This window comes from Cryobacterium sp. TMT3-29-2, assembly GCF_004564305.1.
GTDB classification, from domain to species: Bacteria; Actinomycetota; Actinomycetes; order Actinomycetales; family Microbacteriaceae; genus Cryobacterium; species Cryobacterium sinapicolor.
Window position 1 is genome coordinate 1 of the sequence record NZ_SOGK01000129.1, and the last position, 57671, is coordinate 57671.

The following is a 57671-nucleotide window of genomic DNA, read 5'->3' on the forward strand; positions in this document are numbered from 1 at the left end:
GGAGTGCTGGGCGGATGCCCGCGCGGCGACGGCCCGCTCGGCGCTGCGGATGCGCTCGGCGCCCCGTGCGGCTGCGGCGGACTGGGCGGCGGCGGTTGCGACCGCTGCTGCCGCGGCTTGCCCGGCCGAGGCTGATCCAGTGCCCGTGGTCGGATCTGCCGGTTCCGGTGCCGGTGCCGGTTCCGGTGCGGGTTCCGGTGCGGGTGGCGGAGCCTGTGCAGGCGCCGGCGGCGAGGCGGCGGATTCCGGATCCGTGGGCGCGGACGGCCCTCCGCCGCTCAACGGTGGTGTGGTGGGTGTGGTGGGCGTCGTTGGCGGGGTCGGCTCGCCGGTCGGCTGGGAAGGGGGGACCGGAGTCGGGTCGGGCGTGGGCGTGTTCGTCGGCGCGGGAGTGTTCGTGGGCTCGGGGGCGGGCGAGGGAGCCAGTACCGGTGTGGGAGCCGGCGCATCCGTGGGGCAGGGCGCTGTAGCCGGGTCGTCCGCGGCAGCCGGGTCGGCCGGGGTTGCCGGGACAGTCGCGTCAGCCGCCTTCGAGGGCAGGGCGGGCATCGCGGGAGCGGCTGGTTCCGCGGCCGGCGGGGCATCCGTCGGGAAGGGTGCGGCACAGGGTTCTTGGACGTCGGGGGTTGCGACCGCCCGCCCGGCTGCCGCGGCCACGGGACTGTCGTCCGCGCGGGACGGTGTGGGTGCACCGAGAACCGTGAGAGAGACGATGATGGCGGCGGTGAGTGGCACGGTGAGTGGCACGGTGAGTCGGCGCCCCGCGAACGTGGGCAGGGTGGGGCATCGACGGTCTCTCGAGGTGAGGTTCATGAGCCTCCGCACTGCACTGTTTCAGGGCATCGACTACGGGCATCGACGAGCAATTCCGGGGCGGTTGCAACGGGTTAGCGGGTGACATCATGACATGGGCCCGAGGGGCCGACAAGCGATTGACGCGGCCCGGATCCCGTACCGCCCTGCGCTGCCTGCGGGGCCTCAGGCGAGCGGTCCGACGACGCCCGCCGCGGCATCCCGCACCGCGCCCGACGCCACAAGTTCGACGATCGCTTCGATCTCGGGGGAGAGGAACCGGTCGTGGCCGGGGCCGTCGGCCACCGTGCGCACGAGGTCCCGCACCGCGCCGGTGGCCGGGCCGGGAACGAGCGGCGCGCGCAGGTCGAGCGAGCGTGACGCCGTCATCACCTCGATCGCGAGCACCCGGCCCAAGCCGTCGATCGAGTGGCGCAGCTTGCGGGCGGCTGCCCAGCCCATCGACACGTGGTCCTCCTGCATGGCCGACGACGGGATCGAGTCGACGGATGCCGGCACCGCCAGCCGCTTCAAAACCGACACGATCCCGGCAGCGGTGTACTGCGCGATCATCAGCCCCGAGTCGACGCCGACCTCGTGGGCCAGGAAAGGCGGCAGCCCCTTGCTCCGGGCGGCGTCGAGGTGCCGGTCGGTGCGCCGCTCGCTCATGCTCGCGACATCCGCCGCGATGATGGCGAGGAAGTCGAGCACGTAGCCCACCGGGGCGCCGTGGAAGTTGCCGTTGGAGAGCACCCGGCCGTCCAGGGTCACCACGGGGTTGTCCACCGCGCTGGCCAGCTCACGGCCGGCGACCAGGGCGGCGTGGTCCATCGTGTCCCGGGCGGCGCCGTGCACCTGCGGGGCGCAGCGGAGGGAGTAGGCGTCCTGCACGGTGGGGTCGTCCGGGCCGGCGTGGCTGGCGAGCAGCGGCGAACCGGCCAGCAGCGCGCGCAGATTGGCCGCGCTCGCCGCCTGACCGAGCTGGGGGCGGAGGGCCTGCAGGTCGCCGGCGAAGGCGGCATCCGTGCCGAGGAGAGCCTCGACGCTCATGGCCGCGGCGATGTCGGCGGTCGTCAGGAGTCGTGCCAGGTCGGCGAGGGCGAGCACGAGCATGCCGAGCATGCCGTCGGTGCCGTTGATCAGGGCGAGCCCCTCCTTCTCGGCGAGCACGACCGGGGTGATGCCGGCCGCGGCCAGGGCCTCACCGCCGCCCATCAGGGTGCCGGCCGCATCCCGCACCCGGCCTTCGCCCATCACCGCGAGCGCGCAGTGCGCGAGCGGCGCGAGGTCACCCGAGCAGCCGAGCGAGCCGTATTCGTGCACGACAGGGGTGATCCCGGCATTGAGCAGTGCCGCATAGGTTTCGGCTACGACGGACCGCACCCCGGTGCGCCCGGTCATCAGGGTCGACAGGCGCAGCAGCATCAGCGCGCGCACGACCTCCCGCTCCACCTCGGGGCCGCTGCCCGCGGCGTGCGAGCGCACCAGGCTCGCCTGCAGCTGGGCCCGGCGGTCGCTCTCGATGAACGTCGTCGCGAGCGCCCCGAAACCGGTCGAGATGCCGTAGTGCGGGTGCACGTCCTGCGCGAGCGCCGCGATGATGCGCCGGGTAGCGGCGACGCCGTCGAGGGCCTCCGCGGCCAGCACGACGGGGGCGTCGTGCCGGGCCACCGCGGTGATGTCGGCGAACTCGAGCGGGCCGGTGCCCACGGTGACGGATGTGCTGGCAAGGTTCATACTCCGATTCGACACCAGCCGGGTGGGCCGCACGACGGGTTTAGGCTGGGAGCTGTCCGGGATACCGGACAGTTGGCGGGTGCCGTCCGCTGTTCACGGAGAGGAGAGGCGCATGACCCCGTCGAAGGTCCCGGCGGCGCACGGCACGCTGCGCATCCTCTCGCATCTGGCCACACAGCGTGGACCGGTGCCGGCCTCCCAGATCGCCACGGCCCTCGGCCTGCCCCGCTCGACCGTCTATGACCTGCTGGCCGTGCTCGCCGACCAGGGTTTCGTGGTGCACCTGCCCGAGGAGCAGCGCTACGGCCTCGGCCTGGCGGCCTTCGAGCTGAGCTCGGGCTTCTCCCGGCAGCAGCCCCTCTCGCGCCTCGGCCGCCCGCTCATCGCCGCGCTGGTCGACCGGATCGGCGAGAGCGCCCACCTCGTCGTGCTGCACGGGCGTGACGTGATCTACCTCGTCGAGGAGCGCGCGCCCCGGCGCCCGTCGCTGGTGACGGATGTCGGCGTGCGCCTCCCGAGCCACCTCACCGCGAGCGGGCGCGCACTTCTCGCGGCGCTCCCGGCAGCCCAGCTGCGGGCGCTGTACCCCAACGCTGCCGCCTTCGCCACGCGACACGATCGGGGACCGCGTGCCACGGCGGAGCTGCGCATCCTGCTCGAGCAGGTGCGCCGTGACGGGTATGCCCTGGAAGACGGCGAGATCACCGAGGGGATGGCATCCGTCGCCGTGGCCGTGCGCGACCATGCGGGCTGGCCGGCCGCGGGCGTGGCTGTCACCTTCCCTCGCGAGCGCATCCCCGAAGCGGAATGGCCGGCGCTCGCCGCGCAGCTCGGGAGCACCGCCGCGCAGCTCTCCCGGCGCATCCGCGGCACGTAGCCGCGGGGAGCGCTAGGGTTCTGCCATGGCTGCCACCTACCGCTCGGTTGAGGAGTTCCTTGCCGCCCAGCCGCCCGGTCGCCGCGAGGAAATCGAGGCGCTGCGACAGATCGTGCTCGGCGCGCATTCCGGGCTCACGGAGCACATCAAGTGGAACTCGCCGAGCTACGTCTGGAACGGCACCGACCGGGTGACCGTGAACGCGCACGGGAGGGGCGTGCGCCTGATCCTGCACCTCGGCACCGGGACGCCGGAGGACAAGGCCGCCGCGCCCACGTTCGACGGCGATCCCTCCGCACTGCTGACCTGGCACTCGAATATCCGGGCCAGTCTCAGCGTCGCCGACCTGGCTGACATTCTGGCGAAGCGCGACCAGATCCGTGACGTCGTGCGCCGCTGGCTCGACACCGCGAACTAGTCGCGCCCGCGCCCGCGCCCGTGCTCGTGGTCGCCGCCGCACCCGCGCTCGTGGTCGCCGCCGCGCCGCCGCGAGAGGGCTGCGACGCCTCGGGCGCTCCGCCGCTACTCGCCGAGCGTCGTGTGCAGGAAGGCGGACACCTTCTCCCGCATGACTGCGTCGAGGATGCCGATCGAGTGCAGCGTGCCCGGCACCGTGACCAGCTCGTGGGCGACGCCCTTCCGCTCGAGGGCCGCCGCATAGCCCGTGGCCTGCGTCAGCGGAATGTACTCGTCGGTCGACGAGCCGAGGAACACGGGCGGATCGCTGCGATCGAGCGTGCTGGCCGGCGATGCGGCCGTGGCCTTGGCGCAGTCGCGCAGGGAGAGGCAGCCGAGGTAGTCGCGCACGATGTTCTGCAGCCCGGCCGGGGCCCGGCCCGTGACGAGCGCCTGGTGGCTGAGGTCGAGTGGCGCGGAGAGTTCGGCGACCGCGGCCACCCGGGCACCCTCGGTCAGCGACCCGGAACCGCGGGTGCCGAGCAGGGCGGCGAGGTTGCCTCCGGCCGAGCCGCCGAACACACCGATCCGGTCGGGATCGATGCCGTAGGTCTGGGCGTTCACAGGGTCGCGGGCCCACTCCACGGCCAGGGCGACGTCGTCGAGCGCGGCGGGGAACACTGCATCCGGAACCATTCGATAGTTCACCGAGTAGGCGACGAATCCCTCGGAGGCGAGCCAGGCGCACACCATTCGCCAGTCGCTGTTCCCCTTGTCGCCGCGGGCCCAGCTGCCGCCGTGGATGGAGATGACGGCCGGGCGCAGCGCCGCCGCCGCTTCCTCCGGTGACACCGTCGCCGCCGGCACCGTCTCGAGGGTCGTTTCCTCCGCGGGGGCGATCGCCGGCGAGCACACGTCGAGGGTGAGAACGGCGCCGTCCGCCTGGGTGCCGTATTCGACATCCTCGGCGACCGTGATGCCCTCCGGTCGCTCGAACGTTCGGATGCCGACGATCTGGGTCGTGACGAGCTCGCTGCGCTGGTCGCCGGGTTCGTCGGGCGCCACGGAATACAGCTGCGGGCGGAACCCGCCGAGGAGGGCCGTCGCGGCAATGGCGATGCCGACTGCGCCGGCAATCGTCAGAAAACGGATGCGACGCGAGCCGAATCGGGGATGGCCTGGGCCGGTGTTCACGTGTGCTCCGAGCTGCGGGGTAGTGCTTCGAGAGTAATTCGTCTCTCGCGCCGCACCGAATCCCGTTCGGCGGCGTCGGTCTGTGCCTCGATCAGCGTGTCGGCGTCGTGTCCGGGGCGGGCTCGCCGTCACTTTCGGCCTCGGCCTCGGCCGCGGCTGCCGGCAGGATATGCGGCCGGAGGGCCGTCAGGATGCGGGTGACGTCCATCGCGACCGTCGCCGCGACTCCTAGCGACGTCACCGGGGCCGTGCTTCTCCGCTCGTCCAATTCGGTCATCAGATCCTGAAGGGCGGCCTCCGCCGCGGCGAAAGCAACCTGGACGGTGTCATCCGGATCCCAGTCCCGCAGCACCGTGGCCACGGCGTGCAGTGTGCGGCCGAGCGCCGGCCGCAACTCGGGGCGCAGTTCGAGCTGGACCGGCTGACCCCAAACGGCTGCGGCAAGCACCTCCGTCAGGTCGCGCACATGGAAGGTCACGTTCTCGAGGGCCGACAGTTCCTCGTAGTCCGAGCGGAGGTCCCGCCGATGCACCCGCGCGCGCGGGTTGCCCTTGCGGCTGTCGTCGGCGTGGCTGACCGCGTTGCGCACCGCGCGGCCGACCGCCACGAGCTCCTGGCTGCGGGAGGCCCAGCCGTCCTCTTCGGGCGGCCAACTGTCGGCCAGGGCATCGGCGACCTCAGAGAGCTGGTCGGCCAGAGTGGCCCGAAAGCGGGTCAGTTGTTGGCCGACGGCCTCGAACGCCAGCGGCGGGAAGAAGACCAGGTTCACGGCGAGGCCGACCAAAATCCCCAGCGTCATCTGCACCAGATACCCGATGGAATATCCGTCCGCATTCGGCCCGCCGACGATCAGCACGAACAGGGCGGTGACCGGGATGTACTCGCGACTTGCGCCGAACCAGCCGGTGGCCGCGATCGCGGCGCCGACGCCGACCGCGAGCGAGATGGTGAGCACGTTCGGCTCGCTCAGAACGATGACCGCGCCCGCGAGCACGATCCCGACGGTGAGGCCGCCCAGGGTCTGCAGGGAGTTCCGCACCGAACTCATCAGTGTCGGGTACATGCTCACCAGCGCGCCCAGCGGAGCGTAGTAGGGGTAGTCGTCCGCCACACCGGGCAGCAACGGCGCGATCGACCAGGCGATGGCGACGGCGATGGCGGCCTTGAGTGCCTGCACGATTCTCGGGCTGGTCGCGGTCACACCCAGCCAGGACGCCGTCTTCCGGGCGCGGCGCACGCTCACCTGGGCCGACGTGCGGGCGGTCTCCCGATCCCGCGTCATCGCACCGCTCCCGGGATCGCCTTGGCGAAGCAGACGCTGAAGGCCTCGCCCAGGTACTGACCGAACAGGGGAACCTCCCGGTACCCCGCGCCCCGATAGAAGGAGAGCGCGGCATGACTCTCCGGCCCGGTCTCCAGCACGATTTCACGGATGCCGCGGGCCGCCGCATCCGTCTCGATCCCCGCGAGCAGGCGGCCGGCAACGCCGCGCCCCCGGTGGCCCGGGTGCACGAACATGCGCTTCAGCTCCGCCGTGCTTGTGGTGCCGTCGCCGGTGTCGGCCCCGCCTACCAGTGCGGCGATCCCCAGAGCGCGATCCGTCGCATCCCGCGCCACGTACACGGCCACGCCCGGCTGCTCGAGTTCGGCGACGCTCAGCAGAAAGTTGCTTTCGGGCGGGTACAGCGACTGGGCGTACTCGCCGCTCAGGCGCAGCAGCTCGGTGATCTCCGGCTGCCGCGGGGACTCGATGGTGATGGTCGTCGGCATGACAATAGAGTAAGCGGTGAAGATGGCCAGGCGCTTTTCGGCATCGACATTCCGGCATCGATCAGGTAACGTAGATAAGTCGGCTCTTGACACCGTGTGTTTTTTTGTGTGCGCGGATGGGTTTGTAAGTCAGGATGGGCCGGTTTCCCAGTAATCCGCTGGTGAAAAATCACTGTATGTGAACGGCCCCGGCCATAGACTGCCCGGGTTCTCAGGTTGCGTCGCGTGTGCGGCGTTGTTCTGCCATGTACCCAATACAACCCAGGAACATTTTCCATGCCTAAGAACTTCGATCCCAAGTACTCCGCCAAGGGCGGACCGTCCAAGGGTGGCAGCAAGAGCCCCGGACACCGCGGCCACAATGCCGCCGAGGGTGCACCCAAGAAGGCCCGTTGGAACGCCGGAGAGCGTGCCGACCGTGCCGCCGGCCGCCCGACCGGCAATGACCGTCCGGCCTACGGCAACGGCCGCCCCGCCGGCAACGACCGTCCGGCCTACGGCCAGCGCTCCGAGCGCCCCGCCTACGGCGACCGCCCGAACCGCGACCGACCGTCCACCGGCGGTGCCCCGCGCGGAGACCGTCCCTCGTATAACAGCGACCGTCCTCGCAATGACCGTCCGTCCTACGGCAACGACCGCCCGTCCTACGGCGACCGTGCTCCGCGTACGGACCGTCCGTCGTATAACAGCGACCGTCCCCGTACCGATCGTCCCGCGTACAACAACGACCGCCCGTCCTATGGCGACCGTGCTCCGCGTACGGACCGTCCGTCGTACAACAGCGACCGTCCACGTACGGAACGTCCGTCGTACAACAGCGACCGTCCCCGTACCGATCGTCCCGCGTACAACAACGACCGCCCGTCCTATGGCGACCGTGCTCCCCGCACCGACCGTCCGGCGTACAACAACGACCGTCCACGTACGGAACGTCCGTCGTACAACAGCGACCGTCCCCGCACGGATCGTCCCGCCTACAACAACGACCGCCCGTCCTACGGCGACCGTGCTCCCCGTACCGATCGTCCGGCGTACAACAACGACCGCCCGGCCCGCACCGAACGTCCGTCCTATGGCGACCGTCCGGCCCGCACCGACCGCCCGGCCTACAACAACGACCGCCCGGCCTACAACAACGACCGCCCGTCCTACGGCGACCGTTCCGCCCGCCCCGAGCGTGGCGGCTACGACCGCTCCGAGCGCTCCAACTCCGACCGTCCGGCGCGACCGACCCGCTCGGCGTCCGACGGCGGCCACTCCAGCAACTTCTACCCCGACCGCGACACCAAGGCGCACTTCGCCGCCGGTGACGACGTCGTGCTCGAGCGCCTCGAAGCCATCGCAACGACGGCTGCCGAAGTCGTCGGTGTGAGCTTCGGCGACTTAGGGCTCGGCGAGAACATCGTGCGCGAGCTCGCCACCCTCGGTGCCGCGACGCCGTTCCCGATCCAGGCCGCGACCATCCCGGACGTGCTCGCCGGGCGCGACGTGCTCGGCCGTGGCAAGACCGGTTCCGGCAAGACCATCGCCTTCGGTGCTCCCCTCGTGGAGAAGCTGCTGGAGAACAACGGCGCCAAGGACCGCAAGATGGCCCGCAAGCCGCGCGCGCTCATCCTGGCCCCGACCCGTGAGCTGGCCCTGCAGATCGACCGCACCATCCAGCCCATCGCCCGCAGCGTCGGCCTCTTCACCACCCAGATCTACGGCGGGGTTCCGCAGTACCGCCAGGTCAGCGCCCTCCAGCGCGGCGTGGACATCATCATCGGCACCGCCGGTCGCATCGAGGACCTGATCGAGCAGGGTCGTCTCGACCTCAGCGAGGTCGTCGTCACCGTCCTCGACGAGGCCGACTACATGTGCGACCTGGGCTTCCTCGAGCCGGTTCAGCGCATCCTGCGCCAGACCAAGAAGGGCGGCCAGAAGCTGCTTTTCTCGGCCACCCTCGACAAGGGCGTTGCCTCGCTGGTCAAGGAATTCCTGATCAACCCGGCCGTGCACGAGGTTGCCGGCGAAGATCAGGCCTCCTCCACGATCGACCACCGCGTGCTCGTGATCGAGCACCGCGACAAGAGCGCCATCATCGGCCAGCTCGTCGACCGCCAGGGCAAGACGCTGATCTTCTCGCGCACCCGTGCCTACGCAGAGCAGCTCGCCGAGCAGCTCGAAGATGCCGGCGTGAAGGCCACGAGCCTGCACGGCGACCTGAACCAGGCCCGCCGCACCCGCAACCTGCAGATGCTGACCAGCGGTCGCGTCAACGTGCTGGTGGCAACGGATGTCGCGGCTCGCGGTATCCACGTGGACGACATCGACCTGGTCATCCAGGCCGACGCTCCCGACGAGTACAAGACCTACCTGCACCGTTCCGGTCGCACCGGCCGCGCCGGCAAGTCCGGTACCGTCGTCACGCTCATCCCGAAGCAGCGTCGCCGCCGCATGGACGACCTGCTCGAGCGTGCCGAGATCGAAGCATCGTTCACGAACGCGGCCCCCGGCGACACGTCGGTCAGCGACCTCGCGGGACTCTAACCCTCCGCATTCGCCGTAGCCGCACCAGCAGAAGGGGCACCCACCATCACGGTGGGTGCCCCTTCGGTATCCGGTCCCGGCGTCGAACCACTTCGTCGAACCACTTCGACGGAGATTCTCGTCTGAGAGCGCTCTTTCGGAGTGTTTCCGGCCGATGCAGGCAAAATCTCCGTCGAATTCGTTCGGGACGGGGTGGCTGGAGCTTTTCGGACCTCCCGCTCGGCTCAAGCGGTGGGGGCCACCGGTGCCGCGCCGTCGTGCGACCGTGGTACGAACGGCGGCCGGTCGGGCGCGTCGATGATCAGGTTCGTGATGCGCGCGGTACACAGCCGGCGGCCCTGGTCGTCTCTGATCACGATCTCGTGGCAGGCGATCGTGCGCCCGAGCCGGATGGCCGTGGCTACCCCGGTCACGATCCCCGACCGGGCCGCGAGGTGGTGCGTCGCATTGATGTCGAGCCCCACCGCGCTGCGCCCCGGGCCCGCGTGGATCACGGCCGCCCACGAGCCGAGCGCCTCGGCGAAGGCGACGGATGCCCCGCCGTGCAGCAGGCCGAACGACTGCCGGTTGCCCTCCACCGGCATCGTCGCGACGACCCGCTCGGCGGACTCCTCGACGATGGTCACGCCCATCTTCTCGTCCAATTCGCCGAGCGTGATCTTCCAGTTCCCGTTCACGTTTCTCCCTAATCTTCTACCGGTGGTCGAGCCTGTCGAGGCCGGTCGAGACCGTCGACCCCGGCGCAACCCGCAGCCCGTCGAGCGCCACCGCGAGCACGTCGCTGGCCAGCTGCCCGGCGTCTTCCGGGCCCTCCGGCCGGTACCACTCCACGATCGAGTTGACCATGCCGAACAGCAGCCGGGTCACGATCCGCGGGTCGATGTCGCCGCGCAGGGAGCCCTCGTCGCGGGCCTCCACCACGAGGGCGGACACGGACCGGTCGAAGGCGCGACGGCGCGCGAGCGCGGCGCGCTCGACATCCGTGTTGCCGCGCACCCGCAGCAGCAGCGTCACGTAGGGCAGCCGGGAGGTGAGCACCTGCACGGCGCCGCGCAGCACCGCAGCGAGCCGGTCGATGGCCGGGCCGACCTGGGCGCTCTGCTCGAGCAAGACCCCTTCGAGCCCGTCGAGAGCCTCGTCGAGAGCCTGGTCCAGGAGTTCCTCCTTCGAGGTGAAGTGGTGGTAGATCGCCGATTTCGACAGGCCGAGGCGGGTCGCGAGCACGCCCATCGAGGTGGCGTCGTAGCCGAACTCGTTGAAGGCGGCGACTGCCACCTCGAGAATGGCGTGCTGGTCGTACCCGGGGCGGCCGCGCTTGATGAGGGCTGGTTCAGACATAATGAAAAATTCTCTCACGGGGCGGTGCACCGGAAGGTGCCCCCGGCAGGCAGGGGCCAGGGTCGTGCGGCCGGCTCAGCGCAGGTCGTAGACACGCTTGTGCTTGCCCGTGCTGCGCTCGAGCGTGCCGGGCTCGACGATCAGCACGTTGACGCTGGACCCGATCAGGTCCTTGATCTTGTGGATCAGCAGCGCCGAGGCGATGTCGGAGGCGACGTCGGTGGCGTGCTCGTGTCGTTCGATCCGCACGGTCAGTTCGTCCATCCGGTTCGGCCGGGTCAGCTCGATCACGAAGTGCGGGGAGAGGCTCGGGATGCTGAGCACGATCTCCTCGATCTGGGTCGGGAACAGGTTGACGCCGCGCAGGATGATCATGTCGTCGTTGCGACCGGTGATCTTCTCCATCCGGCGCATGCCGGGGCGCGCCGAGCCGGGCAGCAAACGGGTGAGGTCGCGGGTTCGGTAACGGATGACCGGGAACGCCTCCTTGGTCAGCGACGTGAACACGAGCTCGCCCTGGGTGCCGTCAGGCAACACCAGGCCACTGTCGCCGTCGATGATCTCGGGCAGGAAGTTGTCCTCCCACAGATGCGGTCCGTCCTTCGTCTCGATGCACTCGTTGCCCACACCCGGGCCCATCACCTCGCTGAGACCATAGATGTCCAGGGCGTCGAAGTCGAGGCGGGCTTCCAGCTCGAGCCGCATCTGGTTGGTCCACGGCTCCGCACCGAGCACGCCGGCCTTGAGGCTGGACGAGCGCGGGTCCATGCCCGCCGCGACCATCGCATCCGTGATCGTCAGAAGGTAGCTGGGCGTGGCCATGATGACGTCCGGCTCGAAGTCCTGGATCATCTTGACCTGCTTGTTGGTCTGGCCGCCGGACATCGGGATTGCCGTGGCTCCGAGCGCCTCGATGCCGGCGTGCGCGCCGAGGCCGCCGGTGAAGAGGCCGTAGCCGTAGGCGTTGTGCACGCGCATGCCGGGCCGTACGCCGGAGGCGCGGAGGCTGCGGGCCACCAGGCCCGCCCACATCTTGAGGTCGTTCTGCGTATAGCCGACGACGGTCGGCAGCCCGGTGGTCCCGGAGGAGGTGTGGATGCGCGCGACCTGATCCATCGGCACCGCGAACATGCCGAACGGGTAGGAGACCCGCAGGTCGTCCTTGGTCGTGAACGGCAGCAGGGCGACATCGTCCAGGGTGCGGATGTCGTCCGGGTGCACGCCGGCCTCGTCGAACTTGCGGGTATAGAGAGGTACGTTCTGGTACGCGAGCCGTACGGTCTTCTGTAGCCGGGTCAGTTGCAGCGCCTGCAGTTCGTCACGGGACATCCGCTCTTCGGGATCGAGTTCATCCTGGGCGGGGGCGTGCAAGCGGGTCTTGGTCATCGTTGACATGAGGCCTCCTGGTTGAATGCGGGTTTAAAGTTGGGGTGCGACGGAGCCGGGAACGGGAAAGTTGGTGGTGCGGCTTCGCCCGCGGAACTCGGCGATCGGCACGTTGTGCTCGTTGGTGACGCGCACGTCGTAGAGGCCGGAGCGACCGCTCTTCGTGCGCAGCACGGCGGTCGCGGTGAGGGTCTGACCGGCCGCGGTCGGCTTCAAGAAGGTGATGTCGGCGCCCGACGCGAGCGTGACGTGGTGGTCGTCGTTGCAGGCGATCGCGAACGCCGTGTCGGCCAGGGCGAAGACAATCCCGCCGTGCGTCACATCGAAGCCGTTCATCATGTCGTCCCGCAGAAGCATGGAGACGACCGCGCGGCCGGGCTCCGAGGCGTGCACGACCATGCCGAGTGCGGCCGATGCCCGGTCGTTCTCCATCATGGCACCACTGGAGGGTGGTGAAACTTCCGTCATGTGGTTCTCCTCATTGAGTTCCGCGGGCCACAACGCATGGTTGTGGGGGTCGTAGGGAAACCATATACTAACTGAACGATCGGTTGGTAAGAGTTCGCCAAACCCAGGAGTCAACGATGACAATCCCGCCAGTTCCCTACGCTATCGACCCGGATAACGCCGCCACGGTGTCTGCCGAGGAGCAGCAGTTCAACGACCTGATTGCCGCCGATTCGCGAATCGAACCGCGCGATTGGATGCCGGACGGCTACCGCAAGACCCTCATCCGCCAAATCTCCCAGCACGCGCACTCCGAGATCATCGGGATGCAGCCGGAGGGCAACTGGATCACCCGGGCGCCCAGCCTGAAGCGCAAGGCGATCCTGCTGGCCAAGGTGCAGGACGAGGCCGGACACGGGCTCTACCTCTACTCTGCCGCGCAGACGCTCGGCATCAGCCGTGACCTGATGACGGAGCAGCTCATCGCCGGCAAGGCCCGCTACTCCTCGATCTTCAACTACCCGAGCCCGACGTGGGCCGACATGGGCGCCATCGGCTGGCTCGTTGACGGCGCGGCGATCTGCAACCAGGTTCCGCTCTGCCGCGCGTCCTACGGCCCGTACGGCCGTGCCATGGTGCGCATCTGCAAGGAGGAGTCCTTCCACCAGCGTCAGGGCTTCGAGATCCTGCTCGAGCTGATGAACGGCACACCCGCCCAGCGCGAGATGGCCCAGGACTCGGTCAACCGCTGGTACTGGCCGGCCTTGCAGATGTTCGGTCCGCCCGACGACGACTCGCCCAACTCGGCGCAGTCGATGGCCTGGAACATCAAGAGGTTCTCCAACGACGACCTGCGTCAGCGGTTCGTCGGAATGCTCGTGCCGCAGGCCGAGGTGCTCGGCGTGACGCTGCCGGACCCGGACCTGCGCTGGAACGAAGAAAAGGGTGCGTACGACATGGGCGAAATCGACTGGACCGAATTCCACGAAGTACTCGCCGGTCGCGGACCGGCGAACGCGAGACGCCTCCAGCGCCGCCGCGACGCGCACGACGAGGGTCAGTGGGTGCGCGAGGCCGCTGCCGCGTACGCCGCAAAGCAGGCCGTGAAGGCGGTCGCATAGTGAGCGCTCCCGGTGCATCCGAAAAGGAGATCTGGCCTCTCTGGGAGGTATTCGTGCGCTCCAGCCGCGGAATCAGCCACACTCACGTGGGCTCCCTGCACGCCCCCGACGCCACCCTCGCGGTGCGCAACGCGCGTGACCTCTATACCCGCCGCAATGAGGGCGTCTCGATCTGGGTCGTGCCGGCCGACGCGATTACCACGAGCGATCCGGATGCGAAGGGTGCCTTCTTCGAATCGCCCGCCGGCAAGAACTACCGCCACGCGAGCTACTACACGAAGAGCGAAGGGGTGAAGCACCTGTGAGCGACACCATCGAGCAGGACGCCCACGGCCACGTCGACACGATCCAGCTCTCCGCGGAACTGGTCGAAGCGGCATCCGTCGCCTCTCACGACGTGGCGGAATACGCGCTCTGGCTCGGCGACGACTCGCTCGTGCTGGCCCAGAACCTGGGCTGGTGGATCTCCCGGGCACCGGAGCTCGAAGAGGACATCGCCCTCGGCAACATCGCCCTCGACCTGATCGGGCACGCCCGTTCCCTGCTGCACTACGCCGGGGCAGAATCCGGCCGCACCGAGGATGACCTGGCCTACTGGCGGGACGAACCCCAGTGGCGCTCCGCGCACCTGTTCGAACAGCCCAACGGCGACTTCGCGCACACGATCGCCCGCCAGTTCATCGCCGCGCACTACTTATTCGAGCTCTACAGCGCCCTGATGCAGTCGACGGATGCGACGCTCGCCGCGATCGCGGCGAAGGCCGTCAAGGAGGTCGACTACCACCGCGACCACTCCATCCAATGGGTGCTGCGCCTCGCGCTGGGCACCGAGGAGTCCCGCCGGCGGATGATCACGGGTCTCTCCGACCTGTGGCCGTTCGTTGAGGAACTCTTCGTCGACGAGCCGCTGATCGACCGGCTCGAGGGCGCCGCCGTGCGGCCGTCCTCCCTCCGGGGCGCCGTGGAGGCCGCCATGTTCCCCGTGCTCGCCGAAGCCGAGCTCGATGTTCCCCGCGGCTTCATTTCCTCGGGAGGCGGCCGCCGCGGTGACCACTCCGAGAACCTCGGGCCGATGCTCGCCGAGCTGCAGGTGCTGGCTCGGGCGCATCCCGGCGCGAAATGGTGATCATGGCGGCGCTCGCCCGGCCGCGTCCGAGCGACGCGGCCTCCCGGCAAGCCTGGGATATCGCCGCCGAGGTCTGCGACCCTGAGGTCCCCGTGCTCACGATCGAAGACCTGGGTGTGCTCCGCTCGGTCGCCGTCACGGCCGACGGAACCCACGTCATCCTCACGCCGACGTACAGCGGATGCCCCGCGATGGAGGCCATGCGCGACGACGTCACGTCGGCCCTCATCGGCGCCGGCTATGAGAACGTCACGGTCGAACTGGTGCTCGCCCCGGCCTGGACCACTGACTGGATGAGCGAGGAGGGCAAGGCGAAGCTGGTCAGTTACGGCATCGCCGCCCCGACCGGTCACTCCGGTGTGCGCCCGACCGGCACCGTGCGGCTCCAGCTCGCGGTCAAGTGCCCGCGCTGCTCCTCACTGAATACGCGGGAACTCGCCCGCTTCGGTTCGACGTCGTGCAAGGCGCTCTACGAGTGCCGGGACTGCCTCGAACCGTTCGACTACTTCAAGGTGTTGTAACCATGGCCGCACTCAATCTGGGCAGTACCGATTCCGCCGTTCTCGACCCCGCCGCCGATCTCTCCGACGACCTCGCTGCAACGCCCACGAAACGTCGCGCCCGGTTCCACACGCTCACCGTCGGCGACGTGCGTCAGCTCACCCAGGACAGCGTCGAGGTGACCTTCCTGGTTCCCGAGGAACTGCAGGGGGAGTTCGACTACGACCCTGGGCAGCACCTGGCACTGCGCGCCACGATCGACGGCCGGGAGCTACGCCGCAGCTACTCGATCTGTCGTCCGCACGCGCTCGGTTCGGTCAGCGTCGCGATCAAGCGCGACCTCGGCGGCGTCTTCTCCAGCTGGGCGAACACCGAACTCCGGGCCGGGGACCGCCTCGACGTGATGAGCCCGCAGGGCACGTTCACCACCGCGCTGGAGACCCTGGACGACAAGCACATCGTCGGCATCGCCGCCGGCAGCGGCATCACGCCGCTGATGTCGCTCGCGCACACCGTGCTCGAACGCTCGGAGACCTCTCGCTTCACGCTCGTCTACACGAACCGCACCGCGCTCGACGTGATGTTCCTCGACGAGCTCGCCGACCTGAAGGACCGGTACCCGGCCCGGCTGGCACTGCACCACGTGCTCTCGCGCCAGTCCCGCTCCTCCGCCCTGCTCTCCGGCCGGATCGACGAGGAGAAGCTGCGCCTGATGCTGGCCAGCATCATCCGTCCCGCCGCCGTCGACGAGTGGTTCCTCTGCGGGCCGTTCGAGCTGGTGCAGCTGTGCCGCGACACGCTGGAGAGCGTGGACGTCGAGCCCGGCCACATCCGGTTCGAGCTGTTCACGACGGGGGAGCCGGCGCACGCCGCCGGCGACACCGGGCGGCCCGTCATCGTCGGGATCGGGGACAAGACCTTCGAGATCGAGTTCACCCTCGACGGCGAGAGTGCCACGGTAACCACGCCGGTCAACGCGAAGGAGAGCATCCTGAACGCCGCCCTGCGTGTGCGTCCGGACGTTCCGTTCGCCTGCGCCGGGGGAGTGTGCGGCACCTGCCGCGCCAAGCTCGTCAGCGGCGACGTCACGATGACCGAGAACTACGCCCTCGAGCCGGATGAACTGGCCCGCGGCTACGTGCTCACCTGTCAGTCGCACCCCACGACCGACCGGGTCGTCGTCGACTACGACGTGTAGCGCCAGCCACCCAGGTACGGCGCGCAAGCGCAGAAAGCGGTTTCCGTGATCGAGCTGACCATCCGGGACGACGTGGCCCACGTCGTCCTCAACGCCCCCGACAAGCTGAACGCGCTCGACGCGGCGGCGCTGTCCGAACTCGAGGCCGCGTACGAGACCGCGGAGGCGGCCGGCGTGCGCGCCCTCGTGCTTCGCGGCGAGGGCCGCGCGTTCTGCGCGGGTCGCGACATCTCCGGCGTCGACCCGCGAGATGACGATGTGATGGGTTTCCTGGGGGGACTCGTCACACCGTTGCTGCAGCGCATGAGCGCCTTCCCGGCGCCCACCTTCGCCGCCGCGACCGGGGCCTGCCTGGGGGTGGGCCTCGGCCTGCTGATCGCCACGGATGTCGTTTACGTCGCCGACACCGCGAAGATCGGGTCCCCATTCGCGAACCTCGGCGCCACGCTCGATTCCGGCGGCCATGCCCTGTTCGTCGACCGGCTCGGCGCGCACCGCGCCCTCGACCTGATCTACTCCGGCCGGCTGATGTCGGGCGCGGAGGCCGTGGCCGCCGGCCTGTTCAGCCAGGTCTTCCCGGCCGACGAGGTGATGGATGCCACGGTGCGGGCCGCCGAGCGGGCCGCACGCGGCGCGACGCAGGCCTTCCTCGCCAGCAAGGAGCTCGTGCGCGCCCTCCGGGACGACCGCCTCGGCCTCTGGCAGAGCGTCGCCGCCGAAAACCTGGCCCAGGCGGCCCTCTGCGACAGCGATGACTACCGTGAGGGCTTCGCCGCCTTCCAGCAGAAGCGCAAACCCGCCTTCTCAGGCCGCGGCTGACCCGTCCCGTCCCGTCCCGTCCCGTCCCGTCCCGTCCCGTCCCGTCCCGTCCCGTCCCGTCCCGTCCCGTCCCGTCCCGTCCCGTCCCGTCCCGTCCCGTCCCGTCCCTTCTCCGCACCGGCGTGTGTTGTGGCTAACTCAGGAGATCCGCCCGGCCGGGCCGGACATCCGCACCGGTTCCGCACTGGTCTGCGGTGGCCGGGTGACATCGGCAACGGATGTCCTGAGTTGGCCACGCGCGCGGGCTCGGCCAGGGCTGACCCACGGAGGACGCGGGAGAACCCAAATCGCCGTCAAATTCGCTCGGGAAGCGAAAGCCATCGTTTGCTGGCAGCGACGGATCGGATCCCGCGCGGGTGCTGCGCCGCTGCGCTGGTGGCACGCCACGCGCGGAACGGCGCAGCACCCGCGCGCCGCCCCGGTGCGGGAACGGATGCCGCGCGCAAGCCGAAAGGAGGGGCGCGCACCCAGGTGCGCGCCCCTCCTTCGCGTGCGTTGCCGCCGCGCCGCGCCCCGTTACACCGTCGCGCCACCCAGGTAGGCGTTGTGCACCTCGGGGAGCTCCACCAGTTCGGCGGGTGTTCCCGTGAGCGCCACCCGTCCGCGGTGCATGACCACAGCCCGGTGCGCGATCTTGAACGAGGCGCGCACATTCTGCTCCACGAGGAGCACCGCCAGCTGCTTCTCGACGCAGAGCCGGGACAGCACATCCATGATCTCGGCGACCACCTTCGGTGCCAGCCCGATGGACGGCTCGTCCAGCATGATCGCCGTCGGGTTGGCCATCAGGCCGCGCCCGATGGCCACCATCTGCTGCTCGCCGCCCGAGAGGGTTCCGGCCGCCTGCCCCATCCGGGTGCGCAGCCGGGGGAACAGCTCGAGGATCGAGTCGACGTCGCCGTGGCCCTTCTTCGTCCAGGCGCCCAGCATCAGGTTGTCCCGCACCGAGAGGGTCGGGAAGCACAGCCGGTTCTCGGGCACATGGGTCAGGCCGAAGCCGGCCATCTTCTCCGCGGGCTTCCCGGTGATCGTGCGGCCCTCGAGGGTCACGCTGCCCCCGGTGGGCCGGATGAGGCCGCTGACGGTCCGCAGCAGAGTCGTCTTCCCGGCCCCGTTCGAGCCCACCACGGCGACGATCTCCCCGCGCGCCACCTCGAAGCTGACCTCGTGCAGCACCGCGAGCTTGCCATAGCCGGCGTCCAGGCCGGAAACGATCAGCGTCATGCGTGCTCCTCCAACTCGTTCAGTTCTGCTTCGGCCTCGTCGAGGTCCGTGCCCAGGTAGGCAACCACCACGGCCGGGTCATTGCGCACCGACTCCGGGTCTCCGTGTGCGATCAGCACGCCGTCGTCGAGCACCGCGACGTGGTCGGCGAGGCTCATCACCTGCGCCACATCGTGCTCGACGAGCACGATCGTGAGCCCGGCCGTCCGGAGCCGCCGCAGCAGTTCGGCCATCACCTCGCGCTCCGTGCCGGACAGGCCGGCCATCGGCTCGTCGAGCAGCAGCAGGGCCGGCTCGGCGGCCAGGGCGCGGCAGACCTCCATGATTCGCTGCTTGCCGAACGACAGGTCCGAGGCCGAGTCGTCCGCGGCATCCGTGAGTCTCATCGACTGCAGGATTTCGTAGGACGCGGCGCGGTGGGCGCTCTGCTCAGCCGACTGCAGTCCCAGCATTCCGCGGAGGACGCCCGCACTTCCCTTGCGGTACCGGCCCATGTACACGTTGCCGACGACATCCGTCGAGGTGAAGACCTGCAGGTTCTGGAACGTGCGGGTCAGCCCGTGCTTGGCGGCGACGTGCGGCTTGCGGCCGGAGATGACCTGGCCGAGGAACGTGACCGTGCCCTCGCTCGGAATCAACGCTCCGGAGATCATGTTGAAGCAGGTCGTCTTCCCGGCGCCGTTGGGCCCGATCAGACCCAGGATACTGCCGGCCGGCACGGTGAGACTCACGTCGTTGACGGCGACGACACCGCCATACCGCTTGGTCAGACCCTCGAGGACGAGGATCGGCTCACCGGCCGCGACCGGGGTGCTGACGGCTGGGAGCTGCGGGATCGTCGTGTCGTCCTCCGCGGCGTGCGCGTGCGCATGGGCATCGCCGGGCGGGCGTTTCCCGGCGAACGGCAGCTTCTGCCACAGCGAGGTCGCCGCCTGGTGGAGGCCGCCGGGCAGCAGCAGGATCACCAGGATCAGGACGATGCCGTAACCGAGCAACTGCACCTCGCCGGTGGCTCCGGGGAAGACGGCCGGGATGATGTCCCGCATGCCCTCGCCGAGGAACTGCACCAGGAAGGCCCCCGCGACGGCACCCCAGACCGATCCGAGACCCCCGATGACGACCATCAGCAGGATCGAGACCGACAGGTGGAATTCGGCGGTCGCCGGGCTCACGATCGCGACCTGGTAGGCGTAGAAAACGCCGCCGAGTCCCGCGAATCCGGCGGAGAGCACAAAGACCTTCAACCGCAGCGCATAGGTGTTGACACCCAGGCTCTCGGCGGCGAGTTCGGAATCGTTGACCGCCGAGAGGGCGCGGCCCGCGCGGCTGTGCGTGAGGTTCAGGGCCAGGATCAGCCCGATCACCACGAACGGCGTCACGAACCAGAGGAAGAAGCCGCTGTTGTCGATCGGGATTCCGAGGACAGTGGGCCTCGAGATACCGTAGATGCCCGTGGTGCGTCCGGTGACGTCCCATTCGCGCACGCCGATCATCACGATGAAGCCGAGCCCCAGCGTCGCCAGCGCGAGGTAGTGACCACGCAGGCGCATGAGTGGAAGGCCCACGAGCAGGGCGACCAGCATCGCGGCGAGCACCCCGACGGTGGCCGCGACCGGGCCGGGCAGGTCGAGCTTGGTGAGCAGGATCGCGTGGGTATACGCCCCGATCGCGAAGAACGCGGCCTGCCCGAGGCTGACCTGTCCGGCTAGGCCCATCAGTAGATTGAGTCCGATGGCCGGCAGGGCGAAGATCATGGCGAAGACGACGATGTTCATGACCGAGGAACTGGCCGTGAACGGGACCACGATCATCAGGGCGACGAGCACGCCGCAGCCGATCAGTGTGCCCTTGTTGTTCGCCCAGAAACGCGCGCGGGGGGAGAGCGTCCCGACGAAGGTTGGTGTGGTTGCATGTGTCATTTCGCTACACCCTGACCGCTGTGGGCTTGAGAACGAGGCCCTGGGGACGGACGACGAGCACAAGGATGAGGATGAGGAAGGCGGCGCCGTCCCTCAGACCGGACGAGACGTACCCGGCCACGTAGGCCTCGATCACGCCGAGCAGGAGCGCCCCGACGATCGCGGCGCGGAAGGAGACGAATCCGCCGAGGACGGCGGCGACGAAACCCTTGAGGCCGAGCAGCACGCCGCCCGACCAGAGCGAGAGGTAGATCGGGGAGGCCACCACGCCGGCGACACCCCCGACGAAACCCGCGATTGCGAAAGCCAGCACCGAGGCGGTGACCGGGGAGATCCCCACAATGCGCGCCGCGACGGGCTGCTCCGCACAGGCCCGCAGCGCCTTGCCCCAGCGCGACTTCTCGTAGAAGAGCACGATTCCGCCGCCGACCACGACGAGGGCGCCGATCATCCAGAATTCCTGAGAACGGATGCTCACCCCGCCGATCAGGAGGTTGGTTCCCGGGAAGAGCGGCACCCCTTTGGCTTCGGGCCCCCAGGCCAGCAGCATGATCGCCTGCAGCAGCGTCGAGACGCCGAGGGTCAGGATGATGGAGATGAGCGGGGTCAGCTTCTTCACTCGTGCGATGATCAGTCGTTCCATCGCGATGGCCACGAGGGTCACCGAGAGGATCGCGACCAGGATCGCGAGGAGGAGCGGCATGCCGGCGGCGGCGAGCCAGGCGCTCCCCAGCCCGGCCAGCATCGCGAATTCGCCCTGGGCAATGTTGATGACGTGGCGGACCGTGTAGACGGCGATCAGGCCGACGGCGAGCAGGGCGTACACAGATCCCTGTGAGAGCCCTGCCACCGTCAATTGCAGGAAATCAGTGAGCACGATCAGTCCTTGATGAGGTTCCAGCGACCATCCTCGGCCTCAGCCAGGATGAGGGCGGAGGCGTCGAGTCCGGAATGGTTCTTCGCGGTCATCTGGAAGACTCCGGAGATCCCGGTCCACTCGGCACTCTCGAGTTCGTCGCGCAGGGCATCCGCGTCGGTTCCGGCGGCCTCGATCGCGTTGACGGCGATGTGCCAGGCGTCGAACGCGTGGCCCGCGAAACCGGACGGCTGCTCGCCGTAGGCCGCGCTGTAGTCCGCCTGGAACTTCTCGATGACCTCGCGCTGCGAGTTGTCGGCTTCCAACTGGTCAGCGACGAGCAGGCGGCCCATCGGAGCGACGACGCCGTTGGCGGCGTCACCGGCGGCGTCGAAGAATGCCTGGTTCGAGATGCCGTGCGAGTGGTAGACCGGCTTGTTCACGCTGAGCTGCGCGTACGCCTTCTGAGCCAGGCCGGCCGAGGGGTTGATGCCCCAGATGATGACGGCGTCGGAGTCCGAACCGCGCACGTTGGTCATCTGCGGGGTGAAGTCGGTCGCGCTCGGCTCGAACGCCTCCGTCATCGTGAGGGTGATGCCGCGCTCGGCGCCGAGGTCCGTGATGTACTCCGCGACCCCTTCGCCGAAGCCGCTCGCGTCGCGCACGAGAGCCACCTTGGTGTAGCCCTTGGCCTCGGCGTCGTCGAGGATGCGCTCGAGCACGACCACGTCGTTCTGCGCGGTCTTGAAGACCCACTCCGAGCCCTCGACGATGGCCACGTTGGCCGCGACGGAGATCATCGGGATCTTCGCGGCTTCCGCGATGGGGCGCATGGCCAGGCTGGGACCGGTGCGCGAGGCGCCGATGATGATGTCGACCTTGTCGCTCTCGATCAGCTTGCTGGTTGCCTTGGCGGCACCGTCCTCGGTCGACTGGTTGTCGATGATGGTGAGCTCGACATCGCGGCCGCCGATGCCGCCGTCGTCGTTGAGCTGCTTGGCCAGCATGGTGAGCGTGTTCTGCTCCGGCACGCCGAGGCTGGCGCCGACGCCGGTGACGTCGAGAACCGCGCCGATCTTGATCGGGCCGGCCTCCGCGGCAGGGTCGGCCTCGGCCGTTCCCCCCAGGTTCGAGGTGCTGCATCCGGTCAGCGCAAGGGCTGTGATGACGGCGATGGGCGCGATGAAGCGCATACGAGACTTCTTCATTGGAATCTCCTTCAGAGGAACAGATAATTAGTGACCGACCAGTCGTTCACTAATTCAGGTGTGGGCCTGACAGTACCGTGGCACCGCTCCGCGCGGCAAGACCCTCTTCGCGGCCTTACATAACGAGTGGGTGACGGTGTCGGCGGTGAACGGATGCATGCCGGCGGCCGGTTCGTCAGGCCAGCGCGAGCATCCCGGCCGCGGCGAGGGCGAGTGCGAGGCCCAGCCACTGCACGGGCGCGATCCGCTCCCGGAGCACAACGGCGGCGAGCAAAATCGTCCCGGCCGGGTACATCGCCGTGAGCACGCTCATCACGCTGAGGTCGCCGGCGCGCATGCCGAGCAGTAGCAGCACGTTCGCCACGACGTCGATCACTCCGCAGGCCACGGCCAGCCGCAGCCCGATGGCCAGCGTCGAGCGGGGGTGCGGCGCGCCATCCGTCGAAGAGACTGGAAGGCTCGCCGCAGCCGGTCCCGCTGCCGCCCGGGCCTGCGCCGCCCGGACCGGCACCAGCGCCCGGCGCCGCTGAAGCGCGACCAGGGCGAGCAGCCCGACCACGGCGAACATGATCGACGCATTCACCGCCCGGTTCAGCACCAGCGGCACAAGTCCGCTGTCCGCCGGGGTCAGGTCGATCATCACCATGAAGGCGCCGATCATCGTGCCGGAGCCGAGGGCCATCAGAACGCCGAGCAGGCTCGGGCGCACGGCGCCGCGTTCGGGCACGAAGCCCACGAGCACCACCGCCACGAGGGCGAGGCCGAGGGCCCAGTAGCCGATCGGGGCGAGTCGGTCGCCGCCGGCGAGTCCCACCGTCATCGGCACGACCGCCGACACCACGGCCGTGAGCGGGGAGAGGATGCTCATCGGCCCGATCGCGAGGCAGGCGTAGAGCAGCGAGATCGCGATCGCGCCGCTGATCCCCGACAGCGCTCCCCACAGCACGGCCGAAGGCGACCAGGCACCCGCCACGAACGGGAGGGCGAGAAGCAGTGCCACGAGCCCGGATGCCGCGGCGACGGCCGTCACGAGCAGGGAACTCATGCGCTTGGCGGCGAGTCCGCCGAGGAAGTCGGCACTGCCGAAGATGAGTGCGCCGGTGAGGCCGAGGACCGCGGTAAGCATAGGAAATGAGCTTAGCGAGTGCGCCAGCCCACCCCCCGCCTTCCCGCCTTCCCGACTCCCCGCCTGCTCATTCCCCTCTCGCCCGCTTTCGCGAACGGATGCCGCCGCGCGGTCCTGTCGGAGGCCGCAGGTAGAGTTACCGGGTGAGTTGGAACGCCGAAATACCGTGGGATCCCGACGAGTTCGAACCACCCGACGAATTCGATGCCCCGCCGCCGCCCGACGGCTATGCCGGCGGAGCCATGGACTGGAACCCCGCGTCGCCCGGCGCCGCCGATGCCGGCCGCGTCGTCGCACGCCCGGCGGCGGCCCCACCCCGCCGTGCCACCGCGAAGTTCGCAACCGCCGCCGAGGCCCTGCGCACGGTCTTCGGCTACGACTCCTTCCGCGGCGAACAGGCCGCCATCATCGATCAGGTCATCGGCGGCAACGACGCGGTCGTGCTGATGCCCACCGGTGGCGGCAAGAGCCTCTGCTACCAGATCCCCTCGCTTGTGCGGGAGGGCACCGGCATCGTCATCTCGCCGCTGATCGCTCTCATGCAAGACCAGGTCGACGCGCTCACCGCCGTGGGCGTGCGCGCCGCGTTCCTCAACTCCAGCCAGGACTCCGCCGCCCGCGGCCAGGTCGAGCGCGACTACCTTGCCGGCCACCTCGACCTGCTCTATGTTGCCCCGGAACGGCTCTCCAACGAGGCCACCAAACGCTTCCTCGACCGGGGCACCATCGCCCTGTTCGCCATCGACGAGGCCCACTGCGTGTCGCAGTGGGGGCACGACTTCCGGCCCGACTACCTGGCCCTGTCCGAGCTGGCCGACCGCTGGCCCGACGTGCCCCGCATCGCCCTCACCGCCACGGCCACCGACGCCACCCACAAAGAGATCACCACCCGGCTGCAGATGGGCGACGCCCGGCATTTCGTCGCCAGCTTCGACCGACCCAACATTCAGTACCGCATCGTCGGTAAGGCCGAGCCGCGCAAGCAGCTGCTGGCCTTCATCAAGGCGGAGCACCCCACGGATGCCGGCATCGTCTACGCGCTCAGCCGCAAGACCGTCGAGGCGACCGCCGACTTCCTGCGCCAGAACGGGCTGAACGCCCTGCCCTACCACGCGGGCCTCGACCAGGGACTGCGTGCCCGCACCCAGTCCCGGTTCCTCCGCGAGGAAGGCGTCATCATCGTCGCCACGATCGCGTTCGGCATGGGAATCGACAAACCGGACGTGCGCTTCGTCGCCCACATCGACCTGCCCAAGTCCGTCGAGGGCTACTACCAGGAGACCGGCCGAGCCGGCCGCGACGGCCTGCCCTCCACCGGATGGCTCACCTACGGACTGCAAGACGTCGTGCAGCAGCGCCGCATGATCGACGAGTCGCCCGGCGATCTCGGCCACCGGCGCAAGCTCTCCGCCCACCTTGACGCGATGCTCGCGCTCTGCGAGACCGTCAGCTGCCGCCGCGTCAACCTGCTGCGCTACTTCGGCCAGGCGAGCGAGCCGTGCGGCAACTGCGACACCTGCCTCGAGCCGCCCGTCGGCTGGGACGGCACGGTCCCCGCCCAGAAACTGCTCTCCACGGTGGTGCGCCTGCTGCGCGAGCGCAACCAGCGCTTCGGCGCCGGCCAGCTCATCGACATCCTGCGCGGCAAGGTCACTGCGCGCACCACCCAGCACAGCCACGACCAGCTGGCCACCTGGGGCATCGGCGCCGACCTCAGCGACCAGCAGTGGCGCGGAGTCGTTCGGCAGCTGCTGGCCCAGGGCTTCCTGGCCACCTCCGGCGAATACGGCACGCTGGTTCTGACGGATGCCGCCGCGGAGGTCCTCGCGGGCCGCCGCACCGTCGAGCTGCGCACCGAGCCCGAACGGGCCGCACGTCCGGCGGCCGGTGCCCGCAAGAGCGCCGCGAAGGCGGCCGCGGCCGACCTCACCCCCGAGCAGGAGACCCTGTTCGAGGCGCTGCGAGGGTGGCGTTCCGCCCAATCGAAAGAGCAGGGGGTGCCGGCCTACATCATTTTCGGCGACGCGACCCTGCTGGCCATCGCCGCGACGAAGCCGGCCACCCTGGCCGACCTCGACGGCATCTCCGGCGTCGGCGCCAAGAAGCTCGACGCCTACGGCGCCGCCCTCCTCGAGGTCGTCGCCGCCGGAACCTGATGCGCGCCCGGTCCCGCCGCCGGCCGCGATCGGCCGAACCCGGCAGCACGCGCAGCATCCCGCGGGACCAGCTAAACGGCTATACGGCTAAACGGCTAAACGGCTAAACGGGTAGAACTGAATCATGGACTGGACCGAATTCTTTGACGCGCAAGCAGGCCGCCCGACGCGTTCGGTGCTGCTCCGCGCGCTCGAGCTCCGCGCCGCCGCGCAGCCCGGCACGTTTCCCGGATCGGCCGCCGCGGCGCCCGATTTCTCGGCCCCCGAGCCCGGCGGCTCGATTCCGGCCCCTCCCGGAACGGCGATCGATCTGGGCTGCGGTGAGGGCACCGAGACCCGGCACCTGCTCTTCGCCGGCTGGACCGTGCACGCCTTCGACGCCGACCCAGGCGCCGAGGCCAGGGTCAGGCAGGGCCTCGGCCCGGCCGAGCAGGCCCGCCTGACCTTCCACCGGTCCCGCTTCGAGGAACTCCCCGAACTGCCTGCCGCCGACCTCCTCTACGCGGGCTTCTCCCTGCCGTTCTGCGACCCGGCGGTGTTCCCGGAACTGTGGGCGCGCATCCGCAGGGCGCTTCGGCCCGGTGCCTGGTTCGCCGGCGAGTTCTTCGGCCCCCACGACGACTGGGCCGGCCGTGCCGACATGAACTTCCACGATCGCGGCCAGGTCGACATTCTCCTCGCCGACCTGCACGTCGCCGATCTCGTCGAAGACGACCGGCCCGGCCAGTCGGCCTTCGGCCCCCGCCACTGGCACCTCTTCCACGTCATCGCCCGCACACCGCCCCCTGCCCCAACGAATTCGACGGAGATTTTGAGCTAAAACCACGTTTTGGGCCTGATTCAGGGCTTCTCGGGCAAAAGCTCCGTCGAATTCGTCAGGGGCGGCCGGGCCGACGCTCCGCCGGCAGCAGCGCCCCGTTTGTGGGTATGAGTGCAGCAAGACGCGGTACCGCTGTGGAAACCTACAAAACGGATGCCGAGCGGAGCATGCTTTGTTGTAGGCCCGTCACGCACTATTTCCACCCATGGCGAGAGGCACCTAACGTGTAAGAAAATTTCGAGTTCGCGCGAAGACGAAGGACCAATGATGGTTGACACTGCCCAGCGCTCCAATAGCAAGAAACCCGCCCGTACTCCGGGCAAGACCTCCGCCAAGACGACAACGACCCGGGCCAAGAGGCCGGCCACGACAATGCTCACGCCTCCCGTGGCCCCCGCCGTCGACACCGGCCCGGTCATGATCGCCGGCCAGGCCGGTGCCCCCACGGTCAACGTCGAGTCGTTGCACCGTCAGCTGCTCGGCACCTGGGCCGACGTGCGCCTGCGTGCCCGCGAGCTCACGGCACGGCCCGAGCTACAGCGCGTCGAGGGACAGTCCATGGCCGAGCACCGCGAGCGCGTGCTGGGCCAGCTGCGCATCCTCGCCGAGAACGGACATGTCCACCGCGCCTTCCCGAAGGATCTCGGCGGCGCCGACGACCACGGCGGAAACATCGCCGGGTTCGAGGAACTCGTCACGGCCGACCCCAGCCTGCAGATCAAGGCGGGCGTGCAGTGGGGCCTGTTCGGCGCGGCCGTGCTGCACCTCGGCACCAAGAAGCACCACGACGCCTACCTGCCCGGCATCATGACCATGCAGGTCCCAGGCGTCTTCGCGATGACCGAGACCGGCCACGGTTCGGATGTCGCGGCCATCGGCACGACGGCGACGTACGACCCGGCCACGGCGGAATTCGTCATCGACACCCCGTTCCGCGCGGCGTGGAAGGACTATCTCGGCAACGCCGCCAAGGACGGCATCGCCGCCGTGCTCTTCGCCCAGCTGATCACTGCGGGCGTCAACCACGGCGTGCACGCCTTCTGGGTGCCGCTCCGCGACGAGTCCGGGAATTTCCTGCCCGGCATCGGCGGTGAGGACGACGGCCTCAAGGGCGGGCTGAACGGCATCGACAACGGCCGACTCCACTTCGACGGGGTGCGCATCCCCCGCGCGAACCTGCTGAACCGGTACGCCGACGTGGCCGAGGACGGTACCTACGCCAGCCCGATCGCCAGCCCCGGCCGCCGCTTTTTCACCATGCTCGGCACCCTCGTTCAGGGGCGGGTCTCGCTCGACGGAGCCGCCACCCAGGCCTCGGCGATGGCCCTCACGATCGCCATCACCTACGGCAGCCAGCGCCGACAGTTCAACGCCGGCAGCGACACCGACGAGGAGGTCATCCTCGACTACCAGCGCCACCAGCGCCGCCTGCTGCCGCGCCTGGCCACGACCTACGCGCACACGTTCGCCCACGACGAGTTCCTGGTCAAGTTCGACCAAGTCTTCAGTGGTCAGGCCGACACGGATGCCGACCGGCAAGACCTCGAAACCCTCGCCGCCGCTCTCAAGCCGCTCTCGACCTGGCACGCACTCGACACCCTGCAGGAGGCCCGTGAGGCCTGCGGCGGCGCCGGCTTCCTGGCCGAGAACCGGCTGGTCGGCCTCCGCGCAGACCTCGACGTCTTCGCCACCTTCGAGGGCGACAACAACGTGCTGCTGCAGCTCGTCGCCAAGCGCCTGCTCACGGACTTCAGCCGCAAGTTCGCCTCGGCCGGCCCGGGCGTCCTCGCCCGCTACGTCGTGCAGCAGGCTGCCGGCCGTGCCTACCACGGCACCGGGCTCCGCAGCCTGGGCCAGGCGGTTGCCGACTTCGGCTCCACCGCTCGCTCGGTGGGCCACCTCCGCGACACCGCGGTGCAGCGGGAACTGCTCACCAACCGGGTCGAGACCATGATCGCGGAGATTGCGGGCAAGCTCCGCTCGGCGGGCAAGCTGCCGGCGAAGGATGCCGCGGCCCTCTTCAACGCCAACCAGGATCAGCTGATTGAGGCGGCCCGTTCGCACGGTGAGCTGCTGCAGTGGGAGGCGTTCACCCGGGCGGTCGAGACCACCGAGGACGCAGGCACGAAGCAGGTCCTCACCTGGCTGCGGGACCTGTTCGGCCTCGGGCTGGTGGAGAAGCACCTGGCCTGGTACCTGATCCACGGGCGCCTGTCGGCGAAGCGGGCGCAGTCGGTTACGGCCTACATCGACCGCATCATCGCCCGGCTCCGTCCGCACGCTCTCGACCTGGTCGACGCGTTCGGCTACAGCCAGGACCACCTCCGCTCGGCGATCGCGAGCGGCGCCGAGCAGGATCGCCAGAACGAGGCACGGGACTACTACCAATCCCAGCGCGCCAACGGCACCGCTCCCCGTGCTGAGAAGGCCCCCGCCAGAAAGTAGCCCAGAAAGTAGCCCAGAAGTAGCCCCCGGGGCGAATCGCGCCCCGGGGCTTCCCGTTCCGGTCGAGAGTGCCCGTTCCGCGGGTCACTCTCGACCGGAACGGGCACACTGGCCTCGTACCCAGGTACCAGGCCGGCGGGCGCATAAGCGTCCGTCGGGCCGATGCGCGCAGCATCCGTCACCCGTAGCGTCGTTGACGGGTCGATTTCACAGTGTGAGACCGGCCCCGACGATGTACAACGAGGAGACGGATGATTCAGGCACAGTCCCTGACCAAACGGCACGGTGACAAGACCGCGGTCGACGCGATCGACTTCACCGTGCAGCCCGGCACTGTGACCGGCCTGCTGGGCCCGAACGGCGCCGGCAAGAGCACCATCATGCGCATGATCGTCGGACTGGACCGGCCGACCGCCGGATCGGTCACGGTCAACGGCAAGCATTATCGCGAGCACCGCGCGCCGCTCTGTGAGGTGGGCGTTCTGCTTGATGCGAAGGCCGTGCACACCGGCCGCTCGGCCCGGAACCATTTGCTGGCCCTGGCGGCCACCCACGGCATCCCGGCCGCTCGGGTCGACGAGGTGATCGAGCTCACCGGGCTCGGACCCGTAGCCCGCAAGCGCGTCGGTGGTTTCTCGCTCGGTATGGGCCAGCGCCTCGGAATCGCCGCGGCGCTGCTCGGCGACCCCTCGGTGCTGATCCTCGACGAGCCCGTCAACGGGCTCGACCCCGAGGGTGTGCAGTGGGTGCGCCAGCTGATGCGGCGCCTCGCCGCGGAAGGCCGCACCGTGCTGCTGTCCTCGCACATGATGAGCGAAATGGCTCTCACAGCCGACCACCTGATCATGCTGGGCCGGGGCAAGGTCATCGCGAATGCCCCGGTCTCGGAGATCATCGGCATGGCCGGTACTCACCGGGTGCGCGTGCGCACGCCGCAGGCGGCCCAGCTCGCCGCCCTGCTCGCCCAGCCCGACGTCACCGTCACCACCGATGAGGCGGATCTGCTCGAGGTGTCCGGGATCTCGGCCGGCGACATCGGCGAACACGCGGCCGGCGCGGGCATCGTGCTGCACGAGCTGACCGGTGTGAGCGCGTCGCTCGAAGAGGCCTACCTGGCCCTGACCCAAGACGAGGTGGAGTACCGCGCCAGCGGCTCCGCACAACTGCAGGAGGCCGGACGATGACCGAGACGACTGCGACCGAAACGACCGCGCCCGTCGCTCACACCTCCCCGGCCGCAGGCGGTGCCGCATCCGCCGGGTACGGCCTGAGCGCGGTCGGCCTGCTGCGTTCGGAGTGGATCAAGTTGCGCAGCGTGCGCTCGACCGCCTGGTCGTACGCCCTGCTTGTGTTGGTCTCGCTCGCCCTTGCGGCTGTCATGTCTTCGACGCTCGATCTGCAGGGGGCGGATGCCTCGATGATCCCCGCGGCCGACCAGGCGACCTTCATCGCCCAGACGGCCACCTTCGGGGTGTTCTTCGGCCAGTTGATCGTCGCCGTCCTCGGCGCGTTGACCATCAGCGGCGAGTACTCCACCGGCATGATCCGGTCCACGCTGACCGCGGTGCCGCGCCGGCTGCCCGCCCTCGCGGCAAAGGCCGCCGTGCTGTTCGGCACGACCTTCCTGGTCGGGCTGGCCGCCAACCTCGGTTCCTATCTGGTGGCCTCGCTAATACTCTCCCGTCAGGGCCTGGGCGTCAGCATCGCGGACCCGGCCGTGTTCCTGCCGGTGCTCGGCGGTGCGCTCTACCTGGCCTTGATCGCGGTCTTCGCCCTCGGTGTCGGCACGATCGTGCGCAGCGGGGCCGGCGGCATCGCGGTCGTGCTCGGCATCGTGCTGCTGCTGCCGATGGTGCTGCAGGTGATCGCCGCCCCGTGGGCCGCCGCCGTGCTGCCGTACCTGGTCTCGAACGCGGGCATCAACATGTTCGGACTGATGTCCTTCAGCCAGGTGCCGATCGAGTGGTGGGTCAACCTGCTGGTCGTGCTCGGTTGGCTCGCAGTCAGCCTGGTCGGTGCTGCCGCGGTGTTGAAGCGGAGGGACGCGTAGAGTCCTCTGAATGACCGAAACACAGTTCACCCGCGGCCGGCCACCCGTGCCGACCGCGGGTGAACTGCGGCTGCCGACACCGCCGGGGGTGGCCAGGCGGTTCTGGGCAAGGCATCCGTGGCTCAGCGACACGCTCGTCGCGAGCGTCTATCTCGTGCCAATGGTCATCCTCTTCCTGGTCGACGTGACCCGGCAGGCCGGGCCCGGCCTCCCGCCGCAGGCCCTCAGCACCGCCGCGGTGGTGCTGGTCATCACGGCCGCACTGCTGGTGCGGCGGCACGCCCCGCTGCTCGTGCTCGGGGTGACCTGCGCCGGACTGGTCGCCGCCTTCCCCGAGCAGGGCGACACCCTGCCCGTGCTGATCGCGCTCTACGCCGTCGCGGTCTACCGTGGCGTCCGGAGCGCCTGGTTCGGCCTCGCCGGCGCGGTCGGCGTCGCCGCCCTGGGTGCGTTCGTCGGCGCGAGCAGCTACGCCTCCTGGCTTGCCGTCGCCTCCCAATCCGCGGTCCTCATGCTCGCGGCCACCCTGGTCGGCGTCACGGTCGGCGATCGCAAGCGCTACGTGGCGGCGCTGGTCGAACTGGCCGCGCAGCTGGCCCGGGAGCGCGACCAGCAGGCCCAGCTCGCCCGGATCACCGAACGTGGGCGCATCGCCCGGGAGATGCACGACATCATCGCGCACAGCCTGTCGGTCATGGTCGCGCTCGCCGATGGCGCCGACGCGCTCCTCGTGAAGGACCCGGAGCGTTCCCGCGTCGCGCTGCGCGAGGTGGCCCGCACCGGCCGCGGCTCGATGTCCGAGATGCGCCGGCTGCTCGGCGTGCTGGGGGAGGACCCTCAGGAGACGGGCGACCCCGATGCGACGGATGTCCCGCTCCGACCTCAACCCGGCGCCGACCAGCTCGTCGACCTGGTCGACTCGTTCCGCTCCGCCGGACTGCCCGCCCGGTTGGAACGAACCGGGCGCATCCCCGGCAGTCAGGGTCTGCAGTTGACGGTGTACCGCATCGTGCAGGAATCGCTGACCAACGCGCTGCGCTATTCGGCGCAGCCGACCGTCGTCTCCGTGCGACTGACCATGGTCCCGGGGCGGCTCGAGGTGGTTGTCACCGACGACGGTCGCAACGCACGGGACTCGTCGCGTTCGCCAGGCACCGGGCGGGGCCTCGTCGGGCTGCGCGAACGCGTCGCGCTCTACGACGGCACCCTCATCGCCGGGCGTCGGCCCGGCGGCGGCTGGCAGGTGCGCGCGACGATGACGGTCGACGAAACGGAGGAACAAGCGTGACGCCGACCCGGATCATGCTCGTCGACGACCAGGCGCTGCTGCGCACCGGCTTCCGGATGGTGCTCGAGGCCGAAGACGATTTCACCGTGGTGGCCGAGGCTGGCGACGGCGCGGCGGCGATCGCGCTCGCCGCCGGTCTGCATCCCGACGTCATCCTGATGGATGTGCGGATGCCCGGGATCGATGGCATCGAGGCCACCCGGCAGATCACCGCCGCGTGCCCGGACAGCCGGATCATCATCCTCACCACCTTCGACCTCGACGAGTACGCCTTCGGTGGCCTCCGCGCGGGCGCGCGGGGGTTCCTGCTGAAAGACGCCCAGCCCAGTGAACTCGCCGCAGCCGTCCGGGCCGTGGCCTCGGGCGACGCCTCTGTTTCGGCGCGGGTGACCCGGCGCATGCTGGACCTGTTCGGATCCAAGCTCCCAGGGGTCGATCCGGGGGCCGACGAGGCCGAAGCGGATGCCGACGCCGTCCGGATCGGCCTGCTCACCGACCGGGAGCGCGAGGTCTTCCTCGCGGTCGCGGAGGGGTTGTCGAACCCCGAGCTCGCCGACCGGTTCTTTCTGTCCGAGTCCACCGTCAAGAGCCACGTCGGACATATCCTGGCCAAGCTCGAACTGCGTGACCGAGTGCAGGTCGTCATCCTCGCCCACCGGCTCGGCCTCGTCACGCACTGACCGGGCCCGATTCTGCGCCGATGCACCCGGCGAATAGGCTCGGGGGTATGCGCACCTTCTATCCCGAGATCGAACCCTATGAAACTGGACTTCTCGAAGTCGGTGACGGGCAGACCATCTACTGGGAGGCATCCGGCAACCCGGACGGCAAGCCGGCCGTCTACCTGCACGGCGGACCGGGCGGCGGGTCGAGTCCGAAGCAACGCCGCGTCTTCGACCCGGACAAGTACCGCATCATCCTTCTCGACCAGCGCGGCTGCGGCCAGAGCACGCCGCACGCGAGCGCCGCGGATGCCGACCTCAGTACCAACACAACCTGGCATCTCGTTGCCGACCTGGAGAAACTGCGCGAGCACCTCGGCATCGAGCGCTGGCTGGTCTGCGGCGGGTCCTGGGGCAGCACCCTCAGCCTGGCCTATGCCGAGACGCACCCGGAGCGCGTCACCGAACTCGTGCTGCGCGGTATCTTCACGCTGCGCCCGATGGAACTCGACTGGTTCTACGAGGGTGGCGCCGCGGCGATCTACCCGGACCTCTGGGAAAACTTCATCGCCCCGGTGCCGGTGGAGGAACGCGGCCACCTGATCGCGGCATACCGGCGCCTGCTGCACGACCCCGACCAGTACGTGCGCGAGCGGGCGGGCGTGGCGTGGTCCACCTGGGAGTCCTCCACCATCACCCTGCTCCAGCAGCCCGACCTGATCGAGCACTTCACCGAACCCGCGTTCGCGGTGGCCTTCGCCCGGATCGAGAACCACTACTTCACCAACGCGGGTTGGTTCGAGCCGAACCAGCTGATCCGCGACGCGGACCGTCTGAAGGACATCCCCGGTGTCATCGTGCAGGGCCGCTACGACATGTGCACCCCCGTGTTCACTGCCTGGGAGCTGCACCAGAACTGGCCGGAGGCCGATTTCAAGCTGATTCCGGATGCCGGTCACTCCTTCGACGAACCGGGCAACCTGGATGCGATCATCGAGGCCACCGACCGCTTCGCGACCTGATGCCGGCCGGGGGAACCCCGGCAACAGCAGGCCCACACCGGTCGGACGGCCGTCCAGAAAATGAGCTCGCCCCGGACGAAATGATTCCTGCCGGTGACCTGTCCAGGCCCTTGACACTCTCGTTTTATTAGGTAATGACCCTACCCTTCGATAGCATTCGAGTATTGCTCAGGTGACCCCTCTTCGGGGGTCACGTCACTCGCGCTCTCAATCGCGCACAATCTTGAGATGTTGTATGTCTGCTCCTTATGCACCCCAAAAATCCTTGATCAAATCCCTGAACCGGCACACCAATGGCAAGCCGCGTATCACCAAGCTATGGCAACGCACCGCCGTCCTTGCGGCGACAGTGCTGGCCCTATCGGCTTTCGTTCCGTTGCCTGCGTCGGCGGTGACCTCTCCCCAGGCTGTTGTCGCTGCCCCGATCGCAGTGAAAGCGGCAGAGGCCACCTGGACCACCATCCGCGAACCCAGCACACCCCACAACACGACGCTGTACGTCAGCGCCACGTCGGTGGCTGACAAGACCTTCCTCAAATTCGACACGGCACAGTACACGGGCATGAGCGTCGTGTCGGCAACATTGGACGTGAAAGTCGCCAGCACCACCTCTACCGCACCTGGCGTGCAGGTCTATCCGGCCTCCTCGGCCTGGAGCGCATCGACTCTGACTGAAGCAAACCGGCCCGCCCACAGTGACCAGGAACTGAGCGGTGCAACAGTTCGGGCGCTGACCGGACAGACGATGTCCGTGCCGCTCTCGGGTCTGAACGGTACAGCGCTGTCCGGGTCGACTGCGTTCGAAGTGCGCTATGCCCAGAAGTTCGTCAGCACCTCGTTCGTGGGCAAAGGGGAGGCGCGCCCCACGCTGAGGCTCGTCCTCGCGGCACCCGGATCGACGCCCGGATCGACGCCCGGAACGGCGCCCGGAACGGCGCCCGGATCGGCCACCGGATCCGACAACCTGTCATTCGCGGTGCCCGGGGCGAACACCACCGGCAAAAAGGTCTTTGCACACTACTTTCCGCCGTACCCCATCTCCATCGAGAACAAGGCACCCGCATCGGACTACTACGCGATCAACTACCTCACCGCGCCGGGTGAGGGGGGCATCCACGCCAACTACGGCGGATTGCTGCGTGACCGCCCCGAGGGGCGCGCTCCACTTCCGGGGGACTGGAAACTCACCGATATGAAGAAGGAGGTCACCGACGCGGCAGATGCCGGTATCGATGGCTTCACCGTCGACATCATGAGTCTGTCCGGCCTCAACTGGGAGCGAACACTCGATTTGGTGCAGGGCGCGGAGCAGTCCGGCAGAAACTTCACCATCGTCCCGAACCTGGACATGACGGCCAGCGCCGGAAAGGCCAGCATCGCGACCATAGCGGCAAAACTCGCCGAACTGTACAAGTCCCCGGCCACTTATCGCCTGAGCACAGGCGAATTCGTTCTCTCCTCCTTCGCCGCTGAGCGTCAGAACGCGGTTTGGTGGGGGCAGCTGAAGTCGACGTTGGCTTCGCAGTACGGGATCAAGACGGCATTCATCGCCGTGTTCCTGAATGCCAGTGACGAGAACCTGAAGAGTTTTGCGCCGATCAGTTATGCGCTGAGCAACTGGGGTACCCGGACGCCGGTGACCATCGAGAACGGTCCCGATTACGCGGCGAAGGCACGAGCACTCGGCGTGAAGTGGATGTCTCCCGTCGCCGTCCAGGACGTCCGACCCCGGAGCTACCTCTACGACGAAGCCGGCAATACGGAAACCCTGAAGGCGTCCTGGAAACGGGCGCTGTCGAACGGATCTGAACTGGTGCAACTGGTCACCTGGAACGACTACTCCGAGGGGACGTCGTTCGCTCCTTCGGCAGCGCACGGCGAGGCCTTCCTAGACATCAACGCGTACTACCTGAGCCAGTTCAAGGAGGGCTCAGCGCCGGCTATCGTCAAGGATTCGATCTACGTGACGCACCGGATTCAGCCCTATGCAGCGACGCCGACCACGCCGCAGCAGCTCATGTCACCCACGTTGAGCGGAACAGCCATGAAACCTCGGGACACCGTCGGAGTGCTCACTTTCCTCACGGCGCCGGCGACGGTCACGGTCTCAATCGGAGGAAAGAAGACGTCCTTCGAGGCGCCGGCAGGAGAATCAAGCAGGACCTTCCCGCTGGCGCTGGGTACGATCGGTGCGAGTGCGGACCGGAACGGGGCGCAGATCGCCGCTGTCACCTCTCCGTATCCAGTCGTTGCGCGCCCTGTCGTACAGGACCTGCAGTACTACGCCGCGAGCAGCAGGACCCGGTAACCAGGATCATCGGAACATAGCCGGGTGCTGCCGAACTGCCTGCGGGTCGGCAGCACCCTTCTGTGTCGAGTGGATGAGAATCGCTACCGTTTGCGGAGTGCGACTTCTTCCTCGTGGCTGGGGACGGGCTGTTCGTGTCGTGACGCCTTCTGCTCCGCCGCCGCGTGCGGCATGTAATACCGGCCTCGATTCCGACCGAGAAGCCGAGCGGGTGCCAGGTTCAGGATCGCGCCGAGGACCGGCGTCCCTGCCGCCTTGAGGCTCTCGACGGCTTTCCGGAGTTCCCGCGCTTCGACCTTTCCCGACCCGACGACGAGAACCGCCCCGCCGAAATACCGTCCGAGGATAGCTGCGTCAGTCACGGGCAGGAGAGGCGGGCAGTCGATGACGACGACGTCGAACCGGTCACGCAGTGAGGCGAAAATCTGTTGGGCGTGGGTGGAGGAAAGCAGTTCGCTCGGATTCGGGGGAACCTGCCCTGACAACAGGATCTGGAGACCGTCCGGCCCCCAGGATTGGAGTACATCATCCACGTTGGCGTCGTGGGCCAGGATAGTCGTGAGACCGACCGTTCCCTCGAGGTTGAAATAGTCGGCCAGGGACGGTCTCCGCAGGTCCGCTTCGACCAGACACACCAGGCTGCCGGAGGCCGCGAGTGTGATGGCGAGATTCGCCGCCGTGACGGATTTTCCTTCGCCGGGAATGGACGAGGTGACGACGAACACCTTGTGGCGCTCATCCGCCTGGAGGAAATGCAGGTTCGTTCTGACCTGCTTGAATTCCTCGGCCCGGATGGGGCTGAAGCCTCGTTGCGGTACCAGCGGGTTGTTGACACTTCCGCGGTCGTACACAATCGTCCCGAGAAGTGTCAGACCGAACTGCCTGAGCTGTTCCGCGGTTCTCACTTTCGCGCTCGTCAGCTCCCGCAGGAGAATGAAGCCGAGCCCGGCAACGAAGCCGCCCAGCAACCCGGATGCCAGTGCGATCGACGGGCTGGGGGCGGACGGCGCGGTGGGTGTCGTCGCACTCTGCACGGACTCGAGGCGCAGCGGTGTAGTGCCGTCGCTCCGTTTCGGGACCAGACGGATCACCGTATTGACCAGACTCGTCGCCACCGCGTCGGCAGTGGCGGCAGCGCGGTCCGGCGAGGTATCCGTGACCGCGATCGAAATGAGGGACGTGTTCAAAGGCACCGAGGCAGATACCCGGTCACTGAGCTCGCCGACAGTGGTTTTCAATCCGAGCGCGGTGATCACGGGTTCCAGGACGATCTGGCGGGTCGCCATGATGCTGTAATTGCGCGCCTGCTGTTGTGAATAGTTGCTGCCCTGCGCGAGATCACTGGTGTTGTCACTACCGATTGCCGAAACGAATAACTCCGCTTCCGCAGAGTATTCAGGCTCGGTGGTCAACACGTAGACCGAAGCGGCGATGACGCCGAGAATGGTGAATGTGACGAGTGCAACCCAGCGAGATCGCAAGAGGTTCCAGAATCCACGTTGATCCACGTATTCGCCCTTCCCCGTGTCGAGCGGCACCGGATTGACCAGCCAATGCTGAGACTCTATCAAGAACCTCATTATCACAGCGACCCACGTAGGGGTGGCATATGCGTGCCACTATGAGCACATGATAGCCCGACCTCTGATGCGGCCTCGGCGGTGGAAATTTCTCGTCGTCGCCGTGCTTTTCGTGGGTGCCATCGGGCTTGCACTCCTCGCGCTGCAGCCGGTCGGCACGGAAGACGCAGGAGCGCCGAAAGACCCGTACCCCACCATCACCGCCGTTCCACGTGCGCCCACGGCCGTGTTCCTTGGTGGGGCATCAACCTCGGGAGCCGGAGTCAGCGGCCAGGCCACCCGCTGGTCGACTGGGCTCGCTGCAGACAAGGGCTGGCAGGAGGTCAATCTCGCAACAAAAGGAGGTGTCATCGCTTTCGGAGTCACACCCGGAACCTGTGGGCCCTCGCCGTGTCCGAGCTACCAGGACTTGGTGGCCAAAACCGTCGGCCTGAACCCCTCCGTCGTCGTGGTGGCGGCGGAACGGGCCGGCATGAATGTGGATCTGCCTGAAGCAGTGGCAACCATCAATGCCGCACTTGCCGCCCTGCGCGTCGGCCTGCCCGATGCGACTCTGGTCGTCGTCGGACCGGTGGCGCCCAACGGTATGGACGATACTCGGGCAGTCGAATTGGACAGCGAGGTTCGCGCCGCCGCGGCACGCGTCGGCGCCGCGTACGTTGCTCTGCTCGAACCGAATGTTCTCGATCCATCGATGGTCGCAAGTGACGGTGTCAGTGTGAACGAAGCAGGTCATGCCGCAATCGCAGCCCGTGTGAAAACTGCGCTTTCGTGAGGGGGCCCGGAGATGGCGCCGACGGCCGGACGTCGGGGTCAGCATCGATTTTTCGCACCGTCCTCGGGGTCACCGTTCTCGGTGCCATCCTCGCTGCCGTCATGCCACTGTCTCTCCTGGTTCAGGTGCCCGACGTCGGCAGAGGACAGGCGTGGATTCTGACTTTGGTCCTCGTCGTGTGGGCAGGTCTGCGACTCGCCCTCCTCATCGTTGTCGGCCGTCCGATGCTGTTCGACTTCTTCTTCTGGATGTTCGTCTACGTTTTCATGGGGATCGCTCCCACCGTCCAGATCCGAAGTGGTCTCATCTCGCGGACGACTCAAGGGATCGACGAGTCACTCGAGCTCCCCACGGCCGCCCTGGTCTGTCTGGGCGTCGCCTGCTATGAAATCGGGCGATTGGTTGCTTACGGGCATGAGCGCGGCAGGCTGACAACCGGGAGTCGAGAAGAGGGGAATGCCCCCGTTCGGGCGGTAACCCAGGTGCGGACCTGGTCGACTCTGGTGCTCGTCGGCGCAGGCTTCATCTTCAGCCTGTATTTCATCTCCAAAATCGGTTTGGGATCGCTTTTCGGTAGCAGGGATCAAGCCTTTGCCGCGCGTTCAGCGACGTGGACGGATCCTGCGGTGCGCTCGATCATGTACGCCGTTGCCATCTACCCGTTGTTGGTGGGCATCGGCGCGCTCGTGCAGGTGAGGCGGAGGACGACGGGGCCGCTGGCGATGGCCTATGGCGGCGTGATTGCAATCGGGATCGCACTCCTACTCACTGTCGTGAATCCGGTCAGCAGCGCGCGCTACAGCCTGGGCACTGTTCTCTTCGCCCTTGCCGTATACGCGGGAGCACTGCTCACCGTCGCGCGTGTGCGAACGGCCCTGACTGCAGCACTCGTGGGATTGATTTTTCTGTTTCCCCTGGCGGACGCCTTCCGGCGACCGGAAGTCAACTTGGTGCGCAACGGTTTCTTCGGGGAGTACGAGGGGAACCCTGACTATGACGCATTCTGGCAAGTCGCCAATGCGTTCTCGTACGGTCTTGACGGGCTGATTGAACCGGGGCGCCAGGCGCTCGGCAGTGTCCTCTTCTGGGTACCCCGAGGCCTCTGGCCGGACAAGCCCGTCGACACGGGGATTCTGCTCGCTCAATATCGCGGCTACAGTTTTCAGAACCTCTCTGCCCCGCTCTGGGCGGAATTCCTGGTCAATGGCGGCATCGGTGTTCTCATCGTGGGTTTTCTCCTGGTCGGCTACGCATTGCGGGTCATGGACAGTCGACTTCTCCCCGCGGTCAAGGCCTCGGGCTATTGGGCCATTGTCGGGGCAGTCTTCCCGGTCTATATGACAATTCTCTTGCGCGGTTCACTGCTCCAGGCGACGGGAGTGGTGGCGGTCGCGCTGGCGTGTCTGCTTTTCGTCCGACAGCCGGTCAGGTCCCCCGGAGGCGACTCGCTCAGCGGTACGAACTGGCCAGAGTTTCAGCAATCGCCTGCATCCCGAACCGGTTCCGGCTAGCCCGCGCGCCGGCGCGGCCCATGCTGCGAGTCAGGACGTCGTCGCGTAGAACCGTTGCAACGGCGCCGATCAGAGCCTCGAGAGAGTCGTCCACGACAATCCCACATCCGATCTCGTCGACCGCCTGAGCAAGCCCGCAGCTATTCGTGATGACCACCGGCACGCCGAGCGACATGGCTTCGAGAACGGACATCGGATACGGTTCATCGACTGAAGGCAGAACGTAGACGGCGGCCCGCGCCAGCCGTTCATTGGTTGCATCCGGGGCCAGTGGTCCCTCCCAGGAAAGTACGCCTTTGCGATCGGCCGCGTCGATGAGGCGTTGCACCGCCGGTCCCTCTCCTTCATCGGGACCGACCAGGGTGAACGACACCTGCGGGAATTCATCGGCAAGAGCGAGCGCCATTTCCACGAAAAGCTGCGGGCGCTTCCGGCGGGCGAGTCGAGCCAGGTAGAGCACTTCCGTGCCCGCAGAGGGACCGTGTGCGCTCACCGGCACTGGTACACCATTGGCGAGGTGCTGCAGGTGGAGCGCTGTGCCTGCAACCGCGCTGAGATCATTCCGTTCCTGATCGGTGAGGTAGAACACCACCTTCGCCCCCCTCAGAGCCGGCCGGGTGACGAACGCGTCCAGAGGAATCGCCAATGGATTGCCTGAAGGGTCGATCATGCCGTGAGTCTGCATCACGTACGGTATGCCAGCCTTGCGTAACCAGCGCGCCGCAGGGAGGGTGACGAGGTCACGGGCGGCATGTATGTGCACAACGTCAAAAGAGTCTGCGGCCTGTTTGAGCCAGTGCTGCAGGGCGGGTGCGCACAGGCCGGCAAAACCGATCCCCGGAATGATCGTTCGGGCGGGGAACAGACGCAGCGGCACACCGTCGAATTCATGGGGGGCTGCCTCACCGAATCCGCGGGCGCCGCCGGCTAGCACCACTTCGTGGCCTGCTTCGCGGAGTGCGCGGGCCTGGTTCAACGCGACGCGAACGGGACCTCCATACTCACCGTTGGGACTGACGAGCGTCACGATGGAGAGCACACGCATTCAGGTCTGGTCCCGGTCCTGTGAGAGCTCTGGTCGTTTCGCGCGCGGAGCTCGCAGAAGTGTTCCAGCCGGCAAGCTCCCGGAGACGAGAGCCGTCGCGCCGACGACGCTGTCGTGGCCGATCCTGCTGCCGCGGAGAATTGTTGCCCTGGCCGCGATCCATGCGCCGTCTTCCACGACAATCGGCGCATTGTCGAATTCGAATGTCTGCGAGGTGCGGTCATGGCTGCCCGTGCACAGCATGACGCCCTGGGAAATGCACACGTCGCTGCCGATGAGCACCGGCTCGAGATTCAGAATCCAGACGTCTTCGCCAATCCAGGAGTTGTCGCCGACGACCAGTTTCCAGGGCCAGTGGATGCGCACGCGATGGCGGATCAGGACATTGTCACCGATCGTGGCTCCGAAGAGCCGCAGGAGCGCGACGCGGAGACGGGGCGGGCACCACCACCGGACAATGACCAGTCCGGAGATGAGCAGCCAGCTGATCTGCCAGAGCGAATTCCGTCCCCGTTCGTAGCCCGCGCCGGAGAATCCGGCTAGGTTCCGGCGAGGGAGACCTAACGGTCGGGCCATCTGTGGTCTCGCGTCGCTGACTGACATGATCGTGAGTGTACGCAGACAAGCGATCAGCGGCTAGATATCCCGTCGAATGAAGTGCTGCTAGCTTGATCACATTCAACCCCGTCGATCTGAGCGTGGGCCGGCGAGATGAGGGTCCGATGAGGGCAGGTGCACCGCGGGGCAGAGGGCTGGGGCGCGTTCGAGCCCGCATGAACACCATCATCGGTTACTCGATCTCGATGGTGCTTCTGGCCGTCGTCTCGCTTGCGGTGATCCCCTCGATGGTCGCGGCAAGCGGCGCGGCGGCTTGGGGGATGATTGCGGCAGGCCAGTCCATCGGCGGAGTAGGTGCGGTGATCGTCGCCTACGGCTGGGGGCTCTCCGGGCCGGCCTCCGTGGCGAGGGCCGACGCGAACATGCGCCTCACCGCCTATGCGGAGTCGGTTGTCTGCAAGCTGCTGATCATTTTCCCCGTCGGCCTTCTTGTCTTTTCGGTGGCCTGGGGGGTCGGTCGCGACTACGCCATCTTCGCCGGAGTCGGCGCTCTGTCCACGGCGACCGTGGGATTGACTGCGAACTGGTTGTTCGTCGGTCTTATGCAACCGTACCGACTCCTGGTCTTCGAAACCGTCCCGCGTATTCTCGGTACCGGCATCGGCATCTTCTTCATGGCTCACGGGTCGAGCGCTCTCGTGGGTGTGCTCTGGCAGCTGATCGGTATGGTGACGGCATTCGTGGTCTCCACCATCTGGATCCTGCGACCGTGGAGACTCCGTCGGCTTCGGTCGCTCCCGCGCAGGCGGGTCGGGGTGGTGCTGTCTTCGCAGCGGCTGGGACTGACCTCGACCGTGCTTTCCTCGATCTACACTTCGACCCCGATTGTCATCGTGTCGTTGATCGCCCCGGGCGCGCAGCCGGTTTACGCCGTCGTCGAGAAGGTGCAGCGCCAGGTGATCGTGGGACTCGGTCCATTCGTCACGATCCTCCAAGGTTGGGTGCCCAAGGCTCGACAGCAGGAGCTCGTCCGCCGAGTCAGGACGGGGCTGCTCGCCGCCGTGGTGTTCGCGGTTGCGCTCGCCGGTCTCATGCTGGCCGTAGCCCCGGAATTGGTGGGTTGGCTCGGAGGCGGCCAGATCAAACCGTCTTTTATCACCCTGATACTTATGGCGTTCATCACCGGAGTGAGCCTGATCGAGGCGGTCGTCAGCAAGGCCTGCCTGGCGGCATTGCGCAGACTCGACGTGGTGACCAGGGCGACCGCCATTGGTACTCTGGTCGGTCTGCCCTGCGTCGCTATCGGAGCCGTGTTGTGGGGGGCAGAGGGGGCGCTCTGTGGTATCTTCGCAGGGCTTTCGCTCAGGCTCCTGCTTGAACTCATAGGCATGCGCCGGGCAATCGCCCAGCGCAGCGTGAGTGCGCTCGACGTCACAATGGATCCGGAAATCGGGGTGAACGGCTCATGAGTCAGATCAAAGACGCAATGAGGGCGCTGGCTTGGGCGTTACCGGCGAGCACGGCCAAGAATCGGCTCCTCCGCTCGATCGGCCACGACATTCATCCGACCGCAATCGCGCGATCGTGTCTCGTCCTTCGGGTGACACAGGTTTCGATGGGAGCGAACAGCCGGATCGGTCGCTGGAACTTGCTCAAGAATATGCGCCGAGTGTCGATCGGTGATCACGCAACCATCGGCCGCTTGAACGTTTTTTCATCCCACCCTGTATACAAGCGGCTCTACCCGGACGGCGCCGTACTGGAAGTCGGACCTCATTCCTTTGTCACGAGCCGGCATCAGTTCGATTGCTCCGGCTCCATAGTGATCGGCGAGTACTCCAGTGTCGCCGGGCACGAAACCAAAATTGTGACGCACAGCATCGACGTTCGACGAAATGCCCAGTCGGCCTATCCGGTGCGAATTGGAGCCCGGAGTTTCGTCGGAGCGCGCTGTCTGCTCTTTGGCGGTGCTGTCCTGCCTGACCGGTCGGTCCTGGCGGGGGGATCGGTGCTCGCCCGTGCGAAGCAGGGCGCTTCGCCCGGACTGTGGGCGGGTGTTCCGGCCTCGCTCCGCGGGCCGATCGACGGTGAGTGGTTCGAGCGCTCGACCACGGGAACCAGCCGGGTCTTCATCCCGGCGACGGGAGAAACCGTGGAAGACGCGCTTTAGCCGCGGGCAGACAGCGTCCGGAACCATTTGCCGAGCAGTAGTGCCATGACCAGCGTGTTGGCGGCCAAGAGGAGGCTGTAGGCAACGACGAAGGCACCAGGCCAGCCAGTGAGGATGAAGCTGAGCGAAAGGATCCCGTAGTCGGCCGGCAGCAGAGCAATGGCCCGGGCTCTCGAGGGGCGACGAGCCCTGCCCTCGCCGTTGGCCGGGGTGGTGGGGGTTTCTTTCGCTGAACGACGCAGGAGCAGCGCCATCAGCAGGCCGCCCACAAAAGTGACGACGGACACGACTTGGAATGCGAGCGGCACGAGATACCAGATCGGCTCCACCGACCAGAATCGGAACGCCGTGATGAGGATTGCGGCGTGGACGGCGACGACCTTGCCGGCGTCCACGACGTGATCGAGCCACTCGCCTGCGGCGGAACCTCGGCCGGTCAGGCGTGCGACCTGTCCGTCTGCCGAATCCAGGGCGAAGCCGAGAATGAGGAGGACCGTTACGCCGACGGCTCGGAGCGGGCTTGGTTCCCCGCTGACCAGGAGGGCAAGACCCGCGCCCGTCGCAAGGGCCGACAGTGCGGTCACCTGATTGGGCGTCATCCTGAGTCCAAAACACACCGAGGCCAGCACACGCCCCAACGGCCGGTTGACGTATCGCGTGTACAGCGACACCCCGGTCTGTGCCTTCTGCGCACTCGCAAGCTGTGCGTGTGCTTCACGAAACTGTGTCATCGCGGGCCTTCCTCGGATCGATGGAGCAGGGGGCGCGGATGCCGCGTCCTCGGCACATGGTATCCCTACGGCACTCGCCACTTATCGGGGGTATTGCGCGTGTGGCGCACAGGGCGTACGTTTCCGCCGATCCCTCCTTTTCGCTAGTCGTGAGCAATGCTTTTCTTACCCGAAGCGCTCCAAAGCCGCGTGAGGCTGGATTCCATAGTTCGATCGCAGTCTTCCGAGCTTTCCAGCGACGAGGCTGCTCACCCGAGGGACAGGAAGCTATGCGCAAGCTTGCCGCAATTCTCACCACCGTGGCGGTTGTGGCCGGACTCGCCATGGCGAGTTCCGTGCCGCAATCGGCGTCGGCGCTCTCGACCGGCGTCGCCTTCAGCGCGGACAACCTATCGACCTGGCAGACGAACGGCGTCGTCTACGGGGTCGGTACGGTGCACGGCAAAGTCGTTGCGGGTGGAACATTCTCTCAGATCAGACCACCCAGCGGTGGTGTCGGAGTGGCGAGAAACCAGGGCACGCTGGCGATTTTCAACGCGGAAACGGGAGCGCCCGACAGCTGTCAGTTCGCCATGACCCTGAACGGGGCCACGCCGACTGTGCGGTCGGTGATTGCCTCACCTGACGGCAACACCATTTACATAGGGGGCAACTTCTCCACCGTCGGCGGAGTGAACGCCGCGCGGGTTGCCGCGATCGACCCCGTCGCCTGCACCGTCAAGCCGTTCCGGGTGGCGGGGGTGTCCTCCTTCGTCTTCGGCATGGCTGCCACCTCGTCAACTCTGTACCTGGCCGGAGAGTTCCAGACCGTCGGCGGCCAGACGCGCCAGCGGTTCGCGGCGGTGAACGCTACGTCCGGCGCGCTTCTGCCCTGGGCCCCGGCGGCTGACACTATCGGGCGGGCCGTGGCCGTTTCTCCCGACCGCACCAGGGTGGCCATCGGTGGTGACTTCTTCACGGTCAACAACCAGGATTCCCACTCCATCGCGGTCGTCGACGCGACCACCGGCGCCAACGTGCGGAACTACCCCCTCGGCTTCATCCCTCGGACCTCGGTGACCAAGACCCTGTGGTCGGACGGCACGTCGTTCTACGGGGGCAACGAAGGAACAGGGGGCGGAGTCTTCGACGGCCGTTTCGCCATCAACTGGGGCACACTGGACCAGACCTGGCGGGACACCTGCCTGGGCGCGACTCAGGCGGTGCTCGAATATCAGGGAACCTTGTATTCCGCCAATCACGCGCACGACTGCTCATCGAACAACGCATTCCCCGACGGGAAACGCGTGTACCTCACCGCGCAGAACACCACGGACGCGGCTTTGCTGGGTTGGTTCCCGACTGCGAATGACGGCACAGGCGAAGGCATCGGCCCTCGTGCCCTCACCATTGCGACCGGCGCCACAACGGGAAAGAAGTACCTCTGGTACGGCGGCGAGTTCACGGTCATCAACGGCACAGTCCAACAGGGTCTCACCCGGTTCGGCCCGGATGACGTCGGTGCGCCGCCCACCCCGGTCGTGGCGGCCGAGGCGCTCACCTCGGGTGCCAACCAGATCCGTTTCCGCACCGTGGTCGACCCTGACGACAGCGCCTTGACGTACAACGTCTACCGGAATGGCGCCGCGACCCCGATCTGGACCGGTACCGCCAACTCACTGTGGTGGACCCGCCCGCAGGTGACCGTCGTCGACACGAATGTCACCGCTGGCACGAATTACACCTATCGGGTGACGGCGAATGACGGTGTCAACACCAGTCCGCTGTCGGCGTCGGTGTCAGCCCGCGCTGTCACCAAGGGGGTTGACTACCCCAGTCAGGTGATCCAGGACGGAGCCAAGTTGTATTGGCGTCTGGATGAGGTTTCCGGTCCCTGGGCGCAAGACAAGTCCGGTGCCACCGTCTCCGGCCTGAACGGCCTCTACAAGAACGGTGTCACCTATGGCGCCGGCGGTGCGATCGCCGGTGACGCCGACACGTCCGTGGCGTTCAACGGAACCGACGGCTATGTCTGGAGCGACCAACAGGCGGCGGCACCCACGACCTATACGATCGAAACCTGGATCAAGACGACGACGACTCGAGGCGGCAAAATCATCGGCTTCGGGAATGGCCGGCCGCACACCGGGAACGGTGGCACGCGTCTCAGCGGAAGCTACGACAAACACATCTATATGGACAACCAGGGTCGCCTGACCTTCGGTGTCTACATCGGTCGCCCCGAAACGATCAGGACGGCCTCGTCGTACAACGACGATGCATGGCACCACATCGTGGCAACTCAGAGTGGGACCGGGATGAAGATGTTCGTGGACGGCGTTCGGGTGGGCCAGAACGCCACCAGCACCAGCCAGCAATACAGTGGCAACTGGCATGTCGGCGGGGACAACCTGAATGGCTGGCCCAACCAGCCGTCCAGCGCTTTCTTCGGCGGCCAGATCGACGACACCGCGGTCTATGCATCCGCCCTGAGCGCCGCGCAGATCGCCCAGCACTACACTCTCGCCGGGGGTACCCCCGCCGTTCCGCCGACTCCCACAGACGCGTATGGAGCCAGGATCTACACGGACGAGCCTGATGTGTACTGGCGCCTCGACGAGGCCTCCGGAAACACGGCGAAAGACTCGTCGTCCAACGGCCAGAGCGACGGCGAATACGGCACCGCCGTGCAGCTGCAGCAGCCGAAGGCCATTCAAGTCGGATCTTCTGTGCAGGCCAGCGGAACTCAGGCTGGCGGTATCGCGACCAAGACCGCACGCTCCTCTTTCCCGGCCTTCTCCACGGAAGCGTGGTTCAAGACGGGTAGTTCATCCGGCGGGAAGATCGTGGGCTTTGAGAATGCCGCAACCGGGCAGGGTTCGAACTACGACAAGCAGATCTATCTGACCAATTCGGGCAGCGTCGTCTTCGGGGTGTACGCCGGGGGTTTCCAGCTCATCGAATCACCGCCGGGATTCAACGACAACACCTGGCACCACGTGGTCGGTACACAGGGTCCCGACGGAATGAGACTCTACCTGGACGGTCTGGAGATCGGTTCGAACCCCACCACGGTCAACCAGGCATTCGACGGCTACTGGCGTGCCGGGGGTGGCAACCTCAACAGCTGGCCCTCGCAGCCCGCGAGTCCTTATTTTGCGGGCCTGCTCGATGAGGTGGCGGTCTATCCGTCGGCCCTGAACGCGGCGGCCGTCACGGCTCACTACGAGCTGGGCTCCAACACCACTCCCGATTCCATAGCGCCGAGCGCTCCCACCGGCCTGACGTCGACCGTCTCGAACGGCTCCGTCGCGTTGGCCTGGACGCCATCAACAGACAATGTCGGCGTCACCGGCTACTCGGTGCACCGAGGGTCCGCAGCCGGCTTCGTCGCTGACGCCACCAACAAGATCGCCGACGTGACCAATCCGTCCTATACGGACTCGGGGCTCGCCGACGGCACATACCACTACGTCGTGTTCGCCTACGACGCCAGAGGCAACGCCAGTCCGGCTTCCGCATCGGTACCCGCGACGGTGTCGACCCCCGACACCGTCGTACCGAGCGTTCCGACTGGTCTGACGGCGACGGTGTCGGGGAGTGCGGTCTCGTTGGCCTGGACCGCGTCGACAGACAATGTCGCCGTGACGGGTTACTCCGTGCACCGAGGGTCTACGGCTGAGTTCGTCGCTGACGCGTCGAGCAAGATCGCAGATGTCTCGGGTGCGTCCTATTCGGATCCCGGTCTGGCGGCGGGGGTTTACTTCTACAAGGTGGTGGCGAGTGATGCCGCCGGCAACGTGAGTGCTGCCTCTGGTGCCGCGGAGGCGACAGTTCAGGCCGCCCCTGTGGAACCGGTGGTCCTGACGGCCGGTGCCAGCGAGGATGCGATGGTGTACCAGGTGCTTCCCACGACCAACTTCGGGTCCAATAACCAGTTGTCGTCCCGGGGAGCAGGCACGTCGCTGATCGAGTCGTACCTGAAGTTCGCAATCCCGGCTGCTCCGGCGGGCACTGTGCTCAGCGGGGCGACCCTCCGAGTTCGAACCTCGACAGACTCGACCGCAGCCTCGGTGGACGCCCAGATGTTCAAGCTGCTGAGTGGGAATTGGACGGAGGGCACGGTGAACTGGAACAACCGACCCACCGGCCTGGGAGCAGACCTGGGGAGCCTCACCGGCGCATCGGCAACGAACACGGCTTACTCGGTCCCGCTCGATGCGGCGCAGCTGAGAACTCTCACTGGTTCAACGCTGTCCGTCGCGCTGGTCAGTGCCGGCTCGGACAACCTCCGGCTGTGGTCGACCAACAGCACCAGCGCCACCTACCGCCCACTGCTCACCCTGACCTACACAGCAGGCTGAATGTCCAGCGGTGCCGAGGGGCGGAGCACGGCTGACACCAGCCGTACTCCGTTCCTGCCGTCGATGAACCGCAGACAGTTCCTCCTGGCCGGCGCCTCCACACTGTTGCTGTCGGCTTGCCAAGCCGCACCAGTGCCAGCGCCCGCGCCACCGGTCTCCGTTCCCCCGGCCGCTGCGGCACGATATGCGATCGGAGATCTCCTCGGAACGACACCGTTCTATGTAGCTCACCGTGGCTCCGGAGACAACTGGGTTGAGCACAGCTTCGATGCGTACAGCCGCTCGATCGCCAGTGGGGCCAAAGCGATCGAAGTCTCGGTCAGCGCCACCTCCGATGGCGTGTTCGTGTGCCATCACGATCTGACGACCAAGCGGATGACGGGTGTCGACCTCCCGATCGCGGAAGTCACCTGGGAGGAACTGTCGCAACTTCGCAGCGACGCGAGAGCCTGGCTCGGCCCAGCGGCTGAAAAGGAGCCGCTGCCGTTGCTCGCGGACGTATTGGATGCCTTCGCCACAACGCACGTGATTTTTCTCGAAGACAAGCAAGGCACCAACACGGAAGCTTTGCTCAAGGTCATGGACAGCTACTCGCACTCCACGGACCATTTCGTCTGGAAACAATGGGCAGGTGCAACGCAATACACACTGGCCGACAAGCACGGTTACACAACCTGGGGATACTTCACTCCGGAACTTTTCGAGCGTGCAGATGAACTTGCGCCGCGTTTCGATCTGCTCGGGGTGTCACACCGGGCGACGGATGCGCAGGTGGCCGTGTTGGTGGGCTTCGGAAAACCGGTTATTGCGTGGGAGGTGCACTATCGCTCGATGCGCGACCGGATGAGCGACCTGGGCGTGGCTGGGATGATGTGCTCCAATCTGCCCTACGTGACCGGGACGACCGCGGGTTGTCAAGGTGACTCCTTCGGAACCGGGCTGCGGGCCGCCGGCGACCTGCCCTGGACCATTGACGAGGGCACCCAGGTGCAGCCCCTGATCGATGCGGGCGCCGCATCCGTGGCACTGGGCCACCGGGACGTGCAGAGCTACCTCATGGGCTCAATGTGCCCGGTGGGTCCCGGCTCGTATCGGATCACGTGTGAGCTCCGTTGGCCGGGGTCGCTTCCAAGGGCGGAGCAGCACGCCGGGATCGCCTTTGGTGCCGCAGACGACCGGCCCTACCGAGTCAGGGCGGTTAGCGATGTGCCGGGGTACCACATGATTCTCCGGGCGAATGGCTCCCTTGAATTGTTCAGCCGGGTCGCGGGGACGACCGAGGGCACGCGGTTGAAAGCGGTGCTGACTGCCCCACCCCGGGCTTCGGAATGGGTGCGTCTCCAGATCGAAGTCCTCGCAAACAGTATTCGCATCCTTCGACTTGACGGTGAGGGCTGGTCGATGGACATCGATGACGCGAGCTACCGGGGAGGCTATTTTTGGCTGTGCAAGAACTACCAGGACGGACCGCCGGTCGAATTCAGGTCAATCCTCGTCAGTTGATGACCATTCGTTCCGGGTCGTCCATTTCCGCTTCACTTCGGTTCGACTGCATCCGTCGCCCCGGTCGGAAATGGACGTGCCAACCGACCTCTCTCGACACCGCTGTCACATGCACCCTGCTCGAGAATTCGCCGAAACCGGCTGATTGCAGCGTCTGAGGAAAGGAAGCCGGCAGAGAACCGCCGCCCGGCCGCTCCGTAGGCGGCTGAAGACTCTGCATCACGACCGAGCTTCTCCGCTGCGTCCACAAGGTCGCCGGGGACCGCGGCGTTGATTCTGATTCCGCCGCCAGCCAACGCCAGCTCATCGGCGGTAACACTGGATTCATCAGTTGCCGCGATGACGGGTAACCCGGTGTTGAAGTACGTCGTAAGTTTGCTCGGTACGCACATTTCCGTCAAGCCAGGCCGCTCATTGACGAGCAGGATGTCCGCGGCTGAGAGGGTCGCCTGGAACGCTTCTTCGGATAGGGGATCGATGAACTCGAGACGGCGGTTGACGCCCATGGCTTCGAGTTGATGCCGCTTGTTTCCGTCGCCGAGGAGGACGAATCTCACCTTCGATCCCCGCTGCTCTGCGATCTCCGAAGCGTGGACAACGTTCTCGAGGGCCTGTTTGGCACCCATGTTCCCCGCGTGGAGAACGACGATATCATCCGTTTTCCAGCCGCGTGTGGTGCGCACTTCTTCCCGACGGTCGCCGTTCGGGTAGTCGGTGTGGCACCAATTGCGAACGACCTCGACGGAGTCGGCGTCGATGGCCATCTCCTCAACCAGATAGCGCTTGAACCGCTCGTGGATCACGACGACCGTGTTCGCACTGCGAAGGATGGACCGCTCGATGCGGCGGAGCAGCCAGGTGGCCAGGTGGCCGCCTGTTCCACTCTCGGACACTCCGAGGCTATAGATGTCCTGCACCCAGATGCAGGTGTTGGTGCGGAACAGGCGGGCGCGCAGCATTGCCGCGCCGACGGAGAATAAGGCAGGTGTGACCAGCACGGCCACGTCGGGCCTGTCCCACTTGCTGAACACCGCCCGAATCCCGAAGCCGAGTTCCATGCCCAGGCGGTTCCACAGACGCGGTTGCGACGGCACACCGTGACGGACTCTGGTGACGTTGACGCCTCTGATCTTTTCGCGGTCATGCTCGCGCCCGTCTTCGCGCTTGTGGCTGCCGTAGCCGTCGTAGATCCGCCATTGCGGGTAGTGGGGATTGCCGGTTATCACGGTGACCGGGTGACCACTCGCGGCCAGTGCCTCCGAGAGCCCAGTGGTGTAGACGCCGATGCCGGTCGGCTCGGGAGAATAGTTCAGTCCGATGATGGTGACCCTCATCTGCCTGCTCACCGCCCGCGAAAATCTGCGTGATGGGAAACAAACCAGGCGTACGCGTCTTCAAGGCCGTCCTCGAGGCCGATCGTGGGCTCCCAGCCCAGAGCCTGGATGCGGGTGATGTCCATCAACTTCCGAGGAGCGCCGTCGGGCTTGCTGGTGTCGAAAGTCAGCCGGCCGGTGAAGCGGGTGACTTTCGCGATCGTCGCTGCCAGGTCGCTGATGCTGCAGTCGGAGCCGGTCCCGACGTTGACGTGCGACAGCATGGGCGCAGTGCTGGCCTGATACACCTCACGGTCAAGTTCCATGACGTGCACGCTGGCCGCCGCCATATCGTCGACATGAAGGAATTCACGTCGCGGGTTGCCGCTGCCCCAGATGACGACCGTATCCTCCCCGTTTTCCCGTGCCTCGTGAAAACGCCTGAGCAGACCGGGGATGACATGGCTGAAGGATGCGTGATAGTTGTCTCCGGGACCATAGAGATTCGCGGGCATCACGCTTCGGTAGTCCCGCCCATACTGGCGATTGAAGCTCTCGCACAGCTTGATTCCGGCGATCTTGGCGATGGCATACGGTTCGTTGGTGGCTTCGAGCGGGCCTGTCAGGAGCGCGTCTTCGGCCATGGGCTGGGTGGCGAACTTGGGATAGATGCAGGACGAGCCGAGGAAAAGGAGTCTCGGAACGCCGAAGTCGTGTGCGGACTTGATGATGTTGGCCTCGATCAGGAGGTTGTCGAAGATGAAATCCGCCGGCGAGGAGTTGTTGGCTTCAATCCCGCCGACTTTCGCGGCAGCGACATAAACCTGATCGATGTGATTGTCCTCGAAGAAGGCCCGAACGGCTCGCTGGTCGACTAGGTCGAGTTCCGAATGACGGGCGGTCACGATGTTGACGTAACCCAGCGACGTGAGTCGGCGCACGATCGCCGAGCCCACCATCCCGTTGTGTCCCGCGACGTAGACAGCAGCGCCGGTGTCTCGGTTCACCAAGTATCCCAAGACACGAGGGAAGGGAAACCGTGACTCTTCAAGAGGACGCTCTTCTGCGCGATCACGAGGTCTGAGGCAACCATTTCCGCGCACATCTCTCGCACGCTGATCTCTGGCAGCCAGCCCAGCTTGAGACGGGCCCGGGTCGAGTCCCCGAGCAGGGTCTCCACTTCGGCCGGCCGGAAGTAACGGGGATCGACTCTCGCAATGACGTCGCCCGGGTGAACGGCAGGTGAGAGGTCTCCGACGACGCTGTCGACGATGCCGATCTCGTTCAGGCCCTCACCCTCGAATCTCAGGGTGATTCCAGCCTCTTTCGCCGACCATTCGACGAATTCGCGCACAGAGTACTGGACTCCCGTGGCAATCACGAAGTCCTCCGGCGCATCCTGCTGCAGCATCATCCATTGGAGACGAACGTAGTCGCGTGCGTGGCCCCAGTCGCGAAGAGAGTTCAGGTTTCCGAGGAACAGGCAGGACTCGAGGCCCTGGGCGATGTTGGCGATGGCTCGGGTGATCTTCCTCGTCACGAACGTCTCACCGCGGCGCGGGGATTCGTGGTTGAACAGAATCCCGTTGCAGGCGTACATCCCGTAGGCCTCTCGGTAATTCACGGTCATCCAATAGGCGTACAGCTTGGCGACCGCATACGGAGAACGAGGATAGAAGGGTGTGATCTCGCTTTGAGGTGACTCCCGGACCAACCCGTACAATTCAGATGTCGAGGCTTGGTAGAACCTGACTCTATCCGTCATCCCCAGCAATCTCACGGCTTCGAGGAGACGCAGAGTGCCCAGGGCGTCGATGTCAGCGGTGTATTCGGGCATTTCGAAGCTGACTGCCACATGGGACTGTGCACCCAGGTTGTAGATCTCATCCGGCTGCACCTCCTGAATAATGCGGGTGAGGTTCGACGAATCGGACAGATCTCCGAAATGCAGGAAGAAACGCGCGTTTTGCTCGTGCGGGTCCTGATAGATATGGTCGATTCGCTGTGTGTTGAGCTGCGACGACCGTCGCTTGAGGCCGTGAACCTCGTAGCCTTTGGACAGGAGAAACTCGGCCAGATACGAACCATCTTGGCCGGTCACCCCTGTGATGAGTGCCCTTTTCGGAACCATGGTCGTCCTATCGCTCGCTGTTGCTGAAGTCATGAACCGGTTGGTTGCTCGGCGCGTTGGAGGACAGGGCCTTCAGTGCAAGGCGGAGGGCCGTGCTCGAGGTCGAAACGGTATAGGGAAAGTAGATGATTTCTACGCCCACCTCGGCGAATCGGCGCTCAAGTCGGCGACCCTTCTCCGTGCCCTTCCAATCGTCGCCCTTGAAGTAGACGTCGAAATGAAGCGTGCGCCAGGTATCCAACTTGTCTTCGTCCGTTTCAGCTGTTGCTTCATCGACGAAGTCGATATGACGAACGATCTCAAGCCTCTCGGCCAACGGCACCACGGGTAGCGAACCCTTGGTCACGAGGAGCATTTCATCGGTCGCTACCCCGGCGATCAGATGATCGCACTCGCTCCTCGCGTGCTTGAGGATGTTGAGATGGCCAATGTGGAAGAGGTCGAAAGCTCCGCCAGCGTAGCCGACCGTTTTTGTCAAGGCCCCTCCTTCATTAATCGAGACGCTTTCGTTCGCCATCAGTACGCTCCTTCTGCTCGCATGACCATGCGAAATGTGCGCCAGATTATGTAGAGGTCGCCGGTCAGCGACCAGTTCTCGACGTAATACAGGTCGAGGCGCACGCTGTCTTCCCAGCTCAGGTTCGACCGACCGTTGATCTGCCACATGCCGGTCAGGCCAGGCTTGATGTAGAGGCGACGCCGAACGTGAGTGTCATAGGATTTGACTTCTTCGGGCAACGGCGGGCGCGGCCCGACCAGGCTCATCTCACCGACGAAAATGTTCCACAGCTGGGGAAGTTCGTCGAGCGAATATTTGCGCAAGAGTCGCCCGCACCTGGTGATCCGTGGGTCGTTCTGTATCTTGAACAGCACCCCGGAGGCCTCGTTCTGGTCGAGCAGGCCGGCCAGGTCGTCTTCCGCCGTCTGCACCATGGAACGGAACTTGACCATTTGGAAAGTACGCTCATTGCGCCCGCACCGCTCCTGGTGGAAGAGGATGGGCCCAGGCGAGTCGAGCTTCACTACGATCGCGATGGCCACCAGGAGCGGCCAGAAGACAAGAAGTGAGATCCCCGACAAGCCGATATCGAGGATGCGCTTGAGTACGTGCTTTGCGCCCTCGAATTGGGGGATCTCCACGTGGATCAAGGGCAACCCCTCAACCGGCCGGAAATGGATGCGGGGACCGGCGACATCCGTGAGCTGGTTGGACAGTACCAGCTCGGCGGATGTCCCCTCCAGCTCCCAACCCAAGGTGCGGATATACTCGCTCCCTCCGCTGGGAGCGCCTGCGACAATCACTGTGTCGATGGCGAAATTCGTGGCCGCGGCCCCGACGTGGGCCAGGTCGGAGACCACCGGGATGGTCCGGTTTTGAACCTTAACCGGGGACTTCGATCCATTTGCGAGTGCGATCCCCACCACGTAGTAGGTGGCACCGGCGTTCTCGATCTGGCCGACCACATATTCGACATCGGCGCGATTCCCAACCACGATGACTCGGGCAAGGTAATGGCCGAAGGCCCTTTGGCGCAGCAGCCACCGTCGCCACAGCCAGCGTTCCAAGACCAGGCCGCACATGCCGACGGGGAGTGCGAGCACGAAGAAGCCGCGCGCGACATCGACCTGAAACGCCAGGAAGCCGATGGCAAGCAGCCCGAAGGTGAGTGCGCTCGCGTTGATCACCTGCTTGTACTCGGTGGCGCCGATGCCGATGACGCGCGAGTTCCGGGTGTGGAATGCCCCCAGGGTCGCGATCCAGCTGAGCGCGATGAGCAGCGCGACGAGCCAGTAGTCTGCCTGATATCCGCCGACGGATGCCTGGGCACCCTCTCCGCCGAATCTCACGAGCAGGGCCGTCGCGACGGCGGTCATAACGATGCCCACGTCGCTCATCAGGAGTTTCGTCCGAAACTGTCTGGCCCAGACCAGGCCGGACGACTTCGCGTCGACGCTGACCGGGTTCTCGAGAGCCGGTGCCGGCACCAGGGAAAGCTTAGGCTGGGCGAGGGGGAGGCGCCCGGCGAGGGGCAGGCGCGGTTGTGGGTGCGTCACAGTCTGTTCACCCCGCCAGCAAGACGCGGTGGAGCGCTCGGCGCTTGGCCTGGGTGGGGCCGGTGAATTTGGGTCGACGAATAGGTCGACACGTCGCGGTCGTCTTCACGTGAATCCTCTGCATTTCGGGTGTACAGAGCGGGATGGGATTCGCCCGGGAAGCCTGTCTAGGGAACGAGACAACCCGAACAAACAAACAAGTGATGAATCTTCAACTGCTTGCGAGCTGACCATACCCCCGAACGCCCAAGTCGGCTCGGACCCCGAATGGGGGACGGCGGAGCTCACTTATTTCGGCGGGCGGGCACATCGTGCGCAAGGCACCTGCTGTTCCATTAGCGAGCTTTATAACCCGGACGCCATCATCGCGGCAGCGGACCACGTCAACGGGTAGCTTTTTCTCATGACATTTAACGACAACGCGAACATCGGCGGCGGCCGGGTCAGCAAAAGGGGCCGCACCGCGGGCATCGCAGTGGGCGGCGGTGTGGGTGCGATCGCCCTCTTCCTGCTCTCACAGCTCCTGGGTGTCGACCTGAGCGGCCTGGCCGGCGGCGGCACGCAGCCCGCCGACAGCGGCAGCGTGTCGAACCTGTCCGAGTGCACGACCGGCGCCCAGGCGAACGAAGACGTCGAGTGCCGGATCAAGGGCGCGGCGGCGTCCCTCGACGTATTCTGGGCTAAGGAACTGCCCGCCCGCGGAGCCGAATACCAGCCGCCGCCGGTTGCGCTGTTCACCGACAGCGTTGGAACCGGGTGCGGCGGGGCCACCAGCGCCACCGGACCGTTCTACTGCCCGCCGGATGCGACCATCTACATCGACACCGCGTTCTTCGGCGACCTGCGCACCCGCTTCGGCTCTTCGGGTGGTCCGCTCGCCGAAATGTACGTCGTGGCCCATGAATGGGGCCATCACATTCAGAATCTGGAAGGAACCCTCGCATCCTCCCAGGACGGCCAGACCGGAGCCGGCTCCAACGCGGTGCGGGTCGAACTGCAGGCCGACTGCTTCGCGGGCGCGTGGGCCGGGGCTGCCTCCAAGACCCGCGACGCCGGCGGAGTACCGTTTCTGAAGCCCATCACGGAGGCGCAGATTCAGGATGCGCTCAGCGCGGCATCCGCGATCGGTGACGACCGCATTCAGGAGTCGATGCAGGGCCAGGTCAACCCGGAGGCCTGGACCCACGGTTCCAGCGAGCAGCGCCAACGATGGTTCCAGACCGGCTTCGACGACGGTGCCGGAAGCTGCGACACGTTCGCGCCGTCCGAGACGGAACTCTAGCGGCGGCCGATCAGTCGCGGGTGAGAAAGCCGTCGTGCTCGGTGTACCACTCGCCGGTGACCGGGCAGACGAGTCTGCCGTCGCCTTCGGCGCGCAGCTGCATGCCGCTGCGGCCGACCCAGGCGATGCGCTGGGCGGGCACGCCGGCCACCAGGGCGTAGTCATGGACATCGTCGGTGACCACCGCGCCGGCTGCAACCATGGCCCAGCGACCGATCGTGAGCGGCGCGACGCACACCGCGTGGGCGCCGATCGACGCCCCCGTGCGCACGGTCACACCCACCAGGTCCCGCTCGTCAGTCGCCCTGCGCGTTCCGTCGGTGTTGATGGCCCGCGGATGCGCGTCGTTGGTGAAAACC

Annotated in this window: 48 protein-coding genes and 1 pseudogene (1 of these 49 running past the window's edge); 25 read left to right on the plus strand and 24 right to left on the minus strand. The window is 66.9% G+C overall.

The window, feature by feature from the left end:
* Together E3O67_RS17140 and hutH are read right to left on the minus strand one after the other, a co-directional pair.
* Nucleotides 1-813 (minus strand): annotated as a pseudogene (locus tag E3O67_RS17140) (hypothetical protein); the annotation flags it as partial.
* A 165-nt stretch (nucleotides 814-978) separates the two neighbouring features.
* On the minus strand, nucleotides 979-2529 hold the full coding sequence (hutH, locus tag E3O67_RS14845) for a histidine ammonia-lyase (protein ID WP_134426756.1): 1551 nt from the start codon (nucleotides 2527-2529) through the stop codon (nucleotides 979-981).
* Nucleotides 2530-2641: 112 nt separating this feature from the next.
* Here hutH and E3O67_RS14850 point away from each other — a divergent pair, with 112 nt between their 5' ends.
* Both E3O67_RS14850 and E3O67_RS14855 read left to right on the plus strand, forming a co-directional pair.
* Nucleotides 2642-3406 carry an IclR family transcriptional regulator gene (locus E3O67_RS14850; protein ID WP_134426754.1) on the plus strand — a complete coding sequence of 255 codons (765 nt, stop codon included), beginning with the start codon at nucleotides 2642-2644 and terminating at the stop codon, nucleotides 3404-3406.
* Nucleotides 3407-3431: 25 nt separating this feature from the next.
* On the plus strand, nucleotides 3432-3824 hold the full coding sequence (locus E3O67_RS14855) for a DUF1801 domain-containing protein (RefSeq protein WP_134426752.1): 393 nt from the start codon (nucleotides 3432-3434) through the stop codon (nucleotides 3822-3824).
* 104 nt (nucleotides 3825-3928) lie between these two features.
* Here the strand turns inward: E3O67_RS14855 and E3O67_RS14860 are convergent, their stop codons facing one another.
* From E3O67_RS14860 to E3O67_RS14870, 3 genes are all read right to left on the minus strand, one after another.
* Nucleotides 3929-4996: an alpha/beta hydrolase gene (locus E3O67_RS14860; RefSeq protein WP_167726679.1), complete on the minus strand. Its 1068-nt coding sequence runs from the start codon at nucleotides 4994-4996 to the stop codon at nucleotides 3929-3931.
* 91 nt (nucleotides 4997-5087) lie between these two features.
* A complete protein-coding gene (locus E3O67_RS14865) occupies nucleotides 5088-6278 on the minus strand; it encodes an aromatic acid exporter family protein (protein WP_135103043.1) in 1191 nt (396 codons plus the stop codon).
* On the minus strand, nucleotides 6275-6766 hold the full coding sequence (locus E3O67_RS14870; RefSeq protein ID WP_135103044.1) for a GNAT family N-acetyltransferase: 492 nt from the start codon (nucleotides 6764-6766) through the stop codon (nucleotides 6275-6277). The genes E3O67_RS14865 and E3O67_RS14870 overlap by 4 nt, the downstream gene beginning before the upstream one ends.
* 276 nt (nucleotides 6767-7042) lie before the next feature.
* Here E3O67_RS14870 and E3O67_RS14875 point away from each other — a divergent pair, with 276 nt between their 5' ends.
* Entirely contained in the window at nucleotides 7043-9295 is a 2253-nt protein-coding gene (locus E3O67_RS14875) for a DEAD/DEAH box helicase (protein WP_135103045.1), read from the plus strand.
* Between the two features lie 224 nt (nucleotides 9296-9519).
* Here E3O67_RS14875 and E3O67_RS14880 read toward each other — a convergent pair whose 3' ends face one another.
* The 4 genes from E3O67_RS14880 to paaI form a co-directional block, all read right to left on the minus strand.
* Nucleotides 9520-9927 (minus strand): hotdog fold thioesterase, encoded by a 408-nt coding sequence (locus E3O67_RS14880; protein ID WP_134429923.1) that lies wholly within the window; start codon nucleotides 9925-9927, stop codon nucleotides 9520-9522.
* A gap of 61 nt (nucleotides 9928-9988) precedes the next feature.
* A complete protein-coding gene (locus E3O67_RS14885) occupies nucleotides 9989-10633 on the minus strand; it encodes a TetR/AcrR family transcriptional regulator (protein WP_134429862.1) in 645 nt (214 codons plus the stop codon).
* A 75-nt stretch (nucleotides 10634-10708) separates the two neighbouring features.
* Nucleotides 10709-12019 (minus strand): phenylacetate--CoA ligase PaaK, encoded by a 1311-nt coding sequence (paaK, locus tag E3O67_RS14890; protein WP_134429926.1) that lies wholly within the window; start codon nucleotides 12017-12019, stop codon nucleotides 10709-10711.
* A 33-nt stretch (nucleotides 12020-12052) separates the two neighbouring features.
* Entirely contained in the window at nucleotides 12053-12487 is a 435-nt protein-coding gene (gene paaI, locus E3O67_RS14895; RefSeq protein WP_134429864.1) for a hydroxyphenylacetyl-CoA thioesterase PaaI, read from the minus strand.
* A 116-nt stretch (nucleotides 12488-12603) separates the two neighbouring features.
* Between paaI and paaA the strand changes: the two genes are divergently transcribed.
* The 6 genes from paaA to E3O67_RS14925 are packed head-to-tail and all read left to right on the plus strand — an operon-like array spanning nucleotide 12604 to nucleotide 17231.
* On the plus strand, nucleotides 12604-13587 hold the full coding sequence (gene paaA, locus E3O67_RS14900) for a 1,2-phenylacetyl-CoA epoxidase subunit PaaA (protein ID WP_134429866.1): 984 nt from the start codon (nucleotides 12604-12606) through the stop codon (nucleotides 13585-13587).
* Nucleotides 13587-13892: a 1,2-phenylacetyl-CoA epoxidase subunit PaaB gene (gene paaB / locus E3O67_RS14905; protein WP_104102564.1), complete on the plus strand. Its 306-nt coding sequence runs from the start codon at nucleotides 13587-13589 to the stop codon at nucleotides 13890-13892. The genes paaA and paaB overlap by 1 nt, the downstream gene beginning before the upstream one ends.
* The gene (paaC, locus tag E3O67_RS14910) at nucleotides 13889-14713 is read left to right on the plus strand and encodes a 1,2-phenylacetyl-CoA epoxidase subunit PaaC (protein ID WP_134429868.1); all 825 of its coding nucleotides are present in this window, start codon (nucleotides 13889-13891) and stop codon (nucleotides 14711-14713) included. Before paaB ends, paaC begins: the two co-directional genes overlap by 4 nt.
* The gene (gene paaD, locus E3O67_RS14915) at nucleotides 14707-15234 is read left to right on the plus strand and encodes a 1,2-phenylacetyl-CoA epoxidase subunit PaaD (protein ID WP_241979247.1); all 528 of its coding nucleotides are present in this window, start codon (nucleotides 14707-14709) and stop codon (nucleotides 15232-15234) included. Before paaC ends, paaD begins: the two co-directional genes overlap by 7 nt.
* Nucleotides 15235-15236: 2 nt before the next feature.
* The gene (gene paaE / locus E3O67_RS14920; RefSeq protein WP_134429869.1) at nucleotides 15237-16412 is read left to right on the plus strand and encodes a 1,2-phenylacetyl-CoA epoxidase subunit PaaE; all 1176 of its coding nucleotides are present in this window, start codon (nucleotides 15237-15239) and stop codon (nucleotides 16410-16412) included.
* Between the two features lie 45 nt (nucleotides 16413-16457).
* The gene (locus E3O67_RS14925; protein WP_134429871.1) at nucleotides 16458-17231 is read left to right on the plus strand and encodes an enoyl-CoA hydratase/isomerase family protein; all 774 of its coding nucleotides are present in this window, start codon (nucleotides 16458-16460) and stop codon (nucleotides 17229-17231) included.
* 516 nt (nucleotides 17232-17747) lie between these two features.
* Here E3O67_RS14925 and E3O67_RS14935 read toward each other — a convergent pair.
* The 5 genes from E3O67_RS14935 to E3O67_RS14955 all read right to left on the minus strand — a co-directional run bounded on the left by E3O67_RS14935 (nucleotide 17748) and on the right by E3O67_RS14955 (nucleotide 23564).
* A complete protein-coding gene (locus E3O67_RS14935; RefSeq protein ID WP_135103046.1) occupies nucleotides 17748-18455 on the minus strand; it encodes an ABC transporter ATP-binding protein in 708 nt (235 codons plus the stop codon).
* A complete protein-coding gene (locus tag E3O67_RS14940; protein WP_134429875.1) occupies nucleotides 18452-20374 on the minus strand; it encodes an ATP-binding cassette domain-containing protein in 1923 nt (640 codons plus the stop codon). The genes E3O67_RS14935 and E3O67_RS14940 overlap by 4 nt, the downstream gene beginning before the upstream one ends.
* Nucleotides 20375-20378: 4 nt before the next feature.
* Nucleotides 20379-21251 (minus strand): branched-chain amino acid ABC transporter permease, encoded by an 873-nt coding sequence (locus E3O67_RS14945; protein ID WP_166786971.1) that lies wholly within the window; start codon nucleotides 21249-21251, stop codon nucleotides 20379-20381.
* 2 nt (nucleotides 21252-21253) lie between these two features.
* Nucleotides 21254-22438: an ABC transporter substrate-binding protein gene (locus E3O67_RS14950; protein ID WP_134429879.1), complete on the minus strand. Its 1185-nt coding sequence runs from the start codon at nucleotides 22436-22438 to the stop codon at nucleotides 21254-21256.
* A 175-nt stretch (nucleotides 22439-22613) separates the two neighbouring features.
* A complete protein-coding gene (locus tag E3O67_RS14955) occupies nucleotides 22614-23564 on the minus strand; it encodes an EamA family transporter (RefSeq protein WP_134429881.1) in 951 nt (316 codons plus the stop codon).
* A 242-nt stretch (nucleotides 23565-23806) separates the two neighbouring features.
* On the opposite strand from E3O67_RS14955, the gene recQ reads away from it, so the two are divergent.
* The 9 genes from recQ to E3O67_RS15000 all read left to right on the plus strand — a co-directional run bounded on the left by recQ (nucleotide 23807) and on the right by E3O67_RS15000 (nucleotide 36315).
* A complete protein-coding gene (gene recQ, locus E3O67_RS14960; RefSeq protein WP_135103058.1) occupies nucleotides 23807-25720 on the plus strand; it encodes a DNA helicase RecQ in 1914 nt (637 codons plus the stop codon).
* Nucleotides 25721-25844: 124 nt separating this feature from the next.
* Nucleotides 25845-26540 (plus strand): trans-aconitate 2-methyltransferase, encoded by a 696-nt coding sequence (locus E3O67_RS14965; protein WP_135103047.1) that lies wholly within the window; start codon nucleotides 25845-25847, stop codon nucleotides 26538-26540.
* 267 nt (nucleotides 26541-26807) lie between these two features.
* Nucleotides 26808-28985: an acyl-CoA dehydrogenase gene (locus tag E3O67_RS14970; protein ID WP_370260524.1), complete on the plus strand. Its 2178-nt coding sequence runs from the start codon at nucleotides 26808-26810 to the stop codon at nucleotides 28983-28985.
* A gap of 251 nt (nucleotides 28986-29236) precedes the next feature.
* Nucleotides 29237-30169 (plus strand): ABC transporter ATP-binding protein, encoded by a 933-nt coding sequence (locus E3O67_RS14975; protein ID WP_135103048.1) that lies wholly within the window; start codon nucleotides 29237-29239, stop codon nucleotides 30167-30169.
* Nucleotides 30166-31035, plus strand: a complete 870-nt coding sequence (locus E3O67_RS14980; RefSeq protein ID WP_135103049.1) for an ABC transporter permease — start codon at nucleotides 30166-30168, stop codon at nucleotides 31033-31035. The genes E3O67_RS14975 and E3O67_RS14980 overlap by 4 nt, the downstream gene beginning before the upstream one ends.
* Before the next feature lie 10 nt (nucleotides 31036-31045).
* Complete coding sequence (locus E3O67_RS14985; protein ID WP_135103050.1) at nucleotides 31046-32323, plus strand: sensor histidine kinase; 1278 nt, start codon at nucleotides 31046-31048, stop codon at nucleotides 32321-32323.
* Nucleotides 32324-32337: 14 nt separating this feature from the next.
* Nucleotides 32338-33003: a response regulator transcription factor gene (locus E3O67_RS14990; protein ID WP_135103060.1), complete on the plus strand. Its 666-nt coding sequence runs from the start codon at nucleotides 32338-32340 to the stop codon at nucleotides 33001-33003.
* Between the two features lie 47 nt (nucleotides 33004-33050).
* The gene (pip, locus tag E3O67_RS14995) at nucleotides 33051-34007 is read left to right on the plus strand and encodes a prolyl aminopeptidase (RefSeq protein WP_134429891.1); all 957 of its coding nucleotides are present in this window, start codon (nucleotides 33051-33053) and stop codon (nucleotides 34005-34007) included.
* 235 nt (nucleotides 34008-34242) lie between these two features.
* Nucleotides 34243-36315, plus strand: coding sequence for an endo-1,3-alpha-glucanase family glycosylhydrolase (locus tag E3O67_RS15000; RefSeq protein WP_135103051.1), 2073 nt, complete (start codon nucleotides 34243-34245; stop codon nucleotides 36313-36315).
* A gap of 83 nt (nucleotides 36316-36398) precedes the next feature.
* Here E3O67_RS15000 and E3O67_RS15005 read toward each other — a convergent pair whose 3' ends face one another.
* Nucleotides 36399-37886 (minus strand): polysaccharide biosynthesis tyrosine autokinase, encoded by a 1488-nt coding sequence (locus E3O67_RS15005; RefSeq protein ID WP_167726681.1) that lies wholly within the window; start codon nucleotides 37884-37886, stop codon nucleotides 36399-36401.
* A 421-nt stretch (nucleotides 37887-38307) separates the two neighbouring features.
* Between E3O67_RS15005 and E3O67_RS17080 the strand changes: the two genes are divergently transcribed.
* Both E3O67_RS17080 and E3O67_RS15015 read left to right on the plus strand, forming a co-directional pair.
* Nucleotides 38308-38670, plus strand: a complete 363-nt coding sequence (locus tag E3O67_RS17080) for a hypothetical protein (protein WP_134429896.1) — start codon at nucleotides 38308-38310, stop codon at nucleotides 38668-38670.
* Between the two features lie 125 nt (nucleotides 38671-38795).
* Nucleotides 38796-40181, plus strand: a complete 1386-nt coding sequence (locus E3O67_RS15015; protein ID WP_134429897.1) for a hypothetical protein — start codon at nucleotides 38796-38798, stop codon at nucleotides 40179-40181.
* Here the strand turns inward: E3O67_RS15015 and E3O67_RS15020 are convergent.
* On the minus strand, nucleotides 40120-41208 hold the full coding sequence (locus tag E3O67_RS15020; protein ID WP_241982220.1) for a glycosyltransferase: 1089 nt from the start codon (nucleotides 41206-41208) through the stop codon (nucleotides 40120-40122). The genes E3O67_RS15015 and E3O67_RS15020 overlap by 62 nt on opposite strands.
* A gap of 18 nt (nucleotides 41209-41226) precedes the next feature.
* Nucleotides 41227-41829 carry a putative colanic acid biosynthesis acetyltransferase gene (locus E3O67_RS15025; RefSeq protein WP_241982222.1) on the minus strand — a complete coding sequence of 201 codons (603 nt, stop codon included), beginning with the start codon at nucleotides 41827-41829 and terminating at the stop codon, nucleotides 41227-41229.
* A gap of 170 nt (nucleotides 41830-41999) precedes the next feature.
* On the opposite strand from E3O67_RS15025, the gene E3O67_RS15030 reads away from it, so the two are divergent.
* Complete coding sequence (locus E3O67_RS15030) at nucleotides 42000-43253, plus strand: hypothetical protein (protein WP_134429901.1); 1254 nt, start codon at nucleotides 42000-42002, stop codon at nucleotides 43251-43253.
* A complete protein-coding gene (locus E3O67_RS15035; RefSeq protein ID WP_134429903.1) occupies nucleotides 43250-43954 on the plus strand; it encodes a DapH/DapD/GlmU-related protein in 705 nt (234 codons plus the stop codon). Before E3O67_RS15030 ends, E3O67_RS15035 begins: the two co-directional genes overlap by 4 nt.
* On the opposite strand, the gene E3O67_RS15040 is transcribed toward E3O67_RS15035, so the two are convergent.
* Nucleotides 43951-44553, minus strand: coding sequence for a CDP-alcohol phosphatidyltransferase family protein (locus E3O67_RS15040; protein WP_241979250.1), 603 nt, complete (start codon nucleotides 44551-44553; stop codon nucleotides 43951-43953). The genes E3O67_RS15035 and E3O67_RS15040 overlap by 4 nt on opposite strands.
* A gap of 401 nt (nucleotides 44554-44954) precedes the next feature.
* Between E3O67_RS15040 and E3O67_RS15045 the strand changes: the two genes are divergently transcribed.
* Together E3O67_RS15045 and E3O67_RS15050 are read left to right on the plus strand one after the other, a co-directional pair.
* The gene (locus E3O67_RS15045; protein ID WP_135103055.1) at nucleotides 44955-49028 is read left to right on the plus strand and encodes a LamG-like jellyroll fold domain-containing protein; all 4074 of its coding nucleotides are present in this window, start codon (nucleotides 44955-44957) and stop codon (nucleotides 49026-49028) included.
* Nucleotides 49029-50531, plus strand: coding sequence for a glycerophosphodiester phosphodiesterase family protein (locus tag E3O67_RS15050; protein ID WP_134429908.1), 1503 nt, complete (start codon nucleotides 49029-49031; stop codon nucleotides 50529-50531).
* Between the two features lie 32 nt (nucleotides 50532-50563).
* On the opposite strand, the gene E3O67_RS15055 is transcribed toward E3O67_RS15050, so the two are convergent.
* From E3O67_RS15055 to E3O67_RS15075, 5 genes are read right to left on the minus strand one after another with little or no spacing between them, the layout of a single operon-like run.
* Nucleotides 50564-51865, minus strand: coding sequence for a glycosyltransferase family 4 protein (locus tag E3O67_RS15055; RefSeq protein ID WP_134429910.1), 1302 nt, complete (start codon nucleotides 51863-51865; stop codon nucleotides 50564-50566).
* A gap of 8 nt (nucleotides 51866-51873) precedes the next feature.
* The gene (locus E3O67_RS15060; protein WP_134429911.1) at nucleotides 51874-52851 is read right to left on the minus strand and encodes a GDP-L-fucose synthase; all 978 of its coding nucleotides are present in this window, start codon (nucleotides 52849-52851) and stop codon (nucleotides 51874-51876) included.
* Nucleotides 52848-53975 (minus strand): GDP-mannose 4,6-dehydratase, encoded by a 1128-nt coding sequence (gmd, locus tag E3O67_RS15065; protein ID WP_134429913.1) that lies wholly within the window; start codon nucleotides 53973-53975, stop codon nucleotides 52848-52850. The genes E3O67_RS15060 and gmd overlap by 4 nt, the downstream gene beginning before the upstream one ends.
* Before the next feature lie 7 nt (nucleotides 53976-53982).
* Nucleotides 53983-54492, minus strand: coding sequence for an adenylyltransferase/cytidyltransferase family protein (locus E3O67_RS15070; protein WP_198417178.1), 510 nt, complete (start codon nucleotides 54490-54492; stop codon nucleotides 53983-53985).
* Nucleotides 54492-56030 (minus strand): sugar transferase, encoded by a 1539-nt coding sequence (locus tag E3O67_RS15075; protein ID WP_241982224.1) that lies wholly within the window; start codon nucleotides 56028-56030, stop codon nucleotides 54492-54494. The genes E3O67_RS15070 and E3O67_RS15075 overlap by 1 nt, the downstream gene beginning before the upstream one ends.
* A gap of 403 nt (nucleotides 56031-56433) precedes the next feature.
* On the opposite strand from E3O67_RS15075, the gene E3O67_RS15080 reads away from it, so the two are divergent.
* Nucleotides 56434-57312, plus strand: coding sequence for a neutral zinc metallopeptidase (locus E3O67_RS15080; protein ID WP_134429915.1), 879 nt, complete (start codon nucleotides 56434-56436; stop codon nucleotides 57310-57312).
* Between the two features lie 10 nt (nucleotides 57313-57322).
* Here the strand turns inward: E3O67_RS15080 and E3O67_RS15085 are convergent, their stop codons facing one another.
* Nucleotides 57323-57671, minus strand: the 3' portion of a protein-coding gene (locus tag E3O67_RS15085) for an acyltransferase (protein ID WP_135103062.1). Its footprint extends 236 nt past the window's final position; 349 of the gene's 585 nt are visible here — the last part of the coding sequence; the start codon falls outside the window, past its right edge; its stop codon occupies nucleotides 57323-57325.

Coding starts and splice junctions, on each gene's coding strand:
- hutH (WP_134426756.1), bottom strand. CDS start 2,529: ATGAACCTTGCCAGCACATCCGTCACCGTGGGCACCGGCCCGCTCGAG.
- E3O67_RS14850 (WP_134426754.1), top strand. CDS start 2,642: ATGACCCCGTCGAAGGTCCCGGCGGCGCACGGCACGCTGCGCATCCTC.
- E3O67_RS14855 (WP_134426752.1), top strand. CDS start 3,432: ATGGCTGCCACCTACCGCTCGGTTGAGGAGTTCCTTGCCGCCCAGCCG.
- E3O67_RS14865 (WP_135103043.1), bottom strand. CDS start 6,278: ATGACGCGGGATCGGGAGACCGCCCGCACGTCGGCCCAGGTGAGCGTG.
- E3O67_RS14870 (WP_135103044.1), bottom strand. CDS start 6,766: ATGCCGACGACCATCACCATCGAGTCCCCGCGGCAGCCGGAGATCACC.
- E3O67_RS14875 (WP_135103045.1), top strand. CDS start 7,043: ATGCCTAAGAACTTCGATCCCAAGTACTCCGCCAAGGGCGGACCGTCC.
- E3O67_RS14880 (WP_134429923.1), bottom strand. CDS start 9,927: ATGGGCGTGACCATCGTCGAGGAGTCCGCCGAGCGGGTCGTCGCGACG.
- E3O67_RS14885 (WP_134429862.1), bottom strand. CDS start 10,633: ATGTCTGAACCAGCCCTCATCAAGCGCGGCCGCCCCGGGTACGACCAG.
- paaK (WP_134429926.1), bottom strand. CDS start 12,019: ATGACCAAGACCCGCTTGCACGCCCCCGCCCAGGATGAACTCGATCCC.
- paaI (WP_134429864.1), bottom strand. CDS start 12,487: ATGACGGAAGTTTCACCACCCTCCAGTGGTGCCATGATGGAGAACGAC.
- paaA (WP_134429866.1), top strand. CDS start 12,604: ATGACAATCCCGCCAGTTCCCTACGCTATCGACCCGGATAACGCCGCC.
- paaD (WP_241979247.1), top strand. CDS start 14,707: ATGGTGATCATGGCGGCGCTCGCCCGGCCGCGTCCGAGCGACGCGGCC.
- paaE (WP_134429869.1), top strand. CDS start 15,237: ATGGCCGCACTCAATCTGGGCAGTACCGATTCCGCCGTTCTCGACCCC.
- E3O67_RS14935 (WP_135103046.1), bottom strand. CDS start 18,455: ATGACGCTGATCGTTTCCGGCCTGGACGCCGGCTATGGCAAGCTCGCG.
- E3O67_RS14940 (WP_134429875.1), bottom strand. CDS start 20,374: ATGACACATGCAACCACACCAACCTTCGTCGGGACGCTCTCCCCCCGC.
- E3O67_RS14950 (WP_134429879.1), bottom strand. CDS start 22,438: ATGAAGAAGTCTCGTATGCGCTTCATCGCGCCCATCGCCGTCATCACA.
- E3O67_RS14955 (WP_134429881.1), bottom strand. CDS start 23,564: ATGCTTACCGCGGTCCTCGGCCTCACCGGCGCACTCATCTTCGGCAGT.
- recQ (WP_135103058.1), top strand. CDS start 23,807: ATGGACTGGAACCCCGCGTCGCCCGGCGCCGCCGATGCCGGCCGCGTC.
- E3O67_RS14965 (WP_135103047.1), top strand. CDS start 25,845: ATGGACTGGACCGAATTCTTTGACGCGCAAGCAGGCCGCCCGACGCGT.
- E3O67_RS14970 (WP_370260524.1), top strand. CDS start 26,808: ATGGTTGACACTGCCCAGCGCTCCAATAGCAAGAAACCCGCCCGTACT.
- E3O67_RS14975 (WP_135103048.1), top strand. CDS start 29,237: ATGATTCAGGCACAGTCCCTGACCAAACGGCACGGTGACAAGACCGCG.
- E3O67_RS14980 (WP_135103049.1), top strand. CDS start 30,166: ATGACCGAGACGACTGCGACCGAAACGACCGCGCCCGTCGCTCACACC.
- E3O67_RS14985 (WP_135103050.1), top strand. CDS start 31,046: ATGACCGAAACACAGTTCACCCGCGGCCGGCCACCCGTGCCGACCGCG.
- E3O67_RS14990 (WP_135103060.1), top strand. CDS start 32,338: ATGCTCGTCGACGACCAGGCGCTGCTGCGCACCGGCTTCCGGATGGTG.
- pip (WP_134429891.1), top strand. CDS start 33,051: ATGCGCACCTTCTATCCCGAGATCGAACCCTATGAAACTGGACTTCTC.
- E3O67_RS15000 (WP_135103051.1), top strand. CDS start 34,243: ATGTCTGCTCCTTATGCACCCCAAAAATCCTTGATCAAATCCCTGAAC.
- E3O67_RS15025 (WP_241982222.1), bottom strand. CDS start 41,829: ATGTCAGTCAGCGACGCGAGACCACAGATGGCCCGACCGTTAGGTCTC.
- E3O67_RS15030 (WP_134429901.1), top strand. CDS start 42,000: ATGAACACCATCATCGGTTACTCGATCTCGATGGTGCTTCTGGCCGTC.
- E3O67_RS15035 (WP_134429903.1), top strand. CDS start 43,250: ATGAGTCAGATCAAAGACGCAATGAGGGCGCTGGCTTGGGCGTTACCG.
- E3O67_RS15040 (WP_241979250.1), bottom strand. CDS start 44,553: ATGACGCCCAATCAGGTGACCGCACTGTCGGCCCTTGCGACGGGCGCG.
- E3O67_RS15045 (WP_135103055.1), top strand. CDS start 44,955: ATGCGCAAGCTTGCCGCAATTCTCACCACCGTGGCGGTTGTGGCCGGA.
- E3O67_RS15050 (WP_134429908.1), top strand. CDS start 49,029: ATGTCCAGCGGTGCCGAGGGGCGGAGCACGGCTGACACCAGCCGTACT.
- E3O67_RS15055 (WP_134429910.1), bottom strand. CDS start 51,865: ATGAGGGTCACCATCATCGGACTGAACTATTCTCCCGAGCCGACCGGC.
- gmd (WP_134429913.1), bottom strand. CDS start 53,975: ATGGTTCCGAAAAGGGCACTCATCACAGGGGTGACCGGCCAAGATGGT.
- E3O67_RS15070 (WP_198417178.1), bottom strand. CDS start 54,492: ATGGCGAACGAAAGCGTCTCGATTAATGAAGGAGGGGCCTTGACAAAA.
- E3O67_RS15080 (WP_134429915.1), top strand. CDS start 56,434: ATGACATTTAACGACAACGCGAACATCGGCGGCGGCCGGGTCAGCAAA.